Source organism: Bacillus sp. CCB-MMP212, assembly GCF_022748145.1.
Classification (GTDB): Bacteria; Bacillota; Bacilli; order Bacillales; family Bacillaceae_G; genus Bacillus_A; species Bacillus_A cereus.
The window spans coordinates 864830-922500 of record NZ_JALDQE010000001.1 but is presented as its reverse complement, the minus strand read 5'-3'; the positions used below and the strand labels follow the sequence as shown (position 1 = coordinate 922500).

The window sequence follows — 57671 nt, the reverse complement described above, 5'->3', positions numbered from 1 at the left end:
TGTTTATCAGAAAATTAAGTTAGAATAAGATAAAAGAAGGAGGAGGGGGGAGTATATGATTATAAAAGGTTATGTAGGATATGAGTTAGAAAAAGCGAAACCTAATACATCAGAGGATTTTTTTAACAGATCTGAAGTGACATATATATTAAATGATAAAGAGAAAACTTTTTCGGTTTTATACGTTCGATATTTTGAAGAAGTTTTACAAGAAATTACTCCTTTTGAAGGAAATCCAGTGTATAAAGTAGAAGAACAAAACATATATTTGCGCGATATTGTAGCGATATGTTGTTTAGTGAAAGATAGGGAGCTTCGTGCGCAAAAACGTTTGTATTTAAATAATATGGAAGAATTTCAACAATATTTTGATGAGGGAACGGTGTTGAAAGTACAAGAAATATTGGCTGAATTACATAAAAATAAAAGAGTAGAAATAGCGTGAAATGGCAAAGGAGAGAGAAAAAATGTCTAATTTGATGGTTGAAAATCAAACAGAACAAGTTTCTATATTTTTAGAAGATGCTATTCATTTAATAACCAATTATGTAAATTATCATACGTTGCCTTCTTTATTAGAGGAGACACCGGCAGGGAACGAGCAATATTATAAAGGGTTATTAGCATCAATGAGACGACTTCTCGTTTTTTGCGAAGAAGGACATGATGCATGTTTTGTTTTGTTGAATAGTCAGCCATTTCGAAAAACAGCAGCTGAAAAAATTTTATATAAGATTTACCATCAAGTAATTGCAGAGTTTTTTTCACCGAAGAGTGATTATTGGTATGAAAATAGTCGGTCTGCATATACAGGAAAAAATTCTATCGTTTTTCAACAAACACCACCTGCATCTTTGGGGCAAGTGATGAAGAGTTTAGAAGGTAAATTTCAATTGATGCGTGAAGAACTAGAATATTATGAGACGGATTATCAGACAAAGATGTTACACAAATATTGATTGCGGAAAAGAAGCTAAGGTGACTTAGCTTCTTTTCCTTTTGTACAGTTATATAAGGGATTTTCATTGAATATAGTTAAGTGGATAGCATTAGGGAGGTGCAACATGAATCAGCAAGGTGTATTTACAGATTACTTTCATGAAGTAGAAAATTGGTGTGAAAGTGTTCTTCACGTATTAGATAGCCGCGCAATGGAAGTGTATGATGTCCATATGCTTGCTTATAAAATTCAGACGTTGTTAGAGCGTATGAAAGAGCATGAGTATGAAACAGATGCAGAGTTTATGTATGAAATAAGTGATGATGTAGAACATATTCAGCATCACTTGCAGGAAGTATTTATGCAAGAAGAAGAGGAATATGAATTATATGAAAGAGGGGATAGCGAACGAGCTGTTCCAATTGGAGGACATACACTACCGCCATTACCTTATCCGTATAATGCGTTAGAACCGTATATTTCTAAAGAAATTATGATGTTACACCATGATAAACATCATCGGAGTTACGTGGAAGGGTTAAATAAAGCAGAGAAGATGATGGAAGAAGCGAGAAAAACAAATCAATTTGATTTAATTAAGCATTGGGAAAGAGAAGCGGCTTTTCATGGGTCAGGTCATTACTTACACACGATATTTTGGAATAACATGAAAAAAGACGGTGGTGGAAGTCCAAGAGGTGCTTTTTCACAACAAATCGAACAAGATTTTGGGAGCTTTTTACGTTTCCAAAAACATTTTACAGAAGCGGCCTCTAAAGTAGAAGGTTCAGGCTGGGCAATTCTCGTTTGGGTGCCCCGGTCTGGAAGGTTAGAAATTTTGCAAAGTACACTTCATCAATTATTTACACAATGGGATACGATACCACTCCTTGTACTAGATGTCTGGGAACATGCGTATTATTTACAATACCAAAATCGAAAAGATGAATATATTAAAAACTGGTGGAATGTTGTAAATTGGCCTGATGTAGAAAAAAGGTTTGAAACTGCGAAACAAATTGAATGGACACCATATTAGACGCAAATTCTCTGCGTCTTTTTTAATGGAAGCAGAAGGAAGATTTCGTTCATATTTTAAAAGGCCAAGCATACACTTGTACAAAAAGTGCCAAAAGGACGTGGGGGGAAATATGAGACGAATTTGTGTAATCATTACGCTTCTTATTATGTACGCAAGCGTTATGCCAATTCCTACATATGCAAAGATGAACAGCAATGTCAGTGCTCGAAATGCTGTATTAATGGAGCAACAGTCTGGTCGTGTATTATACGGAAAAGCAGAACATGAACCTCAAAAAATTGCTAGTATAACAAAAATTATGACTGCCTTGTTAGCTGCTGAATCAGGGAAGATGAAAGAAATGGTGTCAGTTAGCAATGAAGCGGTGAGGGTGGAAGGATCAGCAATCTATTTAAAGCCTGGACAAAAAGTGAAGTTAGAAGATTTAGTATACGGACTCATGCTTAGATCTGGTAATGACGCAGCGCAAGTAATTGCTGAAAGTGTGGGTGGGAGTATAGATGGATTCGTATATTTAATGAATGAAAAGGCGAAAGAAATTGGAATGAAAGATACTCACTTCTCAAACCCTCATGGTTTAGATGGAGATGGATCACATTATTCGTCGGCTTACGATATGGCGTTATTAACAAAGTATGCAATGGGAAACGAGTCATTTAAAAAAATCTTTGGAACAAAAACGTATAAATCCGATTCTTGGGATTACCCGTGGAAAAATAAACATAAGTTGGTAACGTCTTATTATGAATTTGCAACAGGAGGAAAAACTGGCTTTACGAAGAAAGCAGGAAGAACGCTTGTTACAACGGCATCAAAAGATGGACTAGATTTAATTGTCGTAACTTTGAGTGCTTCTAGTGATTGGGATGATCATATGAATTTGTTTGATAAAGGTTTTGAACGTTTCAAACAAACGAAAGTTTTAGGACAAGGAGCAATTGCTGAAATAAATGAAAAGAAGTATGCCAACCATGTTTATACAAAAAATAGTTTTTCCGTGCCGTTAACTGAAGAGGAAAGAAAGAACGTGTTATTAAAAGTTGAACTGGATAAAAGTATAACGCTTGAGGATGGAGTAAAGGTTGGAAAGACAGACGTTTATGTTGGCAATGAGAAAGTTGGAGAACGGAATTTATTTTATAGTAAACGGAAGTTAGTAGCTACAACGGGACTTTACTGGAATAATGTGAAAGAAATTTTTTCTTACATGATAGGTGTTGGGAACGATGGTTAATCTCGTATGGGTAGCGATGGCTGTCATTGGGATTGTATACGCCATGATAAATGGAACGATGGAAGAAGTGAATAAGGCTGTATTTGACGGAGCAAAAGATGCAGTAACGATTTGTATAGGACTTATTAGTGTTTTAGTATTTTGGCTTGGTTTAATGAAAATTGCAGAGGAAGCCGGATTGTTAAAAAAATTAGTTTCACTTTTTATGCCGATAGTAAAAAGGTTGTTTCCAGAAATACCAAAGGATCATCCGTCCATGGGATTTATTCTATCAAATATGATGGCAAACTTTTTTGGTCTAGGTAATGCAGCAACCCCTCTTGGTATTAAAGCGATGGAACAACTAAAAGAGTTAAATGGAGGAAAGGATTCGGCGAGCCGTTCTATGGTGACGTTTCTAGCATTAAATACATCAGCTATTACATTAATTCCTACGACAGTCATTTCAATTCGAATGACGTATGAATCAGCCAATCCTACTGAAATTGTTGGGGTAACATTTATTGCACAAGTACTTTCTATGATTGGAGCGATTTGGATTGACCGCTATTTTTACCGAAGAAGGAGTAGAAAGGGGCGGAAAAAATGAGTATTGTAAATACAATTTCCTTATGGGTAATCCCTTGTGTAATTGGTTTTATCCTTTTATATGGCACGATAAAGAAAGTGCCGACGTATGAATCGTTCGTTGAGGGAGGAAAAGAAGGGATTCAAATTGCAATTTCCATTTTACCGTTTATGGTTGGAATGCTTGTTTCTATTTCTATATTCCGATCTTCAGGTGCGCTAGATGCAATGATATCAGTAATGAAGCCAATGCTAGATTTAATTCATGTTCCAGCAGAAATCGTTCCATTAGCACTAATACGCCCTATTTCAGGTTCTGCTGGTCTAAGTATTACGACTGATTTAATTGCCACATATGGGCCAGACTCATTCATTGGGAGATTAGCTTCTACGATGCAAGGGAGTACAGATACGACTTTTTATATTTTAACAGTATACTTCGGAGCTGTTGGTATTAGAAAAATGGGAGATGCATTAAAAGTAGGTCTTTTTGCAGATTTAATCGGAATTATTTGCTCGATTGTCTTTGTTTCCCTATTGTTTCAGTAAAGCTATTCATTTTTTATGCTATTTCGCGTATAATACGTATACGACCACTATTAAGGTGTAGCTTAATAGTGGTTTTTTTATGTGGTATTTTTGACAAAATGATGAACTTTTATTGTGAGAAATATGAAAAATATGGACAATAATAAAGGATAAAAACATGATTTGACCTTTATATGTTTAATATCATCGCTATGTTGTTTAAGTGAGACGGAGCGAATAACCGTAAAGCGTATGCGGTTGCCAAGTCTTTCTAATGTAAGGTAAGATAAATTCGAGGTGAAAAAAAGAAATGGAACGATTACAAAAAGTGATTGCGCAAGCAGGTATTGCATCGAGAAGAAAGGCTGAGGAATTAATTCAGCAAGGAAAAGTGAAAGTTAACGGAAAAATAGTGAAAGAGTTAGGAACAAAAGTAACTCCTCAAGATAAAGTAGAAGTAAATAACATCCCTCTTGAAAAAGAAGAACCTGTTTATTTTTTACTATATAAACCAACTGGTGTAATTTCAAGTGTATCAGATGATAAAGGTAGAAGTGTTGTAACAGACTTTTTCCCTGAAATTACACAACGTTTATTCCCAATCGGACGTCTAGATTATGATACGTCAGGAGTATTATTAATGACAAACGACGGGGACTTCGCAAATATATTAATGCATCCTAAATATAAAGTTGAAAAAACGTATGTTGCAAAAATAAAAGGCCCATTAACAGGTGAGAAAATTCGCATGTTAGAACGCGGTGTTGCACTAGAAGACGGTAAAACAGCACCAGCACATGTGAAAATTATTTCTTGGGACAAGCGTAAAGAAATGGCTATTGTACAATTAACAATTCATGAAGGACGTAACCGTCAAGTACGTCGTATGTTTGAAGCGTTAGACTGTAAAGTAGTGAAATTAAAACGTGAACGTTATGCTTTCTTAGAAGTAGGAAGCCTGCGACCTGGTGATGCGAGAGAATTGACACCACATGAGGTGAAACAATTACGCGCGCTTGCTTCTACAAAGCCAAGATAAGCTATAGAGTTAAAAATTCACCAGTGGAGTGCTCTGCTGGTGATTTATTCAATACAACATTTACAGAAGATAATACATAACATTTACCGAGGAGAGGAGAGGTAATATGAAGAAAAATCGCTTATTATTTCGCGTTATTATTCTACTCATTTTATGTGGTGCTGTAGGATTTACCCTTTATCAAGGATTCTTTGCTAATAAAGAGAAAATGCAAATCGGAAAAGAAGCACCTAACTTTGTTGTGACGGATTTAGAAGGGAAGAAAATTGAACTAAAAGATTTAAAGGGAAAAGGTGTATTTTTAAACTTTTGGGGTACGTGGTGTAAACCTTGTGAAAAAGAAATGCCTTATATGAATGAATTATATCCAAAGTATAAAGAAAAAGGCGTTGAAATCATAGCGTTAGATGCAGATGAAACGGATATTGCAGTAAAGAACTTTGTGAACCAATATGGTTTGAAATTCCCAGTTGCTATTGATAAAGGACAAAAGATTATAGGAACATATGGAGTAGGTCCATTACCGACAAGCTTTTTGATTGATAAAGATGGAAAAGTAGTGGAGCAAATTATAGGTGAACAAACGAAAGAACAGTTAGAAGGGTATTTAAAGAAAATTACTCCGTAATAAAGAAAGCCTTTACATAAGAGGTGCGTGTCTATAGTGCCTCTGGTTTAAAAATTCTGAGTATTGCGGTAACTCGAGGTTAGAATATACAATAGTACATATAGAGACAGGGGCGGTGAGAGTGTTGAAAGAAATTAAATGTGAATGTGGACATGTTAATCCGATAGGAACCGTTTTTTGTGAAGCTTGCGGGAAACCATTTGAAAGCAATGAAAATGCAAAACTATTGGATATGCGTTATGAGGGGAGTGCACGGAGATCTCTCACGCAAACAAAAACGATAGTCGATAAAATTTGGAGCTTTTTCTCTTCTGTAAAAGTGGGTGTATGGCTAATCGTAATAACTTTAGCTGCATCAGCGATAGGAACTATTTTTCCGCAAGAAATGTACATAACTCCAGGGATTGCACCAGCTGAATATTATAAACAAGAATACGGATTTTTAGGGCAATTATACTATCAATTAGGATTTAATAATTTATACGGTTCATGGTGGTATATGATTTTGATTGCTTCTATCGGTATTTCACTTGTGATATGTAGTTTAGACCGCGTTATTCCACTTTATAAAGCTTTAAAAAAGCAAGGCGTAAAAAGACATCCTAGCTTTTTAAAGAGACAGAGATTATATGGGACTGGTACACCGAAAGATGGTGACCTGGAAAGAGTGCAAAAGAATTTAAAGAAAAGAAACTATAACGTGAAAGTGGAAGACGGAAACGTTTTAGCAGAAAAGGGACGCTTCTCGCGTTGGGGTCCATATGTAAATCATATCGGTCTTATTATCTTTTTATTCGGTGCGATGCTTCGTTTTTTACCGAGTATGTACGTAGACGAAGCACTTTGGTTACGTGATGGTGAAACGAAAGAAATACCAGGGACGGATGGACAATACTACTTAAAAAACGAGAAATTTATAAAAGAAGTTTATGATAAAAGTAAGGACAAGGAAGTTTTTGAGGAAGCGATTGATCGTGTAGGCGATAAAATGATTGCGAAAAACTTCCAAACGAATGCTGTATTATATAAAGCTGTGGGCGAAAATATAGCAGGGCAAAAACCAAAGTTGGAAAAAGTAAAAGAAGCGGAAATTCGAGTAAATGAACCACTGAAATTTGATCAATTTGCAGTGTATCAAGTGGATTATAAAGAAAGTGAATTTAAAAGTATGTCCTTCAACTTGCAAAATAAAGAAAATAATCAAAAATGGGGACCGATTAAAGTAGATTTAACGAATCCTAAGGAAAAATATGATTTAGGAAATGGTTATTCTCTAGAACTATTAAGCTATTTTCCTGATTTTTATTTTGATGAGAATGGAAAACCAAATACAAAAACGAAATTACCGAACAATCCTGCATTTGTATTTAAAATGTTTACACCTGAAACACCAGATGGTGAAGTGAGTTTTGTTGGTATTCAGCAAAATATAGAACCTGATGGAAACAACAAATATAAAATGTCGTTTGCAGGTGTTGAAATGCAAAATGCAACAGCACTTACTGTAAGAAAAGATTTAACGCTTTGGATTCTCGGTATTGGAGGTTTTATATTTATGGTTGGTGTCATTCAAGGTATGTATTGGAATCATCGCCGTATTTGGATACAACGTGTTAATGATGAATGGTGGATTGCAGGGCATACGAATAAAAATTGGTTCGGTTTAAAGAAAGATATTGAAAGAGTGATAGAAGGTACAGCAATTCCACAGCCAAATGATAAAGTAATCGATAAAAAAATTAGTTAAGGTGGGGAAACGATATGGTGCAAATAAGTAGTAACTTTCTCTTTACCGCATTTATTTTATATTTAATTGCGACTCTATTTTTTGGTGGAGCCATTAAAGAAAAGGGTCATAAATGGGCAAATGTAGGAATAACAATTACAATTTTAGGGTTTATAGCACAAACAGTATATTTTGTTACAAGGTGGATCGCATCAGGGCATGCACCAGTTAGTAACTTTTTTGAATTCGGTACATTTTTCGGCATGATGCTTGTAGGAGCATTTATTGTAATGTATTTTATGTACCGTGTAAGTATAATTGGACTATTTGCATTACCAGTTGCGCTTTTATTAATTGCCTATGCAAGTATGTTTCCGAGGGAAATATCTCCGCTTATTCCATCTTTAAAAAGTAATTGGTTACATATTCACGTGACGACTGCAGCAGCAGGACAAGCAATTTTAGCGATTAGTTTTATTACGGGCGTTATGTATTTATTAAAAAATGTAGATCAATCAACGAGAAGTAAACGGACATTTTGGCTAGAGACGGTAGTATTTACACTTGTTTGTACAGTTGGATTTATTGGAGTAACAACGGTATTTTCTAGTATGAAATATGAAGCGAAGTTTCAATGGGTTGATAAAAATGAACAGCAACTGGAAATGAAGTACAATCTTCCGGCTTTAGTTGGACCGCATGAAGGGAAGTTACTGACAGAAAATAAATTAGAACCGGCAGTTGAAGTTCCAGCGATTGTAAATGCGAAGAAATTAAATACTGTTATTTGGTCAGTGTTAGTTGGAACATTACTTTATATTGTATTAAGACTTGTTTTACGGAAGCGAGTATCGGCAGCACTTCAGCCGTTAGTAAAGAATACGAATAGTGATTTACTAGATGAAATCGGATATCGATCTATTGCAATTGGATTCCCAGTTTTCACATTAGGAGCGTTAATTTTTGCAATGATTTGGGCTCAAATAGCGTGGACGCGTTTTTGGGGCTGGGATCCGAAAGAGGTTTGGGCACTTATAACGTGGCTCTTTTATGCTGCAGTACTACATTTACGATTATCTAAAGGGTGGCATGGAGAGAAATCAGCTTGGCTTGCAGTAATTGGTTTTGCAATTATTATGTTTAACTTTATTGTAGTAAACTTAATTATTGCCGGTTTACATTCATATGCATAGAGAAATAAAATAGGAGAGTGCATGTCACTTTCCTATTTTATTTTTGTCAACTTTTCTTCTTTTTTGAGAAAAACATGACAAAGTAGCGGTTGATTTTGTAAAATGATGTCGAGGACATTATATACTGTTCAAAAAAAATACATAGTTTTGGAAAAAAATTGAACAAAATTTATTATTCTTGTGAAGCATAATATGGGAAGTGAAACATTTAGAAGATTGCTTAAATAAACGAGAATAGCGCAACATAATAGTAAAGAAGGGTAGGTGTGAACCGCTGAAGTGAGAGTACGCAGCGGGTAGAGATGGAAAATGAATCAAGAATTTTAATTGTAGATGATGAGGATCGTATTCGTCGTTTATTGAAAATGTACTTAGAAAGAGAACAATACACAATTGAAGAAGCAGATAATGGTGATACAGCTTTAGAAATGGCGTTACAAAATGATTACGATTTAATCTTATTAGATCTTATGATGCCTGGTAAAGATGGCATTGAAGTATGTAAAGGGGTTCGTGAGAAGAAAGCGACACCAATTATTATGCTGACAGCAAAAGGTGAAGAAGTAAATAGAGTACAAGGATTTGAAGTTGGAACAGATGATTATATTGTAAAGCCATTTAGTCCACGTGAGGTCGTGCTACGTGTGAAAGCGGTATTACGTCGTGCTGTACCAACAACATTCTTTACACAAGATACAACGACAAAAGATGTTACTGTATTCCCGCACTTAACAATTGACAACGATGCACACCGTGTTACTGCAGATGGTAATGAAGTAAACTTAACGCCGAAAGAATATGAGTTACTATTATTTTTAGCGAAAGCTCCTGATAAAGTATTCGATCGTGAGCAACTGTTAAAAGAAGTATGGCAATATGAATTCTTCGGAGATTTACGTACAGTTGATACACATGTAAAGCGTTTACGTGAGAAGTTAAGCAAAAAATCACCAGATGCAGCGAAAATGATTGTTACTGTTTGGGGTGTAGGTTACAAATTTGAGGTTGTGAACGACTGATGCTTTGGAGAAGTGTAGTAGGGAAGTTATGGATGACCATATTACTTCTCGTTTCGTTTGTTCTTGGATTTGTTGCGATTTTACTTTCACAGTTTTTTAGAACGTATTATGTTGATATGAGTGAAGCTAGGCTTCAAAAAGTCGCAACAAGTGTTTCAGAGTTAATTGAAGAAGGTGCCGATGTAAAAACGATTGAGAATATCGCTTACAAATTCTCTGATCCACTTTCAAGGATTATTATTGTAGAAGATGGTAAAGAAATCTCTTCTTCACCGAAACAAGAAGGCTTAGTCACTCTTACAATGGATGACTTAAAAGAAGATAAAGAATTAGCGGCTGTGTTTACAGACAAAAAAGAAATTAAGAATAACATTAGAAAAGCCTCTAATAGTAGAAAGAATAAAAATACTGAAAATGATATTATGATTGTCGGAAAACCAGTGCAATCAAAAAATCAAAGTGCAGTGTTTGTGTACGAATCTTTACAAGTGCCGATACAAGGTATGGAAAGAACGACTGATTTTATATTCTTATCAGCAGGGATTGCGATTATATTAACAACTTTCTTTGCATTCTTCTTATCTACTCGAATTACAGCACCACTTCGTAAAATGCGTGAGGTTGCTTTTGAAGTGTCGCGTGGGAAGTTTGATGCGAAAGCCCCTATGGTATCTCAGGACGAGATTGGTGAGCTTGCAACGGCCTTAAATCAAATGGGGAAACAGTTGAAGTTTAATATGAATGCCCTGCAGCAAGAGAAAGAACAGTTAGCAAGTATTTTGAGTAGTATGGCAGATGGGGTTATTACATTAAATCAAGAAGGTGAAGTTGTAGTAATCAATCCACCGGCTGAACATTTCTTACAAGTTTGGCAAGAAGAAAAAGAGATAGAGCTCAGTAAAAAACTGCCTTCTGAACTTGTTGAACTATTCCATCTCGTTGTAGAAAGCGAACAACAACAAGTTGTTGAAATTAATTTACAAAAAGGGAACTATGTAGTTCTTATGACGCCGCTCTACAATCAAACGAAAATTCGCGGGGCTGTAGCAGTACTGCGAGATATGACGGAAGAACGTCGTCTTGAAAAGATGCGTCAAGACTTTATTGCGAATGTATCGCATGAACTTCGTACACCGATGGTCATGCTGCAAGGGTATAGTGAAGCAATTTTAGATGATATTGTGCAAACGAAAGAAGAAATTAATGAGTTTGTTCAAATCATTTATGATGAATCCGTTCGTTTAGGTAAACTTGTAAATGAATTATTAGATTTAGCACGCATGGAAAGTGGTAATGTAGAGTTACATATAGGTGAAGTGGACATACATCCGTTTGTTGAAAAAATTGGTCGTAAATTCCAAGGGATTGCAAAGGATAAAGAAGTTGAACTAACAGTTGATTTCAAAAATCCAATTGAACAATACCCGTTTGATGCAGATCGTATGGAACAAGTATTGACGAATTTAATTGATAACGCAATACGTCATACGAACGCAGGCGGACATGTAACACTTGTAATTGATACGAAAAATAATGGTCTCATTTTTGAAGTACAAGATTCGGGCGTTGGTATTCCAGAAGAAGATATTCCATTTTTATTTGATCGTTTCTATAAAGCTGATAAAGCAAGAACACGTGGGAAAAAAGGTGGAACAGGACTCGGGCTTGCGATTGCGAAAAATATTGTTCAAGGCCATGATGGTAAAATTTCTGTGTCAAGTGTTGTTGGAGAAGGAACTACATTCTCTGTCTATTTACCGAATCGTATAATTTAGATATACGTTTTTAAAGTTGATAATGAATAAAGTTCTGCTGTTTTTTATTTTTTTGTAAACTCAATTAAATAAAGAATGGTAGAACTTTTTTCTATGTTGCTCGAATAAAGAATAACAAGAGAGGTGCTGTGAAGAAATGAAATTATATACAAAAACAGGAGATAAAGGAACGACAAGTGTAATAGGTGGTAGGGTTGATAAAGATGATATCCGTGTGGAAGCGTATGGAACAATAGACGAGGCGAATTCTCATATCGGATATGCAATGACTAAACTACAAGGCGGGCCTTTCGGAGATATTTACAATGAACTTGAAACGATTCAACATGAACTATTTGATTGCGGGGGAGACTTGGCGATAGTAGGTGAGAAGATACCTTATAAAGTAAAAATTGAAATGGTCGAAAACTTAGAAAGTAGGATTGATTCGTATATAGAAGAAGCACCGCCGCTAGAGCGCTTTATTTTACCAGGTGGAAGCGAGTCGGCAGCTGCTATTCATATTGCACGTACAGTTGTAAGGCGAGCAGAACGATGTATCGTGTCCTTACAAAAAGAAGGAAAAATAAATGAAGTTGTTCTAAAGTATGTAAATAGATTATCTGACTATTTATTTGCAGTAGCTAGAGTAATAAATGCTCGATTACAAGTAAAAGATGTAGAGTATAATCGCAGTGCAATCGTTTTTCGTGATAAGAAAGAGAAGGAAGTGGAGTGATTCACTTTCTTTTTTGTATACTTTTTTCTGTAATATACCAAAATAGAGAAGGTATGGTGGTAATTAGAAAACGGAGGATGTATATGAAAGTTTTAAAATACGGCGTTATGTTATTGACAGTACTGTTTTTATCTCAATTACATGTGTACGCAGAGGGAAATCAATGGGCATGGCCTGTTGAAGGACAGATAAGTGATTATTTTGGGACAAGACACGGAAAACACTACGGTATAGATATAGCGGCACCGATCGGCACGCCTGTGTCAGCTATTCAAGAAGGGAAGGTAACAAAGTCTTATTATTCAAGTAGTTATGGAAACGTTATATTTATTAAACATGGAGAATATGAGGCTGTGTATGCACATTTAAATAAGAGATATGTAGTTCAAGGGGATTATATTTCAAAAGGAGAAAAAATTGGAGAAGTAGGGAACACGGGAGAATCGCGAGGTGCACACTTACATCTAGAACTTCATCAAGGAAGATGGACGATGGCGAAAAAGAATGCGATGAACCCATTGCTTGTTTTAAGTGAACAAAGAAATGAAGTTGTTTCTTCATCATTATATGTCGTACAAAAAGGGGATACTTTAGTTAGTATTGCACGGAAATTTAGTATGACACTTAAGGAAATTAAAGAAAAAAATGGATTGCAGCAAGAGCTAATTTATCCTAATCAACAATTATATGTTAAGTAAAGGCAACGCCTCAAAAATTAAACTTTGAATATTCTTAAATAAGGTTCAATGTAAATGAAATTATATGGGCGCTTCTCCTAGAAGTATTGAGTGAATTAGAGTATCTATATTTAAAAGAAAACCGTCCCAAAATTTATTTTGGGACGGTTTCTTTTACCAAAAAATAAAGACACATATAAATCCAGAAATAGCTAAATAGCTATATAAGTAAAAAACTTTTGTTCTTGTTTTCTCTTTTGTTCGAAACAGTACGATAGTCGGTTCAATTAAACCGATTGTCAAACAAAGTAGGCCAAGAAGCATACAACCAATCGAAATAGAATACAGGGCGATTTGTGGTGCTTGAAATGGAATCATCCATTTTAATAAAAATGCAATAAGTGCAGTGTAACAAATGCTACCGATGTATTTATTCAGTGGTGTATTAGAACGAAAGCCAGGAAGTTTTTTTAAGAAAGAGCGGGAAACAACTTCTGTTTGTAAAGATGTATGCTCTTCAATAATTTTTTGAGCTTCTTTTCCTTTTTGAAAAAGAGATAAGATCCAATTTCGCTCACCCTGAAAAATAAATTGAGAAGTTGTCAAATAGTGATCAATCTTCACTTTACTCCAACTCTTCCACGGATGACGCTCACACAATTTTAATTTACTTTCTGTTTTCTTATCATACTGATAAATACTGATGCCATCTTCATCGAAAGTAGCATAGTATGTCTCGTTTGAGAATGTGCCTAAATCAATTGGGCAGTAGAAAAGTAATTCTTTTTTTAAGTAAAAGTATTCTTTTCTTAAGTTTTTTTTCATTGCTTCTCGAATAGAATGTCTCTTTTCTTTTTTCATGACATTTCCTCCATAACTCAGAAAATGTTCTTATCTTAACAATTCAATATCTTATCACTTTTAATTATATATGACTAGGTAATTCAAAAGAGAAATGCCGAATAATAAAAAATATGGATTGTATTGTAAAATATTTCGCAATTCATTTGTTGTTACGAAAAATAAATAACTAATTTTAAATAAGTTACAATTTTTTAGTTCACAATGTTATGAGGTTGTTGTATAATAAAGGGGAAAATAGAATATCGGTCTATCTTCGGGGCAGGGTGAAAATCCCGACCGGCGGTGATGAACTATTTATGATTTTGTTCTAAGCCCGCGAGCCGTTAAGGCAGGATTTGGTGTGATTCCAAAGCCGACAGTATAGTCTGGATGGGAGAAGATGGAGGTTCAAGCGTTCAAAAAAGATATGGATTTGAACGTCTGTTTGATGTGCCTTAAATTCTCCCTTTGTGTAAAACACAAAGGGTTTTTTCGTTCTATGAAAAAATAGGCATAGCAGAACCTTTCCACTTTCCATGAGATGATCGATGGAAAAGGAGAGAGAAAGATGAAACAAAAAAACAGTGTAGTGCAGATGGTGAGTGTAGCGATGCTAAGTAGTATTGCATATTTACTAATGATGTTGGATTTCCCGTTCCCAGGGCTTCCGCCATTTTTGAAAATTGATTTTAGTGATGTACCAGCTCTAATTGCAGCAATTATCTTTGGACCAGTAGCAGGAGTGATTGTAGAGGCGATAAAGAACATTTTACATTACGGGATTCAAGGAAGTTTAACAGGAGTACCAGTTGGAGAAATTGCAAACTTTATTGCAGGATGTTTATTTATTGGACCAGCAGCTTTCTTATTTAGAAAGTATCGTACTGTGAAGAGTTTAACGACAGGATTAATGCTAGGGACAATTACAATGGCACTTATTATGAGTGTATTAAACTACATCATCATATTCCCGGCTTACACTTGGTTTTTAAATTCACCGGCTATGTCTAGCGAAGCTATCAGAACAACGGTTGTAACGGCAATCTTACCATTTAATTTAATTAAAGGAATTGTTGTAACAATTGTATTTGTAGCATTATTCTCACGCCTGAAAGTATGGGTGTTTGCAAAAATGAAAAATGCATAATATATATTAAAACCATTAGTAGTGTGGAACTACTAATGGTTTTTTATTAAGGAAAATAAAATTTAGATACAAAAAACGCCCCTCATCAATATGAGGGGCGTTTTTTGAAGTTAATAAAAGACTATTCGAATTTTAAAGCGTCTCCGTCGAATGATTCGTCAGCAACTTTAATTGAGTCAGTTGGACAGCCTTCGAATGCATCCATCATATCTTCAATTAATACATCTGGAATTTCAACGATACCTTGGTTATCGTCTAATGTTACAAATGCAATACCTTCATCATCATAGTCATAAATGTCTGGTGCAGCAGCGCCACAAGCACCACATGCAATACAAGTATCTTTATCAACGATTGTATATTTTGCCATCTTTTTTCCCTCCTGATAATATGTATGTGAAAAGCTCGCCATAAAAATTATAACCTTATTGTAAAACGGTTTGTGAAACTTTTCAACATAAAATTATAATGATAATGCTTATCAATTAGAGTGTCAACTTATTTTTGAATTATGTCATAAGATTTTCAAAATACGTAAATGTGATTTCGTTTGATACAATAGAATATATACAAGTATATAGTTCTTATATGATAAGTTTAATGAGCGACAGTAGATAGTGTAATTGTACTGAAAAGAATGAAGTTAAGATTGGAAGGTGGAAGCGGTCATGCAAATACAATATACTTTGTTGCATTGTTTAAAACAATTGAATGGTGAAAGAACCGTTTCTTCTATTTATTATTTACTAAAGGGCAAACGTTCTTCGCAAACTTTACAAGATGGAAATATGTTCCGGATTTCTTTTTTATTCGGAATATATAAATCATTAAATAGAAATGACTATGATGGTGAAGTTGTAAAGTTGTTGCAAGCGGATTTTATTCAAGAAATACATGAAAATACATATGTGTTAACACCTACGGGTAAAATGCAGTTACATAAATGGGAGGAAGTTTATGCTTTTCCAGCACATTTGCATGGTTTACATTATGGTGAATTAGGTGAAACATTTTGGAAAAGATTATCATTGATTATTCAAACCATATCAAATTTACAACAGAATAATACGAAGTTTATCCCGATTCAACAAGATACAGAAATAATGATGTGGGTAAAACGTTTTCTAACAGGAAGGCCATATAAAAGAAGTGAGTTGGCGAGGAAACTATGGACGGAAGTACATAATCTTTTGGAAAAGAGTAATGCGATAGAAGCGACGATTGTAACATATCGACTAACGGGCTATGAACGTATTGGTTGTACATTGCAACAATTAGCAGAAATTACGAAACAAGATATATTCAGGGTGTATTTTTTATTTTGGGGTACAATGCATTTCTTTATACAAGAAGTTCGTGATAAAGAAAATGAATTTCCACTATTAGCTGAAATTATATCTTATCCAAATGAGAGAGCTGAATTATTTAGTTTATCCACGAAAAAAACATATAATTTTTGGAGACAAGGGCGTTCTTTAGAAGAAATAGCGACGATTCGGAATTTAAAGGTTGCAACGATAGAAGATCATTTTGTTGAAATTGCTTTGCGAGAAAAAGATTTTTCTATTGAAATGTTTATGGAAAAAGAAAAGATAGACAAAGTAATAAAAGTAATTGAAGCATTACAAACGCGGAAGTTACGTGTTTTGAAACAAGCTGTTGGAGAAGATATCTCTTATTTTGAAGTTCGTCTTGTATTAGCGCGGATGGAGGGTGTAAATGAAACTTGAAGAATATTTATATAAGTGGTTTGGATATTCTGAATTTCGTCCAGGTCAAAAAGGAGTTATTACAGATTTATTAGAAGGAAAAGATGTGATAGCAATGCTTCCGACTGGAAGAGGGAAATCTATGTGCTATCAGTTTCCGGGGCTTATGCGAGAAGGAACAGTGCTTGTTGTATCACCGTTATTATCTTTAATGGAAGATCAAGTGACACAATTAAAGTATGTTGTGAAAAACCGAGTGATAGCATTTAATAGTTTTCGGACATTAAATGAAAAAAGAGAAGCGATGAAAAAATTATCTTCATATAAATTTATTTTTGTTTCACCAGAGATGTTACAGTCGGAGTTATTAATTAGGGAATTGAAGAAAATTCATATTTCATTATTTGTTGTTGATGAGGCTCATTGTATTTCTCAATGGGGTTATGATTTTAGACCGGACTATAAGAAACTAAATGTAGTTATTGAAAATATTGGTTCTCCTACAGTATTAGCATTGACAGCCACAGCGACAAAAGGGGTACTACAAGATATCGCAGACAGTTTAAATTTAAAGGGTGCCGCGGAACATGTATACTCTATTGACCGTCCTAATATTGCAATGGAGGTGCAATTTGTAGAGACGATAGAAGAAAAGAAAGAGGCGCTTTTGGAGCAGGTGATGTATTTACAAGGGCCGGGAATTGTATATTGTTCAAGTAGAGCGTGGACAGAAAGGTTAACGGAATACTTGAGAGGAAAAGGTGTTACTGGTGTAGCTTTTTATCATGGTGGTATGGAACATGAAGAGCGTATGTTAATTCAACAACAGTTTATGAACGATCAATTGCAGCTTGTAATATGTACAAGTGCATTTGGTATGGGGGTAAATAAGGCGAATACGCAATATATTATTCATTTTCATTATCCAACTAATATAGCTTCTTACTTACAAGAAATCGGAAGAGCTGGAAGAGATGGCGAACCGAGTATAGCTATTTTATTGTGTAGTCCGTTGGATCATGATTTACCAATTTCAATCATTGAGGATGAATTGCCAAGTAAGTCGCAAATACAATTTTTATTTTCTTTACTACAAGAAAGAATGTTTCAAACGAAAGAATTACCAATAGAAGATGTAGAAGAAATTTGTTATAATGCAGCAAGATTTAATGAGCAATATTGGCGTTTCGTTCGTTATCATCTCGAACAGGTTGGAATTATACAACAACGAAGATTATTATTAGAGAGTTTGTCAGATGAAATTATGAACCGATTAATAGCTGAAGTAGAAATAAGGTTGCGTAATAAATATAGTGAGCTAGAAAATATGAAGTCATGGATACGAGTTAAAGGATGTAGACGTGAATATGTGTTGCAACAGTTCGGTTATAGGAAAGAGAAAGAGTTAAATAATTGCTGTGATTATTGTGGTATTACAAAAGAAGATTATAAAAAAAGACGAGCGCAACAATCGGATTTCGACTATAATTGGGAAACAGAGTTACAAAAGCTTTTCGGCCTAGAAAAGATGGGGGAATGATGAACATTCAAAGGCATAATGTTGAAGATATGAGTCCGCAGGAAATAAGGCTGAATCTATATATAACACAGTTAATTATTATCGGTATTGGCTGTTTACTAGCATATATATTATTTCAAGATGTAAAAGAAGTGTTTAATTTATGGAGATGGGAACCAGTATCTATACTTATTATAGGTGGTTTGTTAGCGATTGGTATTGTGTTATTAGATTATGTTGCAATGCGAGTGTTTCCAGAGTCTTGGTTTGATGATGGTGGTATTAACGATAAGATGTTTCGAGGAATGTCGGTTCTGCATTTACTCATTATTACGTTCGTAATCGGTTTTGCAGAAGAATTTTTATTTAGAGGTGTAGTGCAGACTCATTTTGGAATTGTAATTGCGAGTTTCGTATTTGCAGTGTTACATATTCGTTATATAACAAAGCCATTTTTGTTTTGTTTCGTCTGTTTCATTAGTTTTGTCTTTGGTTATGTATTTGAATGGACAGGGAATTTGTTTATAACAATCTTTGCACACTTTCTTGTTGATTTTATAATGGGACTCCAATTAAGAAAATAAATGGAAGGTGGTGGTGAACAACATGAGGAAACGAATTCCTGATTTTGAAGAGGAATTAGAAGTTGAGCGAGTAGAAGAAAAAGAAAGTTTACCGCCGCGTAGTGAAATTCATAGAAATAAAGAGAAAAAACAAAAGTTTAAAATAAATCATATTTTCGTCCGGGTTTTAACATTTCTATTCATTCTGCTGCCGATTAGTATTTTGTGGTATACGGATAAATATATTCAGGTGAAGGGCGATAGTAATAATGCCGGGAAAAGTGCGTTTGAAGTAATCTTCTTTGATTCAGCTAAATCTGAGTCGCAGAAACAGTCTGAAAAAGCGATAACGCATACTGTGAAAGAGGGAGAAACTTTAGAAAGTATAGCGAAGCAATATTTTTTAGATGAAAATGGGGTTGAAGTAATTAAAAAGTATAATAACTTGCAAGAAGATGAAGTGAGTGCAGGTCAAGAATTAAAAATTCCGATAAAAGATAAGTCCACAAAGCAAGAGAGCTAGTGAATTAGGCGAACGCAGTTTGTTATAAAAGCCTAGGGTTATCTTTATGATGAGGGGAGTAAAAAATATGATATGGATTATATTATTCAGTACTCTCATAGGAATGGGGATTTTATTACTTCTTGTGATGTATAAAGAAGCGATGCGTAATACAGTGTTGGAACATACTTTAGTATTTAAAGAATTTCCGAAAAGTTTTCAAAAAGTAAATGTGTTTTTTATTTCTGATATTCATAGAAGAGTCATTTCGAATTTGTTAATTGAACAAGTAAAAGGAAAAGTAGATCTCGTAATTATCGGAGGAGATTTAGCAGAGAAAGGAGTCTCTTTATCAAAAATCTCTGCCAATATTCAAAAGTTAAGAGAGATAGCTCCTGTATATTTTGTGTGGGGAAACAATGATTATGAGATAGAATATCATGAATTAGATGCTTTATTATTAGAAAATAACGTAAAAGTTTTAGATAATACAAGAGTGGTATTTGAGTCTGAATTAGGCGAGAAAATTTGTTTGCTCGGTATAGATGATGTTGGATTGCACCGTGATCGTTTAGATTTGGCATTGGCGGATTGTAAAGAAGATGGTTTTCGTATCTTAGTTAGTCACAACCCTGATATAATAAAAAAGATGTCTGGAAATGAACAGATTTCACTTGTATTAAGTGGACATACGCATGGAGGACAAATCCGATTATTCCCATCTAAAAAATATTTAAAAGGTGGCGTATATAACCATTTGAATACGATTCTCTTTGTTAGTAATGGGTACGGAACAACATTGATACCACTTCGTTTCCGAGCGCCTGCTCAAACACATATTATTACATTGTGCGGAGGGAAATGATGCCAACTCTTAGTGGGAAATATAATATAAAAGCTGTTTCAAATATAATTGGAGTTCAGCCGAGTACGCTTCGCGCATGGGAAAGACGATATCAAATTATTGCCCCAAAGCGGAATCAAGCTGGGCATCGTTTATATACAGAAGAGCATATTCAAATTTTAAAATGGTTAATGGAAAAAGTTTCTTCCGGTATGATGATTGGACAAGCAGTTCAGTTATTAGAAGAGAATCGTTTGCAGAGTACAGTTCAAAAAGAGATACATTTCGATAAAGAAGTTGTTTTAGTGGACGATTTGCTACAAGCTTTGTTAAAATTTGATGAAATTACAATTGCTGCATTATTAAACGAAGCTTTTAGTATATATTCAACAGAAAAGGTTGTTGCCAGTATCGTTCTTCGAGTGACAGACAAATTATTAACGTCAAAAAATAATAATGAGATTTCAATGGTGCAATTTCAATATGCACTATCATTTTTACAAACGCGTCTAGGGATGGTGTATCACAATGCCTCAATGTTTTCTTCTTTACACAAAGTTATTGTGTTAGAAAAGAATGCATTGAAAGGATTTATTTTTTCAACTTATTTACGCTTAAAAGGATATGAGGCGATATATATTAGGACAAGCTTAGCTGAAGATGGTATGTTGTCAGCGGTAGAGGAAATACAGCCGAAATATGTATTTGTATCTTTTGCTGACGAACTAGAAATGAAAAAGACGATGAACTTTATAAATGTATTACAAGAAAAAAGGGAATCTCTTTCTGTTGGATTTATCGGAAAGCTAGGCGTTCTAAACCAGTTGAACATTGAAACAATCTTAATTGGTGATACGAAAGAAGAATGGGATGAATGGTTAAAAATGTCGGAATAGTTGTTCGAAAAGAACCATCTATTTTCTATTTCATATAATAAAAATTAGATGCATTGGTTACGTAGGGAGGGTATGAGATGAGGCTGGAACGATTAAATTACAATAAGATAAAAATTTTTCTAACATTTGATGATTTATCTGAAAGAGGATTAACGAAAGAAGATTTATGGAGAAATGCGCCGAAAGTACAGCAATTATTTCGTGATATGATGCAAGAAGCAAATAAGGAATTAGGATTTGAAGCAGATGGTCCGATTGCAGTTGAAGTGTTTTCTCTACAAGCACAAGGGATGGTTGTAATTGTAACGAAAGAAAATCAAGAAATTGATACGGATGATGAGTTCCGTGACGAGTTTATTGAAATGCAAGTGACTCTAGATGAAAGTGAACATATATTATATGAGTTTGCTACGCTAGATGACATAATTAACCTGTCGAATCGCTTATATAACCTTGGTGTAACTGGCGGAAAGCTATATACGTGGGATGAGCGCTTCTATCTTTGGGTGGAAGAAGAGGAACAAATTCAATTGTTAAAAGCGGATTTTATAGCTATTTTAGCGGAATACGGCAATCCGTCTACAGCAACTATTTATCGCATCATGGAGTACGGTAAAGAATTAATGGATTTTAACGCGATAGAACAAATACACAATTACTTTGTGAAAAAACAAAACCTCAGCTAATACAACATAGCTGAGGTTTTGTTTTTATTTGGATAAGGGAAGGGATGATAGTAAATACGCGAACATACTTTTTGAAAATAAAATATGCAGTTTTATGGGAGCGTCGCTGAGGAAAATAAAAAATATTTAAATATTTAAGTATTTTACTTTTCTAAAAGTAATAAAAGGACTATAATAATAGTGAAAACGCTTGCAACAGAAAATAGTTTGTATATATTTGTTAGCGTTTTCTATTGCATTCCAAATTTAAGGGTGTATACTAGGCAATGAAGGTTTACTAAACAAGTGAAATTACAGGGGGTTTACTTACTATGGTAGCCGAAAAGGGAACTCAAACAAAAACACAACAACAAAGGGAACAACATTTTGAACTATTGAATTCAACACAAATTGTTATTAGTGAAGCGTTAGAAAAATTGGGTTATCCAAACGAAGTATATGAATTATTAAAAGAACCAATTCGTATGATGACAGTGAAAATACCAGTTCGTATGGATGACGGGACTGTTAAAATATTTACAGGATATCGTGCACAACATAATGATGCTGTTGGTCCAACGAAAGGTGGAATTCGCTTCCATCCGAATGTAACAGAAAATGAAGTGAAAGCACTTTCAATCTGGATGAGTTTAAAATGTGGTATTGTTGATTTACCATATGGTGGAGGTAAGGGTGGAATTATCTGTGATCCACGTGAAATGTCATTCCGTGAGTTAGAAAGATTAAGCCGCGGTTATGTACGAGCAATTAGCCAAATCGTAGGTCCGACGAAAGATATTCCAGCTCCAGATGTATTCACAAACTCTCAAATTATGGCATGGATGATGGATGAGTATAGCCGTATTGATGAATTTAATTCACCAGGATTTATTACAGGTAAACCGCTTGTATTAGGTGGATCACATGGACGTGAAACAGCAACTGCGAAAGGTGTAACAATTTGTATTCGCGAAGCTGCGAAAAAACGTGGCATTGATATTAAGGGTGCACGCGTTGTTGTTCAAGGGTTCGGTAATGCTGGTAGCTTCTTAGCTAAATTTATGCATGATGCAGGTGCGAAAGTTATTGCAATCTCAGATGCTTACGGCGCTTTACATGATCCAAACGGATTAGATATTGATTATTTATTAGACCGTCGTGATAGCTTCGGTACAGTAACAAAGCTATTTAACAATACAATTTCAAACAAAGAATTGTTAGAGCTTGATTGCGATATTTTAGTTCCAGCTGCAATTGAGAACCAAATTACAGAAGAAAATGCTAATGATATTAAAGCGAAAATCGTTGTTGAAGCTGCAAATGGTCCAACAACATTAGAAGCGACTAAAATTTTAACAGATCGCGGAATTTTACTTGTTCCAGACGTATTAGCAAGTGCTGGTGGTGTAACGGTATCTTACTTTGAGTGGGTACAAAATAACCAAGGTTACTACTGGACTGAAGAAGAAGTAGAACAACGTTTAGAAAAAGTAATGGTAAAATCATTTGATTCTATTTATGAAACAGCACAAGTTCGTAAAGTGAACATGCGCTTAGCGGCGTACATGATTGGTGTTCGTAAAATGGCTGAAGCAAGCCGCTTCAGAGGTTGGGTATAAAATATTATATCTTGAGAAAACGTGATTTCCTTTCGAGGGAATCACGTTTTTTTGTTGAAGTATTAAATGAGGTGTTGTATATGGAGAATGAAATGCTGGAACGAGTAGAACAATTAGAAGAAAAGGTTAAGAGGTTAGAGGGAGAACTTGCAAGAACGGTGAAAGCTCGAAAAATAAGTACTGTTCGGATATTCGGGGAAGGGCTACTGTTTTTGATATTTGGTATGGTTGTAGTAGGGCCGATTATTGCCGTTGTAATCTCAATTTTTACTTGGCTTGCTGAAAAATAAAATGAAATAAAAATAAAAAGAACGCTTGTTCTATACGAACAAACGTGCTATACTCTCCTTAGATAAACAAAACGGAAATGATTTTAAGGAGAGATAAATGATGAAAATGACAGTAGACCAAAGATTTATGATGCCAGCAGATGTTGTAGAGCGAGTGGAAGTATTACGAAACAAACAAAGCAAGCGTGGCACATTATTACAATCGGTAAACAAATTTTTCGGTTTAGATACGAAAGAAGATTGTGTTTGGTTTTACGGTTTTTATGGAGTGGCTGTAAGTATCTTGTTGTTTATGGTGTTCACTTCAAATATTTTCGATTTTCTCTTCGCGTAAGAAATATGCGATAAGGACATTGCTACCGAATACATATATAAGGAAGTAAGGTAATCTTCTAGAGCGGGAGTTGGTAGCGATGGCGATGTTTCCTATAGAGCGCAACTATATAGGATATGGAAGTTCACGACCGGGGATTCCTCTAACTAAAGTGAGATTTATTGTAAGTCATGATACGGGGAATCCTGGAAGCAATGCGATAGGAAATCGAGATTACTTTAATGAATTACAACCGAAAGCTTCGGCGCATACATTTATAGATGATAAAACAATATTGGAGATTATTCCTATAAATGAAGTTGCATATCATGTTCGATATGGTGTGCCGACGGATAATGACTTATACGGCTATGACGCGAATAAGGCGGCCATTGGAGTGGAACTTTGTTATGGCGGTGATGTTAACTTTTGGGAAGCATATAATCGTTTTACATGGTATCATGCGTATTTATGCCAAAATTTTGGCTTAAATCCGAAAAAAGATATCGTGTCACATAAAAAGCTTGATCCAGCTAGAAAGATTGATCCTGAGAATGTATTAGGGAAACAAGGTATTAAATTTCAGCAGTTTTTAGCAGATGTCTATCGGATGTACGTTTCGTTTAGATGACAAATATATGAAAAATGAATACAATAAAGATAGGTGCCTACTGCTGTAAGTAGGTTTTTTCTTGTTTTTATAAATAGTGTATTGGTAGAAGACTAGGAGTGGACGAGTATGCAGAAAGAAACAGTTATTATAATCGGAGGCGGTCCGTGCGGATTAGCGGCAGCGATTTCGTTGCAAAAGGTAGGGATAAATCCGTTAGTAATTGAAAAAGGAAACATTGTAAATGCCATTTATAATTATCCAACTCATCAAACATTTTTCTCTTCTAGTGAAAAATTAGAAATTGGTGATGTAGCTTTTATTACAGAAAATCGTAAGCCAGTTCGAAATCAAGCGCTTGCGTATTATCGTGAAGTAGTAAAACGTAAATCTGTACGTGTAAATGCTTTTGAGCGAGTGGAGAAAGTTCAAAACGATGGAGAAGTTTTTCAGGTTGAGACGACAAAGCGTGACGGAAGTAAAGAAATATATATAGCGAAATATATTGTTGTAGCAACTGGATATTATGATAATCCAAATTATATGAATGTTCCAGGTGAGGAATTGAAGAAAGTAGCTCACTATTTTAAAGAGGGGCATCCTTATTTTGATCGAGATGTAGTAGTTATAGGTGGGAAAAACTCGAGTGTAGATGCCGCGTTAGAACTTGTTAAAGCTGGTGCGCGTGTAACGGTACTGTATCGTGGAAGTGAGTATTCACCAAGCATAAAGCCTTGGATTTTGCCGGAATTTGAGGCGTTAGTACGAAACGACACAATTCAAATGCATTTCGGGGCTCATGTGAAAGAAATTACTGAGCATACATTAACGTTTACAGTTGATGGTGAAGATTTTACAATCCAAAATGATTTTGTATTTGCGATGACTGGTTATCATCCTGATCATAGCTTCTTAACAAAGATGGGTGTTAAGATTGATGAAGAAACAGGACGTCCAATTTATACAGAGGATAGAATGGAAACGAATGCTGAAAATATTTTCATTGCAGGTGTCATAGCTGCTGGAAATAATGCAAATGAAATATTTATCGAGAACGGTAGATTTCATGGAGATGCGATTGCACAAACTATTGCATCAAGAGAAAAATAAAAAGGAGCTGTCGGGAAAACCTCGACAGCTCCTTTTTATTCGTGCATAAACATATTTTGAATGGATTCATGAGAATTTGTATTCTCTAATGCGACAAGTAATTTAATGCGTGCTTTTTGTGCATTTAAGCCGTATGTGAATACAATGCCCATATCTTTTAAGTGTTTACCGCCACCTTCATACGAATATACGTCTTGAACGATACCGTTGAAACAGCGAGAAACTAATACGACAGGAATACCTTTATTTAATAATCGTTCTAGACTAGGAAGTGTTCTTGGAGGTAGATTACCTTGTCCAAGCGCTTCGATAACAATACCGTCTACAGGAAGATTTTCGATTGCTGCTAATAATGTATCATCCATGCCGGCATATGCTTTTAGAACAACTACATTTTTAGATACTTTGTTTATCGTATATGTTTCGTGATGTACTAAAGCGTGATGGAAGACAACACCGCGTTTTGTTACCATTCCAATTGGTCCATATTGTGGGCTTTGGAATGTTGCGACATTACTTGTATGTGTTTTCGTTACATTTGTAGCGCAATGAATTTCGTCGTTTAATACGACTAAAACACCTTTTTCTGCAGCTTCATCACAACTAGCAACTTTTACAGCTGATAAGAAGTTATATAGACCATCAGCACCTAACTCATTGCTAGAGCGCATTGCACCTGTCACAACAATCGGAATGGTTGCTTGTACTGTTAAATCTAAGAAATAAGCTGTTTCTTCTAATGTATCCGTACCATGCGTAATGACTACGCCATGAATGTTGTCTTGTTTTACTCTTTCATCAATGATGACTTGTAATTGTAACATTTCGCTCGGTGTCATATGAGGAGATGGTAGATGGAACACATCTTCAACGATTAAATCAACATCGCCTTCTAAATCAGGAATGAATTTTAAAAGAGGATTTTTTTCACCTGGTTGTACGACCCCAGTTTCTTTATCTTCCTCCATTGCAATTGTTCCACCTGTGTGTAAAACTAGGATTCTTTTCAATGCTTATACCCCTTTCAAGTAAAAAAATACATTTAGAACATAACATGTTTTGAGTAAATTCGACAATGGAAATGTATAAAAGTATGCCTCGAAAATGACAATAAAATTAACTGCTATATGTACGATGTATAAAATCACGAAACGAAATGTGCAAATATAGTATAGGAGGGGGCAATTATGTTGAAAAAGATGGAGAGAATTTTTATTCGTATATTAATAATACAATTCATTTGTCTTTCTGTTGTACAATTGTTATTTATACATAAGTCATCAGTGAAATATTTATCTAAAATTGTTTATTACGAAGGTGTCATGGTAAAAAATAAAGCAGAAATCTTGCAGGTGAATAGGTAGTTTTCATTTTCTTCTATGAAGGATTATGCTACAATAATTGAGGATTTAATGACGTGAAGCAAATGAGAAGAAGCAGGGTGAACACCTGCTTTTCGTTTTGTTTTATAAGTGAAAAAATGAGGTGTTACAATGGATAAACGAATTTCAATTGCTATAGATGGTCCAGCAGCTGCTGGGAAAAGTACAGTGGCAAAAGTTGTTGCGAAGGAACTTTCTTACGTTTATATTGATACAGGCGCGATGTACCGTACACTTACATATGCAGCCCTTGAACAAAAAGTAGATATTGAGAATGAAGAACAGTTAATGGAAGTTGTAAAGAATGTAAATATTGAATTTCAGCAAGGAGAAAATACGCAGCTTGTATTTTTGAATGGACAAGATGTTTCTGAAGTAATCCGTACACCTGATGTGACGAATCGAGTATCTATTGTAGCGAAGCATCGCCTTGTTCGTGAAGAAATGGTACGTCGTCAGCAAGAGTTAGCGAAAAAAGGCGGCGTTGTAATGGACGGCCGTGATATTGGTACACATGTATTACCGGATGCTGAAGTGAAAATCTTTATGCTTGCTTCTGTTGAAGAAAGAGCGGAAAGAAGGCATTTAGAAAATTTAAATAAAGGTTTCGATTCTAATTTAGAGCAGCTAAAAGAAGAAATTGCTCAGCGTGATAAATTAGATTCAGAACGCGAAGTTTCTCCACTAAAAAAGGCTGATGATGCATTGGAATTAGATACGACTTCTTTATCAATTGAAGAAGTTGTCCAAAAAATTATGAGTATTGTTTCAGGAGTGTTTGCGAAATAAAGAAAGGGGATAATCCTCTTTCTTTTTTTGTTGAAATAGAAATGTAAAGGATACGTGAATTGTGAGTCTCTTTCCTTGACAAATGAGCTGATTTGTAAGAAGTTAGTTAAAGAGGAATAAAACTGTCAGAATATATTCGCTATTATATTTCAAAACATACTTTTTTCAGGCTGGTTTTGCTGTATACTATTTATATAGGTTTAATATATTTTCTTGTGAATGGTATTGAAAAAGAGTATGTGATGAGAAATTCTTAAACATGCAAATGAAAACTTTGTTTTCATTTCGTATATACATAAAAAAATGCTTTGTCAATTCTGTAGGGAGGTATTTCCATGGTAGAGAAAATGAATGAAGAAGTTATGGATTCAAAAGAATTACAAGTTGGTGACGTTGTTACAGGTTCTGTAACGAAAGTTGAAGAGAAACAAGTGCTTGTAAATGTTGGATACAAAACAGATGGCGTAATTCCAATTAGTGAATTAGCTAACGTTCATATTGAAAAAGCAAGCGATGTTGTAGAATTAGATCAAACACTAGAGTTGAAAATTATTAAATTAGAAGAAGATGATCTTGTCTTATCTAAACGTGCTGTTGATGCAGAAAAAGCATGGGTAGAATTACAAGAGAAATTTACTTCTGGTCATGTATTTGATGTTACTGTAAAAGATATTGTGAATGGCGGATTAGTTGTGGACCTTGGTGTTCGCGGTTTTATTCCAGCTTCACTTGTAGAAGTACATTATGTAGAAGACTTTACTGACTATAAAGGTAAAACATTAGCGGTGAAAATTGTTGAATTAGACCGTGAAAAAAATCGTGTAATCCTTTCGCATAAAGCGGTAGTAGAATTAGAACTAGATTCTAAGAAAAAAGAAGCAATTTCTTCATTAAAAGAAGGTGACGTTGTTGAAGGAACAGTGCAACGATTAACTGACTTTGGTGCTTTCGTTAACGTTGGTGGCGTGGACGGTTTAGTTCACATTTCACAAATTTCACACGAACGTGTAGAACAACCTTCTGAAGTATTAGAGCAAGGTCAAAAGGTGAAGGTAAAGGTGTTATCTGTTGATGCTGATACACAACGTATTTCTTTATCAATTAAAGCGGCTCAACCAGGACCTTGGGAAAACGTTGCTGGCGAAATAAAAGCTGGAGATATTCGTGAGGGAGTAGTAAAACGCCTTGTTACATTTGGTGCATTCGTTGAGATTTTACCTGGCGTTGAAGGACTTGTACACGTATCTCAAATTGCAAATCGTCACGTGAAAAACCCGAATGAAGTATTGGAAATGGGACAAGAAGTAAAAGTGAAAGTACTTGAAGTTCACGTAGCAGAGAAACGTATTTCTTTAAGTATAAAAGAAGCGCTTGAGGAAAATAATGTAATTGAAGATTATAGTCAGTATGAGCCAAATGCTGATTCTGCTACTTTCCAATTAAGTGATATTATTGGTGAACAACTGAAAAAATTAAAGAAATAATGAGGGGTACAAGTGGTAAGGGCAAAACGTAAATTAGATCATATTGAATACGCTCTTTCTACTGGTCAGTCTCGTACGCATGGCTTTCATGATATTGATTTTGTGCATCAAAGCTTGCCAAATTCAAATTATGACACAATAACATGTGAAACAAAAATCGGCGAACTTTCACTAAGTTCGCCGATTTTTATCAATGCGATGACTGGTGGTGGAGGAGAGAAAACGTTACATATTAATGAGCAATTAGCATATGTAGCGAAACAGCATAACCTTGCTATGGCTGTAGGGTCGCAAATGGCGGCGTTAAAAGATGAAAGTGAGGCTGCTTCTTATAAGGTGATTAGAAAGGTAAACCCGAATGGTATTTTCTTTGCTAATTTAGGTAGTGAAGCAACTATCGAGCAGGCAGAGCGTGCCGTTGATATGATTGAAGCGAATGCATTGCAAATTCATTTAAATGTCATACAAGAGTTAACGATGCCAGAAGGAGACCGTGACTTTACTGGTGTACTTCAGCGCATAGAGAAAATTGTTTTAAATAGTAAAGTTCCTGTCATTGTAAAAGAAGTTGGATTTGGGATGAGTAAGGAAACAATGCAACAGTTAGCGAACGTAGGTGTAACGGCAATTGATATTGGTGGGCAAGGTGGTACGAATTTTGCTGCTGTTGAAAATGAAAGAAGACAGCGAATGCTTTCTTATTTTAATAACTGGGGCATACAAACAGCAACCTCGATTATTGAAGCAACCTCTACAAATAATAACCTCTCTTTTATTGCATCAGGGGGTATACAGACAGCGCTTGACGTAGCGAAAGCAATCGCATTAGGGGCGAATACAACTGCGTTTGCTGGTTACTTTTTACGTATTTTAATGCAAGATGGTATCGAGAAATTAGTGGATGAAATTGAGCTTCTACATACAGATTTGAAATTTATTATGACAGCTCTTGGTGCGAAGACGATAGAAGAGTTGCAATCTGTACCTCTTGTTGTAAAAGGTGAAACATATCATTGGTTAATGCAGCGTGGTATTGATACTGCGCATTATAGTAGGAGATAAAAAATCAACCGTTCGGTTGATTTTTTTGTTTTGTTTTCTTTCTCGTAATATAAAATGGAATTGGTATTTTCTAAAGGAAATAGGTGAAGGTAAAAAGAAGTGATAGGAGGATATGGTACACAAAATATTATTTCGATATAAATAAAAATCATTAAAATGATTATGTAAAAGACGGTTTCGTACAATATCGAAACCGTCTTTTTGTATTCATTAGTGCTGGTTTTGTTTTCGAGCCTGCTCTGGTGTATCAAGTCCAGTTGCACCTGGATATTGTAGTGATTGATCACGATCAGATTCAACGCGGCGTGATTCTCGTAGTTTTCGTTCTTGGCGATCTTTACCCATAATGAATAACACCTCCTTGTTAAAAGTGTTGCTGTTATAAGAAAAAACTATGCGTAAATAAAGTGGATTAACTTTCATAAAAAATTCCCATAATGGAAAACATAGGAGGTGAAGTAGATGGATGGAAGTACTTTTTATTTTATAGCTTGGATAGGGTGGGTTGTCGTAACCTTTTTTATGAAAAAGGACCATATTCGGTGGAAGTTAGGCGCTTGTATATTGATTTTTATAATTTGCTCTCCGTTACATGTAACGATCGCCTCATTCATGGTATCAGTAAATGCTCTTTTACTTTGTATTATTTCTTTTATAGGGATCGCGCTGTATTCTGTTTGGAAAAAATTATATAGCTTACTTTCGGCACTTATTATTGCGATGTTATATACAAGTTTTCATCTGTTAGAGATATATGATCCGATTTGGATTGTGGTGGATAGAGTGTTTCTGCTAAGTAGTGCTCTTGTGTATGCATCGGTGTTATTGCATGGGGATCGCATATTACGATTATGTTCCCTATATGTAGGGATGTTACAAGGAGAGTTGCTAGTGACATTTATTTTTCGGAAATTGAATTTTCCATATGATTACGGTAGTTTAGCATTTTTTGATATCGTCGCCGTTTCTACATTATTCATGGCAGTATTGTTTTGGATTGCAAAAGCATCAGTATACATGGAACAGTTTAAGAGAAAAACACGTAAAAGAAAGGCGAGGGTAATACATGACTGAATATACACCAGCCATTTTATGCGGCGTAATAGCGGGGACAGTTACAAGGGTGTTAATGCTTCGGACGGATACACGGCAATATCCGACGAGGCTACATGGAAAGATTATTCATATTGCAATGGGGTTAATTGCAGCAGCTTTAGGAGCGATTGCAATCCCATCTATTTTGAAAAAAGATTTTTCTGCCATTACATTTCTTACGTTAGCAGCGACACAATTTCGTGATGTACGTAACATGGAAAGAAATACACTTCAACAATTAGATGGATATGAGCTCGTACCGCGTGGAAATACGTACATTGAAGGGATTGCATTGGTTTTTGAAAGTCGCAACTATTTGGCGATGTTAACATCGTTTGCAACGACGTTTGCGTATATAGGGTTCCGTTCATGGATTGCTGGAGTAATTATGGCTATAATCGCATTTTTTATTGCGAAAAAATTAATGTCTGGTAGAAGGCTCCATGACCTTGTAGATATTGAGCATGTTCCGCTGCGTTTTGAAGGAGCAGGGCTTTATATCGATAATATTTATATTATGAATATTGGATTGCCGGTGAGGCAAGAAGAGATTATGAAATATGGCATGGGGTTTATATTAAAACCGAAATCAATTGATGCGATGGTGACAATCTCAAATTTAGGGCAACGGCAAGCTATTTTACACGATGTTTCGGTGGCGTTAGGGATTTATAGAGATTCTGGTACACCAGCGCTTGTACCGTTAGCAAAGCGTGATTTAGAGGATGGCAGGGTTGGGATTTTTGTCTTACCGCAAGATCAAGATGCAGAGAAAGCGATAAGTGTCATAGGAAATGTACCAACGTTAGAAAGTGCTGTCCATATGTCATCGGAAGCCCCGAAAGGAAGGGGAGATAAGAGATGATGTTAGAAAGCGTTATCCTGGCAGTTATTACAACAGCGCCAGAAAAATTTGCAGGTGGTGCTCCTTTATTTGTTTGTGAGTCGATGGAGGAACTAGAATTTGTTGCAAATAATTTAGAGGCAATTTTAGATGGTATTGCGCATCGCTTACAAGAGAATGTATATATTATTGTGAAACATTAGGAACGTGTGTTATAATGTGAGGTGTTTTGATACGTTGAGAAATATTCTGGAATGCAAATCCCTTCTTGCACAAAGAAGGGTTTTTTACATAATAAACAGAAGCAAGTTGAAAGGATGAAAGTATATGCCGAAACCAGTAATAGCAATAGTAGGCCGCCCGAACGTAGGAAAATCTACTATTTTCAATAGAATAGTTGGAGAAAGAGTTTCAATCGTAGAAGATATCCCAGGTATAACTCGAGACCGTATTTATAGTGCGGGAGAATGGTTAAATCATGAGTTTAACATTATTGATACAGGTGGAATTGATATTGGAGACGAGCCGTTCTTGACACAAATTCGTCAACAGGCGGAAGTTGCGATTGATGAAGCAGATGTTATCATTTTTATGACGAATGGTCGCGATGGTGTAACTGCAGCGGATGAAGAAGTTGCTAAAATTTTGTATCGTTCTAAAAAACCAATTGTACTTGCGGTAAATAAAGTTGATAATCCAGAAATGCGTAGTGATATTTATGATTTTTATTCATTAGGATTTGGCGAGCCATTCCCGATTTCAGGTACACACGGTTTAGGACTTGGTGATTTGTTAGATGAAGCTGCAAATCATTTTCCAAAGATTGAAGAAGAAGCGTATGACGATGAAACAATCCGTTTCTCTTTAATTGGACGTCCAAACGTAGGGAAATCATCGCTTGTAAATGCACTTCTTGGTCAAGAACGTGTAATTGTAAGTAATATCGCAGGAACGACGCGTGATGCTGTCGATACACCATATAGTAAAGATGATCAAGATTATGTAATCATCGATACAGCTGGTATGCGTAAAAAAGGAAAAGTATATGAAAGTACAGAAAAGTATAGTGTACTTCGTGCACTTAGAGCGATTGAACGTTCTGACGTTGTTTTAGTTGTTTTAGACGGAGAAGAAGGAATTATTGAGCAAGATAAAAAAATCGCTGGATATGCTCATGATTCAGGACGAGCTGTTATTATCGTTGTAAACAAATGGGATGCAGTGAAAAAAGATGAAAAAACAATGAAAGCATTTGAAGAAAACATTCGTGCTCATTTCCAATTCTTGGATTATGCACCGATTGTATTCTTATCTGCAAAAACGAAAAAACGTACACAAACGTTATTACCGGTTATCAATGAGGTAAATGAAAGCCATAGTATCCGTGTACAAACAAACGTATTAAACGATGTAATTATGGATGCGGTAGCGATGAATCCAACACCGACTCATAATGGTAGCCGTCTGAAAATCTTCTATGCGACACAGGTTGCGGTAAAACCACCGACATTTGTTGTGTTTGTAAACGATACAGAATTAATGCACTTTTCATATGAGCGCTTCTTAAAGAATCGTTTACGTGAAGCGTTCGGTTTTGTAGGAACGCCGATTCACATTATTGCTCGAGCAAGAGACTAATGGAGAGGATGTGATTTTATGACAAAAATCACAGTAGTAGGAGCAGGTAGCTGGGGAACAGCGTTAGCGATGGTATTAGCTGACAATGGACATGATGTACGTATTTGGGGAAATCGCTCAGAACTTATGGATGAAATGAATACGAAACATGAGAATAGTCGATATCTCCCAGGCATTACATTGCCAAGCACAATCGTAGCCTACTCTTCTTTAGAAGAAGCATTAGTAGATGTAAATACAGTACTGCTAGTAGTACCGACGAAAGCGTACAGAGATGTATTACAAGAGATGAAAGAAATTGTTACAGAACCGATTACTTGGATTCATGCGAGTAAAGGGATTGAACCTGGTACGTCAAAACGTATTTCGGAAGTAATCGAGGAAGAAATTCCAGAGAACTTAATTAAAGATGTTGTTGTATTGTCTGGACCGAGTCATGCTGAAGAAGTTGGTTTACGACAAGCGACAACAGTTACGTCTGCAGCAAAGCGTATGGAAGCGGCTGAGGAAGTACAAGATTTATTCATGAATAGTTATTTCCGTGTATACACAAATCCAGATATCGTTGGAGTTGAACTTGGTGGTGCGTTAAAAAATATTATCGCATTAGCTGCTGGTATAACTGATGGTCTTGGATTAGGTGATAATGCAAAAGCGGCATTGATGACACGTGGTTTAACAGAGATTGCTCGTTTAGGAAGAAAAATGGGCGGGAATCCGTTAACGTTTGCGGGTCTAACTGGTATGGGAGACTTAATTGTAACTTGTACAAGTGTTCATAGCCGAAATTGGCGCGCTGGAAATATGCTTGGAAAAGGACATTCTTTAGAAGAAGTGTTAGAAAGCATGGGTATGGTTGTGGAAGGTGTAAGAACAACGAAAGCTGCTCATGAATTGGCAGAGAAAATGGAAGTTGAAATGCCGATTACAGCTGCTTTATATGACGTGCTGTTCAATGGGAATAACGTAAAAGATGCGGTAGGCTCATTAATGGGACGTGTTCGAAAACATGAAGTGGAAGCTATACCTGACTTACTGTAAAGAAAAGCGACAGAAGTACATTTGTACTTCTGTCGCTTTTTTATTTTATGGGTCTTTTCACCATTTATTTATTTTTGCATAGGATGAAGAGTAACTTGAGGAGAGGGTGAAAAGAATGGATAATAACATTTTTAATAATATTGAGAAGGAAGCGAAAGTAAATAAAGAGGATATTTTTAAATTAGCATCATCCGTGCAAAATGCGAATTTACGTGATGAAACTGTACTTCGTCAATTGATTCATCAAGTGGCTCTTATGGCGGGACGTGAAGTGCCGAAAGAGCAAGAGGATCAAATTGTAAAAGCGATTATTAATAATAATATGCCAGCGGATTTTGGCTCGTTAAGCAAAATGTTTAAAAAATAAATTATGAGAAACAAAGAGTTTGTAGATTGCATATGATAGCCATGAAAGAATGGGAATAGAGCTGTTTTTGGGCATATTTGGTCAACCGAAGCGAGAGATATAATCGCTTCGGTTTTATTTTTATCTAAATTGGTGGAAGATGCTGAAAAACCTATTGATTAAAGTTACATATTTGCGATTTGTAGTAAAATGTTCTTTTTTTTATTTGTTTAAAGATTTTAATTTGTTAAAATAGTATAAAAATAGATTAATAAAAAGGGGTGTGTATATGTCAGAAGGGCTTATGAAAATGTGGTTGGCTTTAGGGGCAATTGGATTTATGTTTTTTGCAGTAAGTTTTATTTTATTAAGTAGACATAAAATAAAGAATAAATTTTTGAAAGGGATTACAGCGTTAGTAGCGTACACCCTTATGGTTGTGTCAGGAATTGTTATTTTTCTTGTTGTATTTAGTGGACCTGTACAGCAGTAAATGGAATGGTCTCAAAAATACTACATACGGAGCAAGTTATATTAGTATGAAAAGGTGATGCTAGTGAAAAAAGTCCATATTATTTTAATATTTTGTTGTATGAGCCTTTTAACGGGGTGCCTGTATCCGAAAGAAAATATGAAGCAAAATGCGGTTCCTTATGAAGATCAGCTACAGGTTGTTCAAAAAGCTGTTGTGACATTTAAGGAGCAAAATGATGGGATATTGCCAATTAAGACGAGGGATATGAGTACACCTATTTATCAAAAGTATCCAATCGATTTTCAACAGATTGCTCCGCGTTACATACAAGAAGCGCCAGGGAATGCATATGAAAGTGGAGGAGTATATCAATACGTATTAATAGACGTTGAAACAAATCCAACAGTAAAGTTAATTGATGTTAGGATGGCTGAACAAATTCAGGAATTATCTTTAAAACTTAGGATGTATCGTGATGAACATCAATATCCACCTTTTAAAAAAGTAATTTCAGATGGTGTATATGAATTGGATTTCAAAAAACTAGGATATAAAGATGTGCCACAAGTGACAAGTCCATATTCTGGTAAAGGGCTTCCTTTTGTAATTAATGAAAAAGGAGAAGTTTTTGTTGATTATAGAATCGACTTATATGACGCTTTGAAAAAAAATGAAGGGCAGTTTACGGAGGGAGAAGATATTCGAAATATACTTTCGAAAGGTTCCCCGTTTGTACCAGCTTATTCTTTACCGTACACAGTAAAGAACGGAGAACCAATTTTTTTAAAATCATAAGTCATGAACCTTTCTTTTAGTGAATAAGTTCTAGAAGAAAGGTTTTTTATGTTATACAACTTACGATGCAAACAAAAGATATTTTTTAATAGTCATATGAAATTGGACAAAATTATATGATATATTGTCCGAACTTCTAGAATACCATTATATTATATCAGATATTATAGGCAACGTTAGAGAAGGTATTAGTTGACTATAAACGCGGAATTATTCCCAAAAATTTTGAGGGAGGGAATCACTTGGAAAAGGTAGATATTTTTAAAGATATTGCAGAACGAACAGGCGGTGATATTTATTTTGGAGTTGTAGGAGCTGTTCGAACAGGGAAATCAACATTCATTAAAAAATTTATGGAACTTGTAGTTATTCCAAATATTGAGAATGAGTCTGACCGTCAAAGAGCGCAGGATGAATTGCCTCAAAGTGCTGCTGGTCGTACAATTATGACGACGGAACCGAAGTTTGTTCCAAACCAAGCGGTTTCTATCGAAGTAGATGAAGGACTTGAAGTGAACATTCGATTAGTAGATTGTGTTGGATATACGGTTCCAGGAGCGAAGGGCTATGAAGATGAGAATGGCCCGCGCATGATTAATACCCCTTGGTATGAAGAACCTATTCCATTCCATGAAGCTGCAGAAATCGGCACGCGTAAAGTAATTCAAGAACATTCAACAATTGGTGTTGTAATTACAACAGATGGAACAATTGGTGAAATTCCAAGAAGAGATTATATAGAGGCAGAAGAACGCGTTGTAAATGAGTTGAAAGAAGTAGGAAAACCTTTCATTATGATAATTAATACGGTACAGCCGTATCATCCAGATACAGAGCAATTACGCCAAAGTTTATCAGAAGAATATGATATCCCGGTTATTGCAATGAGTGTGGAGAGTTTAAGAGAAACAGATGTATATAATGTACTTCGTGAAGCGCTATTTGAATTCCCTGTATTAGAAGTGAATGTGAACCTTCCGAGCTGGGTAATGGTGCTAAATGAAGGGCATTGGTTGCGTCAAAGTTATCAAGAAGCAGTTCAAGAAACTGTGAAGGATATAAAACGTCTTCGTGATGTGGATCGCGTTGTTTGGCAGTTTAGTCAATATGAATTTATTGATCGAGCGAGCCTAGCTGGCATTGATATGGGGCAAGGTGTGGCGGAGATTGATTTATATGCGCCAGATGAATTATATGATCAGATTTTAAAAGAAGTAGTAGGAGTAGAAATTCGAGGGAAAGATCATTTATTGAAGCTTATGCTCGATTTATCTCATGCGAAAATAGAATACGACCAAGTGGCAGATGCATTGCGTATGGTTAAGCAAACAGGATATGGTGTAGCAGCCCCTGCGCTAGCGGATATGAGCTTAGATGAGCCAGAAATTATTCGTCATGGTTCAAGGTTTGGTGTGAAGTTAAAAGCGGTAGCGCCATCTATTCATATGATTAAAGTAGATGTAGAGTCAACGTTTGAGCCGATCATTGGTACTGAAAAGCAAAGTGAAGAATTAGTTCGTTATTTAATGCAAGATTTTGAAGATGACCCGTTATCAATTTGGAATTCTGATATATTTGGACGTTCGCTTAGCTCGATTGTTCGAGAAGGAATTCAGGCGAAATTATCTTTAATGCCAGAAAATGCTAGATATAAATTAAAAGAAACGCTAGAAAGAATTATTAATGAAGGATCTGGCGGATTAATTGCGATTATACTATAAGAAAAATCCCTCTCACTGTAGAGGGATTTTTTGTTTTTCCGATTATAAAATAGAAAAATAAACAGTCATTATCTAATACATTGTTGTAAATTGTCAAGTTTCATCAGATTTTCACATTTTCAGAGTAACAATTTCCTTAAAAATATTGAATTATAAAGGAGAATCGTATAATATAGGCGTTGATAATGATTTATCTACATCTTTGTAGTATAGAATTTGTAAAAATTGCCTACAAATGAAAGTAAGACTCATTTTATGATCATTATACAGTCTTATCTTTGGGAGGAGGTGAATGGCATGAACAAGACAGATTTAATCAATGCTGTTGCAGAAGCAAGTTCCCTTTCTAAAAAGGACGCAACAAAAGCAGTAGACGCTGTTTTTGATTCTATCTTAGAAGCTTTAAAACAAGGTGATAAAGTACAACTGATCGGATTCGGTAACTTCGAAGTTCGTGAGCGTGCGGCTCGTAAAGGTCGTAACCCACAAACAGGTGAGGAGATTGAAATCGCTGCAAGTAAAGTACCTGCATTCAAACCTGGTAAAGCGTTAAAAGATGCGGTTAAATAATCCTTACATATTAACAGGGAAGAAGAGTTTCCTTTTTGGGAACTCTTCTTTTTGCTTTTAAAAACATAAATATGCTAGAATGTGTTCGTATCACTTTTAGGTTTTCGGGAGGGCTAGCGGATGGCAAAAGTTAATTTAGAACAAATTGAACATGCAGTACGCCTTATTTTAGAGGCGATTGGGGATGATCCAAATCGTGAGGGAGTACTTGATACGCCAAAGCGTGTTGCAAAAATGTACGCAGAAGTGTTCTCAGGTATGCATGAAGATCCGAAAGAGCATTTGCATAAAGTATTCGGAGAAGATCACGAAGAGCTTGTACTAGTAAAAGATATACCATTTTATTCGATGTGTGAGCATCATTTAGTTCCATTCTATGGAGTTGCTCACGTTGCATATATTCCGCAAGGTGGAAAGGTGACAGGGTTAAGTAAATTAGCTCGTACTGTAGATACAATTGCACGTCGTCCACAACTGCAAGAACGTATTACATCAACAGTAGCGAACTCTATTATGGAAGTACTAGAGCCTCATGGTGTAATGGTAGTAGTAGAAGCAGAACATATGTGTATGACGATGCGTGGTGTGAAAAAACCAGGTGCGAAAACAGTAACGACAGCAGTGCGTGGTGTGCTTGAAAATGATGCTGCAGCGCGCAGTGAAATTTTATCGTTTATTAAAGCGAAGTAAAGAAAAGCGGGAAACTGCTTTTCTTTTTTTTTTTAGTAAATAAATGATATAGTTTTAGCTAGACAGAGTGAGATTAGAAAGATTGCTTACATGAATGGTAGGTGTAGCCAAGTTTTGGTTATAGAAAATAGAGTGTATGTGTTATAATAAGTTTTATGAATTAGAAAACAAGGGTGATTTTTTGTGTGTGACATCTACGGAGGGTATGCGGGTATAAAAGAGAAATTGATGGAGAAATTACGCCATCCTTATTTTATAAACTATATTGAAGAACCATTTATTGATGAAGAAAAGATAGCATTGTTATATGGTGCTTTAAAGAGTGCAAACTTACATATAGAACAAATTGAGCATTACGTAGTAACAATTATGCTTGTACAAATTGCGCTTGATACGCATGAAAGGGTATCAAATAAAGCAGGCGAGGAAGAGATTGAATTCCATAAATGTCGTCAATTAACAGTACTTGCAGGCGATTACTATAGTGGACTATATTATTATTTATTGTCTATGAATCGTGATATTGTTTTAATTCGTGCACTTGCTGAAGGAATTAAAGAGATAAATGAACACAAAATTATGTTATACCAAAAAGCGCATGAAACGACGGATGACATAATGAAAAGCGTAGTAACGATTGAGTCTGCGCTCCTTCAAAAAACATGTGATCATTTTCATTTATCACATTGGAAGCCATTTATCACATACGTATTAGGTGGAAATCGCCTTCAAAAAGAAATTCAATTGTATGCTGATAAACAACATTCACCTGTTTTTCAAGCGGTGCAAGATGCTTTAGGGGATAAAGCAGAAGTAGTGATTAATGGTTGGATGATGGAATTGAGAAAGAAAGAAAAACAATTTTTAGAAAATCACACAGACGTAAATGAAATAAATTCTGTGTTAAGGGATAAATAGAAGACATAAGCAATTTTACATTGGAAGAAGGTACGAGCATGCAACAATCAAAAGAAGAAAGAGTACATGACGTATTTGAAAAGATTTCTGATAAATACGATGTGATGAATTCTGTAATTAGTTTTCAAAGACATAAAGCGTGGCGTAAAGAAACGATGCGAATTATGGATGTACAACCTGGCAGTAAAGCGCTTGATGTATGCTGCGGAACCGCAGATTGGACAATTGCGCTAGCTGGAGCGGTAGGTGAGCAAGGAAAGGTTGTTGGCTTAGACTTCAGTGAAAATATGTTATCTGTCGGTAAGCAAAAGGTAGAGGCGTTACAATTAAAACAAGTAGAACTTCTACATGGGAATGCAATGGAGCTTCCATTTGAAGATAATACGTTTGATTATGTAACAATTGGGTTTGGTTTACGTAACGTACCGGATTATATGCACGTATTAAAAGAAATGACGCGTGTAGTAAAACCAGGTGGAAAAGTAATCTGTTTAGAAACATCTCAACCAACAATGATTGGTTTTCGACAAGGGTATATTTTATACTTTAAATATATCATGCCGTTATTTGGAAAGATGTTTGCGAAAAGTTATAAAGAATATTCATGGCTTCAAGAATCTGCTAGTGCATTCCCAGGGATGAAAGAATTGGCCCAAATGTTTGAGCAAGCTGGACTTGAACGTGTGCAAGTGAAACCATTTACTTTTGGGGTAGCAGCGATGCATTTAGGTATTAAACCAGAATCAAAATAGAAAAAAGAAAAAAGAAGTTTTAGGTTAAGGTGAACAATATGAAGTTACAACTTATGTACTCTTTTTTACGATCGGATATTAATGTGATAGAAAAAGAATTAAAAAAGACAGTTGCATCTGAACAGCCATTAGTAGAAGAGGCAGCATTACAACTTATTGAAGCTGGTGGGAAGCGAATTCGTCCTGTATTTGTGTTGCTTGCAGGGAAATTTGGAGATTATAAGTTAGATGCGATTAAGCATGTTGCTGTTGCGTTAGAGCTTATTCATATGGCTTCTCTTGTTCACGATGATGTTATTGATGCTGCATTTTTACGACGCGGCAGTGCGACTGTGAATGCGAAATGGGGAGATCGTATTGCGATGTATACAGGGGACTATTTGTTCGCTAAGTCTCTTGAATGTATAACAAATATCGAAATCCCAGAGGCGCATCAAGCGTTATCACATACTATTTTAGAAGTCTGTAAAGGTGAAATTGAACAAATTAAAGATAAATACAATTATGACCAAAATTTAAGAACGTATTTAAGAAGAATAAAGCGAAAAACAGCATTATTAATTGCCGCGAGTTGTCAATTGGGAGCGATTGCTGCTGGTGCTAATCGTGATACAGTAAATCGTCTATTTTGGTATGGGTATTTTGTAGGAATGTCTTATCAAATTATTGATGACATTTTAGACTTCGTTTCCACAGAAGAGAAACTTGGAAAACCTGCTGGTGGAGATTTATTACAAGGAAACATAACGCTCCCTGCTTTATATGCGATGGAAGATCCAGTACTTCGTCAAAAAATCACATCTGTACATGAAAATACAACAGCAAGTGAAATGCAAGAAATTATTGATGCTGTAAAAAATAGTCCAGCAATTGATCAAGCATTTGCGTTTAGTGAACGTTATTTACATAAAGCTTTAGAAATAATAAAACCACTCCCACGTGGAAAAGCAAAGTATGCATTACAAAATGTTGCAAAGTATATTGGAAAACGAAAATTTTAATGTTTATTCTAAAAAATAAAATAATCTCTCTATTTCAAAACTATTGCACAATTGTGATAAGGGTGATAATATGTGTGTGGGGATATACAATTACATACATAATTCAGAAGTGGAGAGATTTTTTATGGAAAAAACATTTCTAATGGTAAAACCAGACGGTGTACAACGTGCCTTCATTGGGGAAATTGTAGCTCGTTTTGAGAAAAAAGGATTTCAATTAGTTGGTGCAAAATTAATGCAAGTCACTCCGGAAATTGCTGGACAACACTACGCTGAGCATAAGGAAAAACCTTTCTTTGGTGAGTTAGTAGACTTTATTACATCTGGACCTGTATTCGCAATGGTATGGCAAGGTGAAGGTGTAGTAGATACAGCGCGTAACATGATGGGGAAAACAAGACCACATGAAGCAGCTCCTGGAACAATTCGTGGAGATTTCGGTGTAACTGTTGCGAAAAATATTATTCATGGTTCTGATTCTTTAGAAAGCGCAGAGCGCGAGATTGCTATTTTCTTTAAAGAAGAAGAATTAGTTGACTACTCAAAATTAATGAATGAATGGATTTACTAATTATTTTGAAATAATTTGTAAACGCTTTAATCACTGTGATAATAGTAAAAAGTGCAAGGAGAATAGGGGTATTCTTCTTGCACTTTTTTTATTTTCAATTAGTTACGAAGTTTGAGCTGTTATGATATATTGATATTTAAATTAGGCCTATCGGAAATATAGAATAAGAAAATGGTCGATTTATGATATAATTTCTTTAATATTTTTAGAATGATAAAAGTTAATATAGTGAGATAAATACATATACGAAAAGAGGAATAACGTATGCGATATATTACGGCTGGTGAATCTCATGGTCCGCAACTTACAACGATTATAGAAGGTGTTCCAGCAGGATTGTCTTTAGTAGCGGATGATATAAACGAAGAGTTAGCTAGAAGGCAAAAGGGATATGGGCGTGGTAGACGCATGCAAATTGAAACGGATCAAGTGCAAATTTTAAGTGGTGTTAGACATGGAGAAACATTAGGTTCCCCTATTGCACTCGTTGTTGAAAATCGTGATTTTGCCCATTGGACAAAAATTATGGGGGCAGAGCCTTTAACTGAGCAGGAAGAAAAAGAGATAAAAAGGAAAGTGACAAAACCAAGGCCTGGGCATGCTGATTTAAATGGTGCAATTAAATATGGTCATAGAGATATGAGGAATGTACTGGAACGTTCGTCAGCGCGCGAAACGACGGTGCGTGTTGCTGCTGGTGCGGTTGCTAAAAAGGTGTTAGCAGAACTTGGTATTAAAGTAGCGGGCCATGTAATTGAAATTGGCGGTGTACAAGCTAAGGAGGTTACGTATAGTTCAATTGAAGAATTAAAGAGTATTACAGAAGCATCTCCTGTACGTTGCTTAGATGACGAAGCTGGTAACCAAATGATGAAAGCGATTGATGATGCGAAAGCAAATGGTGATTCAATTGGTGGAATCGTTGAAGTAATTGTGGAAGGAATGCCAATTGGAGTAGGTAGCTACGTGCATTATGATCGAAAACTGGATGCGAAATTAGCAGCTGCAATTATGAGTATTAATGCTTTTAAAGGTGTCGAGATTGGAATTGGTTTTGAAGCAGCGCATAGACCGGGAAGTGAAGTTCATGATGAAATTCTATGGAATGAGGAGCATGGATATACAAGAAGAACAAATAATGCAGGTGGATTAGAAGGCGGTATGACGACTGGAATGCCAATTGTTGTGCGCGGTGTGATGAAACCGATACCTACACTTTATAAACCTCTTCAAAGTGTAGATATTGATACGAAAGAGCCTTTTACAGCGAGCATTGAACGTTCAGATAGTTGTGCAGTGCCAGCAGCTAGTGTCGTTGCAGAAGCGGTTGTGGCTTGGGAATTAGCAACAGCTTTAATAGAACAATTCGGATTAGATCGTATGGAACTAATTCGTGAAAATATTGAGAAACATAATGAATATGCGAGGGGATTTTAATGGGAAACATACATATTCAAACGAAATCAAAAGAATATGATGTACATGTTGGTAAAGAAGCGTTGTCAAACTTAACAATGATCGTTCAAAATATGCAGCCAGCTGTATCTAACGTAATGATCATTTCAGATGAAGCTGTTGCATCACTACATTTACAGACAGTTATCGATGCATTACAAGTGGAGCAGGACGTGTTTTCGTTTGTTGTACCAAGTGGCGAAAAAGAGAAGTCTTTCGAAAATTTCTATGCGGCTCATACGTCAGCTCTTGAAAATAAATTAGATAGAAATTCTTTAATTCTTGCACTTGGAGGCGGAATGATTGGAGATTTAGCTGGTTTTGTTGCTGCATCTTTTATGCGGGGTATTCGCTTTGTGCAGGTTCCGACGACTTTATTAGCGCACGATAGCGCAGTAGGTGGGAAAGTAGCGATTAATCATCCGTTAGGTAAAAATATGATTGGTGCATTCCATCAGCCAGAAGCGGTTGTATATCATACACCGTTTTTACAGTCTCTTCCTGAAAAAGAGTGGCGTTCAGGTTATGCAGAGGTGATAAAGCATGCTCTTATTGGTGATGTGGAGCTATATCATTGGTTAAAAGAAGAAGTGCAAACATTAGCGGATCTTCGTGATGAGAAGTTAATCCATATATTAACGAAGGCGATTCCTGTAAAGGCAAATGTTGTGTCACAAGATGAAACAGAGAAGGGTGTACGTGCCCATTTGAACTTTGGACATACGTTAGGACATGCTCTTGAAAAAGAGCTAGGGTATGGGAATATTACTCACGGTGACGGCGTAGCGGTTGGAATGTTATTCGCCATATTTTTAAGTGAGCAAGTGTACAAGGTTGATCTTGCTTATGAAGATATGAAGCAGTGGTTCTTGAAATACGGCTATCCAAAAATGCCAAGAGATTTGAATGTAGAGCGCCTCGTTCAATTGATGAAACAAGATAAGAAAGCAAATGCAGGAGCAATTCATATGGTGCTTATGCAGGAATATGGGGTAGTGAATGTCGTATCTATTTCAGATGAGACTGTTCATATTGCGTTAGAGGCATTTCAAAAAGATATGGTTTAAAATGATAGCGAAGTGTTGTGAAGTGCTCATTTAGAGGTATTCTCGTAATAGTGACGGTTATGATAAAAGATTACAGTAAGGGGCTATAACTGTATTGTAATCAAATTGAATGAAATGACTGGGGGAAGAAAAATGAGAGTGAAAGAGCAATTGTTAACTTTGAGAGCGTATGTGCCTGGGAAAAACATTGAAGAAGTAAAAAGGGAATATGGATTATCGAAAATTGTGAAATTAGCATCGAACGAAAATCCATTCGGTTGCTCAGCGCGTGTGACAGAAGCATTAACTTCTTTAGCGAGCCAATATGCCCTTTATCCAGATGGATATGCCTTTGAACTTCGGACAAAAGTAGCGGAACATTTAGGTGTAAAAGCAGAACAACTACTATTTGGTAGTGGATTAGATGAAGTCATTCAAATGATTAGCCGAGCGTTACTACATGAAGGAACAAACGTTGTAATGGCGAATCCTACGTTTTCACAATATCATCACCATGCTGTTATTGAAGGAGCAGAAGTTCGTGAAGTATCACTTAAAGACGGTATTCACGATTTAGATGCAATGCTAGAGCAAGTAGATGATAAAACGAAAATTGTATGGATTTGTAATCCGAATAATCCGACAGGTACATATGTTGAGAAACAAAAATTACTTTCATTTTTAGAATCAGTTCCTAAGTCGGCTCTCGTTATTATGGACGAAGCATATTATGAATACGCGGAAGCAGAAGACTATCCGCAAACATTGCCACTTCTTGAAAAGTATGAAAATCTTATGGTTTTACGCACGTTTTCAAAAGCATATGGTTTAGCTGCTTTTCGTATCGGATATGCGATTGGGGATGCGAAGTTAATCGGACAGCTAGAAGTAGCGAGGTTACCATTCAATACATCAACTGTAGCGCAATCTGTAGCACTCGCTGCATTAGAAGATCAAGCCTTTTTACAAGATTGTGTGAAAAAGAATGCTGAAGGTCTAAATCAGTATTATGCATTTTGTAAAGAATATAACGTATTCTATTATCCATCTCAAACAAATTTCATTTTCTTAAAACTTGGTATACCAGGTAATGAAGCTTTCGAACGATTAATGAAAAAAGGATATATCGTTCGTTCTGGTGCTGCATTTGGTATCGATGATGGTATTCGTATTACTGTCGGTTTGAAAGAAGAAAATGATGAAATTATAGAGTTGCTGAAAGAGCTTGTAAATGAGCAAGTACAGAAAGAAGAAACATATTCTTAAGAGATTGTGAAGGCTCCTATTATAGGAGCCTTTTTTATCGTATTAAAAATAAAGGTTGAAGACTGGTAATTAAGTTGTTCTGTAAATCACGGTTTGTATGGCTTGATAATTAGTGAGAGAAGTTATTTGCACGGTCATAAAAGAAAGCGGTACAATAGAAGATGATGATAAGGTATCGGTGTCATATCCGAACCTTTTGAACAATTACCTACTCTGTAAGAAGAAGTATAAGAAGAAGCATGCTCATTCTAAAGGTTGCGTTCTAACAGTGAGTTGCTTATGATAAATGAACAGAAGAGAATATTTTTTAGAATTAAAGGAGACGTTTATGCAAAAGTTTGAACAAGCTGTTTCATATATTGAAAATGGTGAAGCGGAAAAAGGATTACAATTATTAAAAGAACAATTAAAAATTGCAAATGATGAAGAGAAGTATGATATCGCTCGTTACTATCATACACTTGGATTTACAGATGAGGCATTAGCGATTACTGAAGACTTACGTTTACTGTATCCGGAAGAAAGTGAATTCACTGTATTTTTAGCAGAATTATATATTGATCTAGATAAAGAAGATGAAGCGATTGAAGTACTTCATGATATTCCAGAAAATGACGATTTATATGTTCAATCTTTATTACTTGTTGCAGATTTATTCCAAATGCAAGGTTTTGATGATGTAGCAGAGCAAAAACTATTAAAGGCGAAAGAAATGATGCCTGATGAACCTGTTATTACGTTTGGGTTAGCAGAATTATATAGTAGTAAAGGTGAAGAACAAAAGGCAATTACTTATTATGAATCGCTATTAGCTGAACATAAAGTAATGGGTGGTGTTGTGATCGCACTTCGCCTTGCAGAAACGTTAAGTGCGATTGGAAACTGGGAAGAGGCGATTTCTTATTATGAAGCAGGCCTAGAGGAACAAAAAGATATTCACTCATTATTTGGATATGCCTTCACATTATACCAAGGTGAAGAATATCAGAGAGCAATCGGTGCTTGGCAAGAACTAAAAGAATTAGACCCTGAGTACGCATCACTGTACATGTATTTAGCGAAAAGCTATGAAAAAGAAGGAATGCTTCAAGAAAGCTATGAAACGCTTCATGAAGGAATTAAAGTAGATGAGCTTTCAGTTCCGTTTTATGTAGAGTTAGCGAACATTGCGGCGAAATCAGGAAAAATAGTAGAAGCAGAGGAAGTTCTTCAAAAAGCACTTGAGTTAGACCCAGGGCATTTAGGCGCAACATTAAAATATGCGTATATCTTAAAAGGACAAGAAAAGTACGAAGAGTTAATTGCAATTGTAGAGCGTGCTATTGATAGTGGAGAACCAGATACACAACTACTTTGGGACCTTGCGTATGCAAAAAAACAATTAGAAATGTATTCGGATGCATTAAAACACTATGAAAGTGCATATACTTCTTTTAAGAATCATCCAGACTTCTTAGAAGAATACGGTTATTTCTTATTGGAAGAAGGAAAGCGAAAAGAGGCGAAAGAAGTATTTACCCAGTTATTACAACTAGACCCGACACAAATTCATATTGAAGAGTTGTTATATAATTTAGAGGATTTTTCATAAGTTGGAAGGAAACTGAATGCCGCTTCTTGAATCTAAAAAGAAAAGAGAAAGACAGAGGAGGGACTTAATTGCTATGAATACCCCTGTTTCTGTAAACGAGAAGAAGGATTTTGTAAAATGGTTTTTGAATAATTACCAACTGAAACAGCGTGAATGTGTATGGATTCTGAATTATTTAATGAGTCACGACCAATTGATGCATAAAGTCCACTTCGTAGAGCATGCAAAATATTGTCCGCGTGGCTTAGTGATGTCAGCGAATTGTGTGAAAGACACACCGTTTCACTTTTTTAAACAAAATGTTATGACAACAGATGCTGAAAAATCGTTTCATGATATTCGTTTAAATCGAGATGAGGATATTTATATTCAACTCAACTTTAAATCATCGTTTCAAAATGCGAATTATGTAGCTGTATTAGAAGAAAACCCATATCTACCAAAGCATATTGAAGTAAATGAAAAAGATCGTTTACTTGCAGAAAGGTTTTTGGAAGAAAGTGTATTTTCATTTAGGAGAGAACGCCTTTTGAAACAAATTGATGAAGCGTTAGATAAGCAAGATAAGGAAGCGTTTCATAGATTAACGGCCGAGTTAAAGACTTTATAGAATTTATTTGGATTAATAAATTTTTACAAATTTCAGACTTTCGCCAAGAAAAACTACCTATATTGGGTAGTTTTTCTTTTTTTACCTCTTTTAGTATGGTTTAATATATATAAAGTGAAAGTTCTGTCATTTGCAAGTGAAGGAGGGAAGGAATTTGAAGTGGAGTGTAAAAGATGTGGAACAGTTTGAACAAGCAAGAGAGTATGTTGATACAGGAGTAATACCGCTTTTATCAATTTCGGCAGCACAAGAAATGAAAATGGTTGTAGAACAAGGTGAATTTATCGAATTGTTGAGCACGGAATTGGAAAGAGAGTATAAAGGAAGAGTGCTTTTACTACCTGCGTTTACGTATTTGGTAGAAAGTCAAAAGAATGAAAAAGGTCGTTTGCAAGAATGGACAAATCATTTACGAAGCGAAGGTTTTAAGCATATTGCTTATGTTACAAGTGATTTTTCATGGAAAGAGGATATGCAAGAGTTACAGGGAGATTTATTTTGGTTTCCTTCATTAGCATTAGAACAATTTAGTGATCAAGCAAAAAGAGAAGTTATTCATGCGCATATAAAAAATATAATGGTGATGTTGGAAGAGAAGTGGGGAAACTCACAATAAACAGAAAGTTCTTATTATTATGAGTAGTATGATATTGACCTGTGCATGAGCGTATTATATCATGATAGTGTCCTAGTTTTTATTTTTTATATAATTTATCACGAGGGGACAATTTCTGATAGAGGGGGGAAATTTTCGTGAGCGAGAAAGAACATCGCGTGTCAAGAAGACAATTTTTAAATTACACACTCACAGGGGTAGGAGGCTTTATGGCTGCCGGTATTTTAATGCCGATGACGCGATTTGCGCTTGATCCGGTGTTAAGAAAAGAAGCCGGAACAGATATGGTTGCTGTTGCGCAAGTAAAGGATATTACAACAGAGCCGAAGCGTTTCGATTTTAAAGTGAAACAGGTTGATGGTTGGTACAAGTCTGAAGAACCAAAATCGGCTTGGGTTCATAAAGATGAAAGCGGAGACATTGTTGCGTTCTCTCCAGTATGTAAACATTTAGGATGTACAGTTAACTGGAATTCGGACAAAGCACATCCGAATCAATTCTTTTGTCCATGTCACGGGGGTCGTTATACAAAAGATGGGATGAACATTAAAGGTACGCCACCCCTTGCTCCGCTGGATGTGTACGAGTCTAAAGTGAAAGATGGAACGCTGTATCTAGGAAAAGCGAAGCCAAGAGGGGGTGCAAAGTAGATGTTAAATAAAATTTATGATTGGGTAGATGAAAGATTAGATATTACACCGATATGGCGTGATATCGCTGATCATGAAGTACCTGAACATGTAAACCCGGCACATCACTTTTCTGCATTCGTCTATTGCTTTGGAGGACTTACCTTTTTCGTTACTGTAATTCAAATTTTATCTGGAATGTTTTTGACGATGTATTATGTGCCTGATATTAAAAATGCTTGGGAATCAGTTTACTATTTACAAAATGAAGTTGCTTATGGGCAAATTGTTCGTGGTATGCACCACTGGGGTGCTAGTCTCGTAATTGTAATGATGTTTTTACATACACTCAGAGTTTTCTTCCAAGGTGCGTATAAAAAGCCCCGTGAGTTAAACTGGATTGTTGGTGTTCTTATTTTCTTTGTTATGTTAGGTCTTGGTTTTACCGGATATTTATTACCGTGGGATATGAAAGCTTTATTTGCTACAAAAGTAGGGATTCAAATTGCAGAGCAAACACCGCTCATTGGTCCTTATATTAAAACATTACTCGCTGGTCATTCCGAAATTGTTGGCGCTCAAACATTAACTCGCTTCTTTGCTATTCACGTCTTCTTCTTACCAGCAGCACTTCTAGGTTTAATGGCCTTCCACTTCATCATGATTCGCAAACAAGGTATTTCCGGTCCACTATAAGAGATTGCTAAATTAAAGGGGAAAGAACTAAAGGAGGGAGATTATGCATCGCGGCAAAGGGATGAAGTTTGTAGGAGATTCTCGGGTACCGGTAGCTCGGAAACCAAATATTCCAAAAGACTATTCTGAATACCCAGGGAAAACAGAAGCATTTTGGCCGAACTTCTTGTTAAAAGAATGGATGGTTGGTGCAGTTTTTTTAATCGGTTATTTATGTTTAACAGTGGCGCATCCGTCGCCGCTTGAGAGAATGGCGGATCCAACAGATGCTGGATATATACCACTTCCAGATTGGTATTTCTTATTCTTGTATCAGTTATTAAAGTATTCTTATGCTTCCGGTTCATTTACTGTAATTGGAGCGTTTATTATGCCAGGGATTGCGTTTGGTGCATTACTGTTAGCTCCATTTCTTGATCGAGGTCCAGAAAGACGTCCATTGAAGCGTCCTGTAGCAACTGGATTTATGCTTTTAGCAATTGCATCGATTATCTTTTTAACTTGGGAATCTGTAGCACACCACGACTGGGAAGCTGCAAAGAAACAAGGAGCAATTGTAAAAACCGCGCCAGTTGATAAAAATGATGATGGCTATAAATTAATGCAAAAAAATACTTGTTTAACATGTCATGGTGACAACTTACAGGGCGGGGCGGCAGCACCAGCACTGCAAAACTTAACTTTAAAGCCAGAAGAAATTGCTAAAATTGCGAAAGATGGAAAAGGTTCCATGCCTAAAGGTGTATTTAAAGGTACAGATGAGGAACTGAAGAAGCTTTCGGAATTCGTTGCAAAGTATAATAAAAAATAATAAAAAGCTGACTACAAAATTTGTAGTCAGCTTTTCTATTTAGTTGGATGAAGTTTGTTATAATAGAGTAGGATTTAGTGAATGAATTACTTTGCTTGAAAGGTGTTGGACATACAGATTGGTGTACTTGTATGCAATGTTAAGACAACGCTCGGTATTATTATTTTTATTGGTTGTTAACATATTAGGTACAATTTACGGGTTTATATGGTACGGAAATCAACTGAAAGAAACGTCACCTATATTTTGGCCGTTTGTACCAGATAGTCCTATGGCGAGTCTCTTTTTTGTCTTTGTTTTAATTGCTTTTTTGACAAAGAGAAACTGGGGATTAATAGAAGCGCTAGCGATTGTTACTTTAATAAAATATGGTATTTGGGCTGTTGTTGTAAATGCGATTATGATTTACGTAAAAGGTCCTATTGGCCTTATGGGCTACATGTTAATGCTTTCGCACTTTGCGATGGCAGTGCAAGGTGTTTTATATGCTCCATTTTACCGTATAAAAAAATGGCATTTTATAGTAGCGGGTGTATGGACGTTGCATAACGATGCAATTGATTATTTATTTTGGCAAATGCCACGATATGGAATTATGCATTTGTTTGTAGAGGAAATTGGTTATTTTACGTTTTGGTTAAGCGTTGCTGTACTATGTATTACATATTATTGTTGCTTACGTGAGCACAGGAAACAATTTTCTTTATGATGGTTAGAACATTTAGGGGGAGAACATGGAGAAAAATAAGAGTGGTACAAAAATATTGGATCGATTGATTACTTTAGTTGTTTCATATAGCATAGCATTTTCTATTTTTGCACTCGCAACAACGGCAGTTGTGTATGGAAAATGGCTGTATTATTTTGAAATTGATTTTTTAAATATTCCTGATTTAGCGGATATGACGAAGGATGAAATTAAAAGAAATTACGATGTGCTTATTACATATTTATCCCCGTTTTATGACGGAGCATTACATTTGCCAACATTAGATATGTCTACAAATGGCCGTATTCATTTTGTAGATGTTAAAAATATTTTAGTGAAGATTCAATATGTGATGTATGCGACAATTATGATTGCAGTGATAGGGGGAATTTATTTATTAAAAAAGAAAAATGAAAAGTTTTTACTGCACGGATCAATTTTAACAATCATTTTTCCGATAGCGCTTATGTTACCAATCGCTATTAATTTTGAAAAGAGCTTTGTATTATTCCATAAGCTTTTATTCAGTAATGATTATTGGATGTTTGATATTGAAACGGATCCAGTTATATTAATGCTACCAGAGGAGTTCTTTATGCATGCTGCGTGTGCTATTTTATTATTCATTTTAGGTGGTAGTATACTTTGTTATAGCTTATATAGATATTTCGTAAAAAAGAAAAGGATGTCAAAGAAAAAATTCTCTGCTTAAAGAGAATTTTTTCTTTGTAAAACGATAATATATTTTTCGGTTCAGTTCTGTTCTATTCTTGTCCCAATTAACATATTTTGTACTAGTAGTTATAGGGGGGACCGGGATGAAGAGAACATTAATTGGATTGATAGCATTTCTAATTATAATGTTTCCGTTACGTATATATGCTGAAGAGTGGAATGAGCTAACAGGGTTGTTAGACGACTCGTTACAGTTAGTGAAGCGTAATGAAGATGAAAAAGCGGTACAAGTATTACAACTTTTCTCAGAGCAATTTTTAATGAAGGGGAATGAAAAGAAGCATGAAGTAACACCAGATCAAGTTAGAGTTATTTCTTTAGCTTACGACAAGGCGCAGCAATCGCTCTCTGAAGAAGGTTTAGGTAAGCAAGCTAAAATGGATAATGTGTTGGCATTACAACTTGCTGTTGATGCACAAGTATCGAAATATCAACCACTTTGGATGGAAAGAGAAAGGAAAGTAATGGATGCCTTTTCTCAAATGGAAAAAGCGATGGAAAAAGAAGATGCTGGGCAGTTTCAACAAACATTAAATACATTTTTAAATGAATTCAATATTATTTATCCAAGTTTAATGATTGCTTTGCCAGAAAACGAGGTACAGCGTGTAAATGTTCATTTATCTTATTTGGATGAATTTCGTAACGTTATGTTAAAAACGAAAGGTGGCCAAATGCAATTAGGGATTATTAAAGGGGATTTGCAAAAGATATTTCACACAGTAAAAAAGGATGAAATTGCACCTTCTCTCATTTGGTTTATGACAATTACTGGGGGACTTATTTTATTCACATTAACTTATGTTGGATGGAGAAAGTATAAAGGAGAGAGAGAAAAAAGAAAAAGTAATGTGCATTCTAAAAATAGATAATGTAATAAGTAAAGATATGGATTGTAAGGTTTATTCATTGACAATAGTGGCAGAAGAAAATAGAATGAGAAGTACTATAATTAAAACTTCAATGGAGGTTCATGATGTTTTATTTAATTTACTTCGCGATCATAATGATCATACCGTTGTATGCACAGTCAAGAGTACGAAGTGCCTATAGCAAGTATTCACAAGTTTATTCAACATCAGGTATGACAGGAGCGGAAGTGGCTCGAAAAATTTTAGATGAAAATGGATTATACAATGTAGCTGTGGAAGAAACACCAGGTCATTTATCAGACCATTATGATCCAACGGCCAAGACGGTTCGATTATCAACAGATAACTATTATGGACATTCAGTTGCTGGTACAGCAGTGGCAGCACATGAAGTAGGACACGCAATTCAAGATGCGCAAGATTATAACTTTATGCGTATTCGTCATTCTTTAGTTCCTGTGGCGAATTTTGGATCGAATATATCATGGGTATTTATTATGATTGGTATATTTGCGACAATGTCGAAACTATTGTTATTAGGAATTATTTTAATGGCTGCAGGTGTTGTGTTCCAACTTGTTACATTACCAGTTGAGTTCGATGCTTCAAAGCGTGCAATGCAACAAATTGAAGCGTTAGGTATCGTATCAACAGATGAATATGGCCAAGCTCGTAAAGTATTAAATGCAGCAGCATTAACATATGTAGCAGCTGCAGCTGTAGCGGTATTTGAATTATTACGTCTCGTATTAATGTATACTGGTATGCAGCGTAGCGACGACTAAAGACTATCAATTTTGATAGTCTTTTTTTGTTGTGTGGATTGAATTATATAATGTATTACAAATAGAAATAATAGAAGTAATGCGGAAAGGCGGTGGGGGAAATGAAATATCCAGACCATTTAGTAAAACAAGTGAAAGAGCGTAGTGCTCCTTATCAACTAGAAGGTTTTTTAAGTGGACAAGGTCCTGAAAATCCCAAATTTATGTTGTTAGGAGAAGCGCCTGGTGAAACAGAAATTCATAATGGGATTCCGTTTAGCGGGAGGTCGGGAAAACAATTAATGGGTTTTTTAGAGCGTATTCACGTTACGAGGGAAGAAGTATATATTACGAGCGCTGTTCGGAGTAGACCTTATAAATGGCGAGAGAAAAAAGAACGAAATGGTGAAAGCATACAAAAAAAGTATAATAGAACGCCAAATCAAGGAGAAATAGTTGCCCATGCGCCTTTGTTAGATTATGAATTAGAGAAAATAAATCCGAGGCTTATCGTCACACTTGGAAATATTGGTCTTCAACGTTTAACAGGAAAAAATAAAAAAATCACAGATGTACACGGGCAATTATTAAAACAGCCCATTCAAAAATTAAAGGATATGCAAAGTGCAGAGTTTACATGGTCAGAGAATGAATATCATGTTTTTCCAACTTTTCATCCAGCTTCCATTTTTTATAATCGGAGTTTATTGGAGCTTATTTATGAGGATTTGGAGAAGCTTAAAAGACTTGTAATAAAAAACTAGAAAAGCTAAGGCGCTTTTCTAGTTACATTTAATTATGTAAAGGGTTTTTATTTTCATCTAACGTAAATCCTTCACCAACTACATCATGTACGTCACTTACTGCAACAAATGCATGAGGATCTACAGAAGTAATAATATTTTTTAATTTCACGATTTCATTTTTAGCAACAACGCAATACAATACGTTCCGTTCCACTTTTGTATACGATCCAACAGCTTTTAAAAAGGTTGCTCCGCGCTCCATCTCAGATAAAATCTTAGCAGCAATTTCATCGTTTTTCTCTGAGATAATAGTCGCTCCTTTGGCGGCATAGGCTCCTTCTTGCATAAAATCAATGACTTTAGCCCCGATAAAAACAGCAACTAACGTATACATACCCTCGCGGTATGATAAATAGGTAAGAATAGAGACGACGATAACGACAGCATCGAACATAAACATCGTTTTACCCATACTCCAGCCAACATATTTGTGAGCTAGTCGTGCGATAATATCTACACCGCCAGTAGTCCCGCCATATTTAAATATTATCCCAAGGCCGATACCGATAAATGCTCCGGCGAATAAAGCTGCGAGTGTCATATCATTTTGCAAGTTTAAATGTAAGTTGAGCACTTCATAACGCTGGAAAATCCATAGAAATAAAGATACGCTAAATGTGCCGATTAATGTATATAAAAATGTCGTTCTGCCAAGTAACCTCCAACCAATAAAAAATATAGGGATATTTAAAATTAAGTTTGAGTAGGAAGGATCAAACTTAAATAAAAAATACAATAATAGTGTAATACCAGTAAACCCACCTTCTGCAAGGTGGTTTTCAATATTGATATTGACAATACCGAAAGAAAATATAGCGGAACCGATTAAAATAAAAATGATATTTCGCATCTTCAATTTTGATGTCATATAGAAATCCCCCTAATTATGTAATGATTACATTGCTCCGCTGAAACGGTAAAACATAATAATAAGTAATTTCTAGTTGCTAGTGAAAATAGTAAGAACTCGATTAGTATGGGCTAATCTTTTGCAAAAAGCGCAAAAGAAAGTTTCACTTTACCCCGTTCCAACGGCTGGTAGGAGATAAAGCTCTGAAGAAAGGCGAACCAGCCGTAGGAACCCGATTGGTTCAACTAATCTTTTGCAAAAAGCGCAAAAGAAAGTTTCACTTTATTATAGTCTATCCAAAAAAGGGTCGCAAATAGGTGTTTGGCGGGGAATAATATTTGTCAAATCGCGATGAATTGGCTAACATGAAAGAGGAAGGATTAGAGGTGAATAGTATGGAAGCAAAAACGATGAAAGATATGCAGAAAGAAGTAGATGCATATATTGGTCAGTTTAAAGAAGGTTATTTCAGTCCGCTTGCAATGATGGCTCGTTTAACGGAAGAAATGGGAGAGCTTGCGAGAGAGGTAAATCATTATTATGGTGAGAAACCGAAGAAAACAACTGAAAAAGAAAGAAGTATTGAAGAAGAGCTTGGAGATGTATTATTTGTTATGATTTGTATGGCAAATAGTTTAAATATTGATTTAGAGACAGCACATAACATTGTAATGAATAAATTTAATACACGTGATAAAGATCGCTGGACACGTATTGATGAGGGAGAGAAAGAATAATGAAAGAAATTAAAGTAATTATCGCCGGACCAAGAGGACGTATGGGACATGAAGCAGTCCTTCTTATGGAAAGAACGGAACATTTTAATTTAGTAGCAGCAGTGGATTATAAGCATGGTGGTGAGAAGATTTCTGATTTACCTGGCATGCCAGCATTACATGCACCGATTTACGCTGATTTACATACTTGTTTAGATGAAGTAGAAGCAGATGTGTTGTTAGATTTAACAACACCAGAAGTTGGGAAACAACACGTTACACTTGCAGTTGAGCGTGGACTTCGTTCTGTTATTGGTACAACTGGATTTACAGAAGAAGAATTGGCACGTTTAACAGAGAATGCAAAAGAAAAAGCAGTAGGAACAATTATTGCTCCAAACTTTGCAATTGGTGCAGTTCTTATGATGAAATTCTCACAAATGGCAGCGAAATATTTCCAAGATGTTGAGGTAATTGAATTACATCATGATCAAAAATTAGACGCACCATCTGGTACAGCTGTAAAAACGGTAGAATTAATTCGTCAAAATCGTGAATCAAAGCAGCAAGGTCATCCAAATGAAGTAGAGCAACTAGCAGGTGCACGTG

General features: G+C 35.6%; 67 protein-coding genes and 1 riboswitch (1 of these 68 cut by a window edge). Of the genes, 62 read left to right on the top strand and 5 right to left on the bottom strand.

Annotated features, from left to right (window positions below; genetic code table 11):
* Positions 1-55 precede the first annotated feature (55 nt).
* From MRP26_RS04655 to MRP26_RS04590, 14 genes are all read left to right on the top strand, one after another.
* Positions 56-445 (top strand): hypothetical protein, encoded by a 390-nt coding sequence (locus MRP26_RS04655; RefSeq protein WP_053564895.1) that lies wholly within the window; start codon positions 56-58, stop codon positions 443-445.
* 22 nt (positions 446-467) lie between these two features.
* A complete protein-coding gene (locus MRP26_RS04650) occupies positions 468-959 on the top strand; it encodes a YpuI family protein (RefSeq protein WP_000067551.1) in 492 nt (163 codons plus the stop codon).
* A gap of 105 nt (positions 960-1064) precedes the next feature.
* A complete protein-coding gene (locus tag MRP26_RS04645; RefSeq protein ID WP_001075742.1) occupies positions 1065-1979 on the top strand; it encodes a superoxide dismutase in 915 nt (304 codons plus the stop codon).
* A 112-nt stretch (positions 1980-2091) separates the two neighbouring features.
* On the top strand, positions 2092-3216 hold the full coding sequence (locus tag MRP26_RS04640) for a D-alanyl-D-alanine carboxypeptidase family protein (protein WP_001252626.1): 1125 nt from the start codon (positions 2092-2094) through the stop codon (positions 3214-3216).
* Positions 3209-3805, top strand: coding sequence for a spore maturation protein SpmA (gene spmA / locus MRP26_RS04635; protein WP_000247810.1), 597 nt, complete (start codon positions 3209-3211; stop codon positions 3803-3805). Before MRP26_RS04640 ends, spmA begins: the two co-directional genes overlap by 8 nt.
* Positions 3802-4332 (top strand): spore maturation protein SpmB, encoded by a 531-nt coding sequence (gene spmB, locus MRP26_RS04630; protein ID WP_000029514.1) that lies wholly within the window; start codon positions 3802-3804, stop codon positions 4330-4332. The genes spmA and spmB overlap by 4 nt, the downstream gene beginning before the upstream one ends.
* Positions 4333-4621: 289 nt before the next feature.
* Positions 4622-5350, top strand: a complete 729-nt coding sequence (rluB, locus tag MRP26_RS04625; RefSeq protein ID WP_000440553.1) for a 23S rRNA pseudouridine(2605) synthase RluB — start codon at positions 4622-4624, stop codon at positions 5348-5350.
* A gap of 106 nt (positions 5351-5456) precedes the next feature.
* Complete coding sequence (gene resA, locus MRP26_RS04620; protein ID WP_000742194.1) at positions 5457-5978, top strand: thiol-disulfide oxidoreductase ResA; 522 nt, start codon at positions 5457-5459, stop codon at positions 5976-5978.
* A gap of 121 nt (positions 5979-6099) precedes the next feature.
* A complete protein-coding gene (resB, locus tag MRP26_RS04615; protein ID WP_000910517.1) occupies positions 6100-7725 on the top strand; it encodes a cytochrome c biogenesis protein ResB in 1626 nt (541 codons plus the stop codon).
* A 14-nt stretch (positions 7726-7739) separates the two neighbouring features.
* Complete coding sequence (gene resC, locus MRP26_RS04610; protein ID WP_000250087.1) at positions 7740-8897, top strand: cytochrome c biogenesis protein ResC; 1158 nt, start codon at positions 7740-7742, stop codon at positions 8895-8897.
* 302 nt (positions 8898-9199) lie between these two features.
* The gene (gene resD / locus MRP26_RS04605; protein ID WP_000426861.1) at positions 9200-9916 is read left to right on the top strand and encodes a DNA-binding response regulator ResD; all 717 of its coding nucleotides are present in this window, start codon (positions 9200-9202) and stop codon (positions 9914-9916) included.
* Positions 9916-11691 carry a sensor histidine kinase ResE gene (gene resE, locus MRP26_RS04600; protein ID WP_000964683.1) on the top strand — a complete coding sequence of 592 codons (1776 nt, stop codon included), beginning with the start codon at positions 9916-9918 and terminating at the stop codon, positions 11689-11691. Before resD ends, resE begins: the two co-directional genes overlap by 1 nt.
* 136 nt (positions 11692-11827) lie before the next feature.
* Positions 11828-12409, top strand: a complete 582-nt coding sequence (locus MRP26_RS04595) for a cob(I)yrinic acid a,c-diamide adenosyltransferase (RefSeq protein ID WP_000781271.1) — start codon at positions 11828-11830, stop codon at positions 12407-12409.
* Between the two features lie 83 nt (positions 12410-12492).
* A complete protein-coding gene (locus MRP26_RS04590; protein WP_000866228.1) occupies positions 12493-13107 on the top strand; it encodes a peptidoglycan DD-metalloendopeptidase family protein in 615 nt (204 codons plus the stop codon).
* A gap of 153 nt (positions 13108-13260) precedes the next feature.
* Here MRP26_RS04590 and MRP26_RS04585 read toward each other — a convergent pair whose 3' ends face one another.
* Positions 13261-13947 carry a hypothetical protein gene (locus MRP26_RS04585; protein ID WP_000711798.1) on the bottom strand — a complete coding sequence of 229 codons (687 nt, stop codon included), beginning with the start codon at positions 13945-13947 and terminating at the stop codon, positions 13261-13263.
* A gap of 248 nt (positions 13948-14195) precedes the next feature.
* Positions 14196-14335: riboswitch (FMN riboswitch) on the top strand.
* A 162-nt stretch (positions 14336-14497) separates the two neighbouring features.
* On the opposite strand from MRP26_RS04585, the gene MRP26_RS04580 reads away from it, so the two are divergent.
* Complete coding sequence (locus tag MRP26_RS04580) at positions 14498-15076, top strand: ECF transporter S component (RefSeq protein ID WP_000810856.1); 579 nt, start codon at positions 14498-14500, stop codon at positions 15074-15076.
* 121 nt (positions 15077-15197) lie between these two features.
* Here the strand turns inward: MRP26_RS04580 and MRP26_RS04575 are convergent, their stop codons facing one another.
* Entirely contained in the window at positions 15198-15446 is a 249-nt protein-coding gene (locus MRP26_RS04575) for a ferredoxin (RefSeq protein ID WP_001151993.1), read from the bottom strand.
* A 298-nt stretch (positions 15447-15744) separates the two neighbouring features.
* On the opposite strand from MRP26_RS04575, the gene MRP26_RS04570 reads away from it, so the two are divergent.
* The 12 genes from MRP26_RS04570 (at position 15745) to MRP26_RS04515 (ending at position 25716) form a co-directional block, all read left to right on the top strand.
* Positions 15745-16806: a YpbB family protein gene (locus tag MRP26_RS04570; RefSeq protein ID WP_001167017.1), complete on the top strand. Its 1062-nt coding sequence runs from the start codon at positions 15745-15747 to the stop codon at positions 16804-16806.
* Positions 16796-18325, top strand: coding sequence for an ATP-dependent DNA helicase RecQ (gene recQ, locus MRP26_RS04565; protein ID WP_000762977.1), 1530 nt, complete (start codon positions 16796-16798; stop codon positions 18323-18325). The genes MRP26_RS04570 and recQ overlap by 11 nt, the downstream gene beginning before the upstream one ends.
* Complete coding sequence (locus MRP26_RS04560) at positions 18325-18888, top strand: CPBP family intramembrane glutamic endopeptidase (RefSeq protein WP_001025783.1); 564 nt, start codon at positions 18325-18327, stop codon at positions 18886-18888. Before recQ ends, MRP26_RS04560 begins: the two co-directional genes overlap by 1 nt.
* A gap of 22 nt (positions 18889-18910) precedes the next feature.
* Positions 18911-19390 carry a LysM peptidoglycan-binding domain-containing protein gene (locus tag MRP26_RS04555; RefSeq protein ID WP_016513096.1) on the top strand — a complete coding sequence of 160 codons (480 nt, stop codon included), beginning with the start codon at positions 18911-18913 and terminating at the stop codon, positions 19388-19390.
* Positions 19391-19457: 67 nt separating this feature from the next.
* Entirely contained in the window at positions 19458-20234 is a 777-nt protein-coding gene (locus tag MRP26_RS04550) for a metallophosphoesterase (RefSeq protein ID WP_000637796.1), read from the top strand.
* Positions 20234-21109, top strand: a complete 876-nt coding sequence (locus tag MRP26_RS04545; protein ID WP_053564891.1) for a MerR family transcriptional regulator — start codon at positions 20234-20236, stop codon at positions 21107-21109. Before MRP26_RS04550 ends, MRP26_RS04545 begins: the two co-directional genes overlap by 1 nt.
* 77 nt (positions 21110-21186) lie before the next feature.
* Positions 21187-21795 carry a genetic competence negative regulator gene (locus MRP26_RS04540; RefSeq protein WP_001235396.1) on the top strand — a complete coding sequence of 203 codons (609 nt, stop codon included), beginning with the start codon at positions 21187-21189 and terminating at the stop codon, positions 21793-21795.
* Positions 21796-22106: 311 nt separating this feature from the next.
* Complete coding sequence (gene gudB, locus MRP26_RS04535; RefSeq protein WP_000225172.1) at positions 22107-23393, top strand: NAD-specific glutamate dehydrogenase; 1287 nt, start codon at positions 22107-22109, stop codon at positions 23391-23393.
* A gap of 80 nt (positions 23394-23473) precedes the next feature.
* On the top strand, positions 23474-23683 hold the full coding sequence (locus MRP26_RS04530; RefSeq protein WP_000426766.1) for a hypothetical protein: 210 nt from the start codon (positions 23474-23476) through the stop codon (positions 23681-23683).
* Positions 23684-23780: 97 nt separating this feature from the next.
* Positions 23781-24017, top strand: coding sequence for a DUF3961 domain-containing protein (locus MRP26_RS04525; protein WP_001983018.1), 237 nt, complete (start codon positions 23781-23783; stop codon positions 24015-24017).
* Between the two features lie 79 nt (positions 24018-24096).
* Positions 24097-24627 carry a peptidoglycan recognition protein family protein gene (locus MRP26_RS04520; RefSeq protein ID WP_197242192.1) on the top strand — a complete coding sequence of 177 codons (531 nt, stop codon included), beginning with the start codon at positions 24097-24099 and terminating at the stop codon, positions 24625-24627.
* Positions 24628-24735: 108 nt separating this feature from the next.
* Positions 24736-25716 carry a YpdA family putative bacillithiol disulfide reductase gene (locus tag MRP26_RS04515; RefSeq protein WP_001168518.1) on the top strand — a complete coding sequence of 327 codons (981 nt, stop codon included), beginning with the start codon at positions 24736-24738 and terminating at the stop codon, positions 25714-25716.
* Between the two features lie 35 nt (positions 25717-25751).
* Here MRP26_RS04515 and ansA read toward each other — a convergent pair whose 3' ends face one another.
* Entirely contained in the window at positions 25752-26726 is a 975-nt protein-coding gene (gene ansA / locus MRP26_RS04510; protein ID WP_000822009.1) for an asparaginase, read from the bottom strand.
* A 180-nt stretch (positions 26727-26906) separates the two neighbouring features.
* On the opposite strand from ansA, the gene MRP26_RS04505 reads away from it, so the two are divergent.
* The 4 genes from MRP26_RS04505 (at position 26907) to MRP26_RS04490 (ending at position 30433) form a co-directional block, all read left to right on the top strand.
* Complete coding sequence (locus MRP26_RS04505) at positions 26907-27080, top strand: YpfB family protein (protein ID WP_023521499.1); 174 nt, start codon at positions 26907-26909, stop codon at positions 27078-27080.
* Between the two features lie 129 nt (positions 27081-27209).
* Positions 27210-27887: a (d)CMP kinase gene (gene cmk / locus MRP26_RS04500; protein WP_000361252.1), complete on the top strand. Its 678-nt coding sequence runs from the start codon at positions 27210-27212 to the stop codon at positions 27885-27887.
* A gap of 335 nt (positions 27888-28222) precedes the next feature.
* Positions 28223-29371 carry a 30S ribosomal protein S1 gene (rpsA, locus tag MRP26_RS04495; RefSeq protein ID WP_000229558.1) on the top strand — a complete coding sequence of 383 codons (1149 nt, stop codon included), beginning with the start codon at positions 28223-28225 and terminating at the stop codon, positions 29369-29371.
* 12 nt (positions 29372-29383) lie between these two features.
* Positions 29384-30433: a type 2 isopentenyl-diphosphate Delta-isomerase gene (locus MRP26_RS04490; protein WP_000251041.1), complete on the top strand. Its 1050-nt coding sequence runs from the start codon at positions 29384-29386 to the stop codon at positions 30431-30433.
* A 210-nt stretch (positions 30434-30643) separates the two neighbouring features.
* On the opposite strand, the gene MRP26_RS04485 is transcribed toward MRP26_RS04490, so the two are convergent.
* Positions 30644-30778 carry a YpzI family protein gene (locus tag MRP26_RS04485; protein ID WP_000513900.1) on the bottom strand — a complete coding sequence of 45 codons (135 nt, stop codon included), beginning with the start codon at positions 30776-30778 and terminating at the stop codon, positions 30644-30646.
* Positions 30779-30895: 117 nt separating this feature from the next.
* Between MRP26_RS04485 and MRP26_RS04480 the strand changes: the two genes are divergently transcribed.
* The 29 genes from MRP26_RS04480 (at position 30896) to MRP26_RS04340 (ending at position 55454) form a co-directional block, all read left to right on the top strand.
* Positions 30896-31507, top strand: coding sequence for a YphA family membrane protein (locus MRP26_RS04480; protein WP_002093921.1), 612 nt, complete (start codon positions 30896-30898; stop codon positions 31505-31507).
* Complete coding sequence (locus MRP26_RS04475) at positions 31500-32393, top strand: YIEGIA family protein (RefSeq protein ID WP_000141599.1); 894 nt, start codon at positions 31500-31502, stop codon at positions 32391-32393. Before MRP26_RS04480 ends, MRP26_RS04475 begins: the two co-directional genes overlap by 8 nt.
* Positions 32390-32575 (top strand): capping complex subunit for YIEGIA, encoded by a 186-nt coding sequence (locus MRP26_RS04470; RefSeq protein WP_000979048.1) that lies wholly within the window; start codon positions 32390-32392, stop codon positions 32573-32575. Before MRP26_RS04475 ends, MRP26_RS04470 begins: the two co-directional genes overlap by 4 nt.
* Before the next feature lie 124 nt (positions 32576-32699).
* A complete protein-coding gene (gene der / locus MRP26_RS04465) occupies positions 32700-34010 on the top strand; it encodes a ribosome biogenesis GTPase Der (protein ID WP_001125890.1) in 1311 nt (436 codons plus the stop codon).
* Between the two features lie 18 nt (positions 34011-34028).
* Positions 34029-35051 (top strand): NAD(P)H-dependent glycerol-3-phosphate dehydrogenase, encoded by a 1023-nt coding sequence (locus tag MRP26_RS04460; protein ID WP_000161783.1) that lies wholly within the window; start codon positions 34029-34031, stop codon positions 35049-35051.
* 115 nt (positions 35052-35166) lie between these two features.
* Positions 35167-35418, top strand: a complete 252-nt coding sequence (locus MRP26_RS04455; protein ID WP_000369753.1) for a stage VI sporulation protein F — start codon at positions 35167-35169, stop codon at positions 35416-35418.
* Positions 35419-35686: 268 nt separating this feature from the next.
* Complete coding sequence (locus MRP26_RS04450; RefSeq protein ID WP_001289005.1) at positions 35687-35890, top strand: DUF2768 domain-containing protein; 204 nt, start codon at positions 35687-35689, stop codon at positions 35888-35890.
* A gap of 63 nt (positions 35891-35953) precedes the next feature.
* Positions 35954-36667: a hypothetical protein gene (locus MRP26_RS04445; protein WP_000755480.1), complete on the top strand. Its 714-nt coding sequence runs from the start codon at positions 35954-35956 to the stop codon at positions 36665-36667.
* Between the two features lie 242 nt (positions 36668-36909).
* Entirely contained in the window at positions 36910-38388 is a 1479-nt protein-coding gene (gene spoIVA, locus MRP26_RS04440) for a stage IV sporulation protein A (protein WP_000416519.1), read from the top strand.
* A gap of 297 nt (positions 38389-38685) precedes the next feature.
* Positions 38686-38958 carry an HU family DNA-binding protein gene (locus MRP26_RS04435; protein ID WP_001043860.1) on the top strand — a complete coding sequence of 91 codons (273 nt, stop codon included), beginning with the start codon at positions 38686-38688 and terminating at the stop codon, positions 38956-38958.
* Positions 38959-39078: 120 nt separating this feature from the next.
* Entirely contained in the window at positions 39079-39648 is a 570-nt protein-coding gene (gene folE, locus MRP26_RS04430) for a GTP cyclohydrolase I FolE (RefSeq protein WP_001151481.1), read from the top strand.
* 183 nt (positions 39649-39831) lie between these two features.
* Positions 39832-40566 (top strand): heptaprenyl diphosphate synthase component 1, encoded by a 735-nt coding sequence (locus MRP26_RS04425; protein ID WP_053564889.1) that lies wholly within the window; start codon positions 39832-39834, stop codon positions 40564-40566.
* A gap of 38 nt (positions 40567-40604) precedes the next feature.
* The gene (menG, locus tag MRP26_RS04420) at positions 40605-41318 is read left to right on the top strand and encodes a 2-heptaprenyl-1,4-naphthoquinone methyltransferase (RefSeq protein ID WP_001187668.1); all 714 of its coding nucleotides are present in this window, start codon (positions 40605-40607) and stop codon (positions 41316-41318) included.
* Between the two features lie 38 nt (positions 41319-41356).
* Complete coding sequence (hepT, locus tag MRP26_RS04415; RefSeq protein WP_000776079.1) at positions 41357-42319, top strand: heptaprenyl diphosphate synthase component II; 963 nt, start codon at positions 41357-41359, stop codon at positions 42317-42319.
* A gap of 124 nt (positions 42320-42443) precedes the next feature.
* Complete coding sequence (ndk, locus tag MRP26_RS04410) at positions 42444-42890, top strand: nucleoside-diphosphate kinase (RefSeq protein ID WP_000415883.1); 447 nt, start codon at positions 42444-42446, stop codon at positions 42888-42890.
* Between the two features lie 264 nt (positions 42891-43154).
* Complete coding sequence (gene aroC, locus MRP26_RS04405; protein WP_001269379.1) at positions 43155-44327, top strand: chorismate synthase; 1173 nt, start codon at positions 43155-43157, stop codon at positions 44325-44327.
* Entirely contained in the window at positions 44327-45412 is a 1086-nt protein-coding gene (aroB, locus tag MRP26_RS04400; RefSeq protein WP_000526809.1) for a 3-dehydroquinate synthase, read from the top strand. The genes aroC and aroB overlap by 1 nt, the downstream gene beginning before the upstream one ends.
* A 132-nt stretch (positions 45413-45544) precedes the next feature.
* Complete coding sequence (gene hisC / locus MRP26_RS04395) at positions 45545-46657, top strand: histidinol-phosphate transaminase (RefSeq protein ID WP_001264022.1); 1113 nt, start codon at positions 45545-45547, stop codon at positions 46655-46657.
* A 328-nt stretch (positions 46658-46985) separates the two neighbouring features.
* Positions 46986-48248 carry a tetratricopeptide repeat protein gene (locus tag MRP26_RS04390; protein ID WP_242806005.1) on the top strand — a complete coding sequence of 421 codons (1263 nt, stop codon included), beginning with the start codon at positions 46986-46988 and terminating at the stop codon, positions 48246-48248.
* Positions 48249-48321: 73 nt separating this feature from the next.
* Positions 48322-48858: a ReoY family proteolytic degradation factor gene (locus MRP26_RS04385; protein WP_001095925.1), complete on the top strand. Its 537-nt coding sequence runs from the start codon at positions 48322-48324 to the stop codon at positions 48856-48858.
* A 154-nt stretch (positions 48859-49012) separates the two neighbouring features.
* Positions 49013-49474 carry a YpiF family protein gene (locus MRP26_RS04380; protein WP_000872171.1) on the top strand — a complete coding sequence of 154 codons (462 nt, stop codon included), beginning with the start codon at positions 49013-49015 and terminating at the stop codon, positions 49472-49474.
* A gap of 137 nt (positions 49475-49611) precedes the next feature.
* Positions 49612-50124 (top strand): menaquinol-cytochrome c reductase iron-sulfur subunit, encoded by a 513-nt coding sequence (gene qcrA, locus MRP26_RS04375; RefSeq protein ID WP_001290420.1) that lies wholly within the window; start codon positions 49612-49614, stop codon positions 50122-50124.
* Positions 50125-50799 carry a menaquinol-cytochrome c reductase cytochrome b subunit gene (qcrB, locus tag MRP26_RS04370; protein WP_000932700.1) on the top strand — a complete coding sequence of 225 codons (675 nt, stop codon included), beginning with the start codon at positions 50125-50127 and terminating at the stop codon, positions 50797-50799. It begins immediately after the preceding gene.
* A 43-nt stretch (positions 50800-50842) separates the two neighbouring features.
* On the top strand, positions 50843-51610 hold the full coding sequence (gene qcrC / locus MRP26_RS04365; protein ID WP_000554601.1) for a menaquinol-cytochrome c reductase cytochrome b/c subunit: 768 nt from the start codon (positions 50843-50845) through the stop codon (positions 51608-51610).
* 118 nt (positions 51611-51728) lie between these two features.
* Complete coding sequence (gene lhaT / locus MRP26_RS04360; protein ID WP_000262838.1) at positions 51729-52319, top strand: lipoprotein heptaprenylglyceryl N-acetyltransferase LhaT; 591 nt, start codon at positions 51729-51731, stop codon at positions 52317-52319.
* Positions 52320-52344: 25 nt separating this feature from the next.
* Complete coding sequence (lit, locus tag MRP26_RS04355) at positions 52345-53031, top strand: lipoprotein intramolecular transacylase Lit (protein ID WP_000414374.1); 687 nt, start codon at positions 52345-52347, stop codon at positions 53029-53031.
* 106 nt (positions 53032-53137) lie between these two features.
* Complete coding sequence (gene ypjB, locus MRP26_RS04350) at positions 53138-53926, top strand: sporulation protein YpjB (protein WP_000831589.1); 789 nt, start codon at positions 53138-53140, stop codon at positions 53924-53926.
* A gap of 101 nt (positions 53927-54027) precedes the next feature.
* Complete coding sequence (locus MRP26_RS04345) at positions 54028-54711, top strand: zinc metallopeptidase (protein ID WP_011109966.1); 684 nt, start codon at positions 54028-54030, stop codon at positions 54709-54711.
* Between the two features lie 101 nt (positions 54712-54812).
* Positions 54813-55454 (top strand): uracil-DNA glycosylase, encoded by a 642-nt coding sequence (locus tag MRP26_RS04340; protein WP_000876861.1) that lies wholly within the window; start codon positions 54813-54815, stop codon positions 55452-55454.
* Between the two features lie 28 nt (positions 55455-55482).
* On the opposite strand, the gene MRP26_RS04335 is transcribed toward MRP26_RS04340, so the two are convergent.
* Positions 55483-56364 (bottom strand): YitT family protein, encoded by an 882-nt coding sequence (locus MRP26_RS04335; RefSeq protein WP_000202121.1) that lies wholly within the window; start codon positions 56362-56364, stop codon positions 55483-55485.
* A gap of 377 nt (positions 56365-56741) precedes the next feature.
* Between MRP26_RS04335 and MRP26_RS04330 the strand changes: the two genes are divergently transcribed.
* The gene (locus tag MRP26_RS04330) at positions 56742-57083 is read left to right on the top strand and encodes a nucleotide pyrophosphohydrolase (protein ID WP_002108639.1); all 342 of its coding nucleotides are present in this window, start codon (positions 56742-56744) and stop codon (positions 57081-57083) included.
* Positions 57083-57671, top strand: partial view of a dihydrodipicolinate reductase gene (dapB, locus tag MRP26_RS04325; RefSeq protein WP_000658810.1) — the 5' portion only. 212 nt of this gene lie beyond the right edge of the window; 589 of the gene's 801 nt are visible here — the first part of the coding sequence; the start codon lies at positions 57083-57085; the stop codon falls past the right edge of the window. The genes MRP26_RS04330 and dapB overlap by 1 nt, the downstream gene beginning before the upstream one ends.

Coding starts and splice junctions, on each gene's coding strand:
- MRP26_RS04560 (WP_001025783.1), top strand. CDS start 18,325: ATGAACATTCAAAGGCATAATGTTGAAGATATGAGTCCGCAGGAAATA.
- ndk (WP_000415883.1), top strand. CDS start 42,444: ATGGAAAAAACATTTCTAATGGTAAAACCAGACGGTGTACAACGTGCC.
- spmB (WP_000029514.1), top strand. CDS start 3,802: ATGAGTATTGTAAATACAATTTCCTTATGGGTAATCCCTTGTGTAATT.
- MRP26_RS04590 (WP_000866228.1), top strand. CDS start 12,493: ATGAAAGTTTTAAAATACGGCGTTATGTTATTGACAGTACTGTTTTTA.
- MRP26_RS04650 (WP_000067551.1), top strand. CDS start 468: ATGTCTAATTTGATGGTTGAAAATCAAACAGAACAAGTTTCTATATTT.
- recQ (WP_000762977.1), top strand. CDS start 16,796: ATGAAACTTGAAGAATATTTATATAAGTGGTTTGGATATTCTGAATTT.
- MRP26_RS04540 (WP_001235396.1), top strand. CDS start 21,187: ATGAGGCTGGAACGATTAAATTACAATAAGATAAAAATTTTTCTAACA.
- MRP26_RS04330 (WP_002108639.1), top strand. CDS start 56,742: ATGGAAGCAAAAACGATGAAAGATATGCAGAAAGAAGTAGATGCATAT.
- folE (WP_001151481.1), top strand. CDS start 39,079: ATGGCAAAAGTTAATTTAGAACAAATTGAACATGCAGTACGCCTTATT.
- resC (WP_000250087.1), top strand. CDS start 7,740: ATGGTGCAAATAAGTAGTAACTTTCTCTTTACCGCATTTATTTTATAT.
- MRP26_RS04585 (WP_000711798.1), bottom strand. CDS start 13,947: ATGAAAAAAGAAAAGAGACATTCTATTCGAGAAGCAATGAAAAAAAAC.
- MRP26_RS04575 (WP_001151993.1), bottom strand. CDS start 15,446: ATGGCAAAATATACAATCGTTGATAAAGATACTTGTATTGCATGTGGT.
- MRP26_RS04640 (WP_001252626.1), top strand. CDS start 2,092: ATGAGACGAATTTGTGTAATCATTACGCTTCTTATTATGTACGCAAGC.
- MRP26_RS04485 (WP_000513900.1), bottom strand. CDS start 30,778: ATGGGTAAAGATCGCCAAGAACGAAAACTACGAGAATCACGCCGCGTT.
- resE (WP_000964683.1), top strand. CDS start 9,916: ATGCTTTGGAGAAGTGTAGTAGGGAAGTTATGGATGACCATATTACTT.
- hepT (WP_000776079.1), top strand. CDS start 41,357: ATGAAGTTACAACTTATGTACTCTTTTTTACGATCGGATATTAATGTG.
- qcrC (WP_000554601.1), top strand. CDS start 50,843: ATGCATCGCGGCAAAGGGATGAAGTTTGTAGGAGATTCTCGGGTACCG.
- rpsA (WP_000229558.1), top strand. CDS start 28,223: ATGGTAGAGAAAATGAATGAAGAAGTTATGGATTCAAAAGAATTACAA.
- MRP26_RS04555 (WP_016513096.1), top strand. CDS start 18,911: ATGAGGAAACGAATTCCTGATTTTGAAGAGGAATTAGAAGTTGAGCGA.
- MRP26_RS04450 (WP_001289005.1), top strand. CDS start 35,687: ATGTCAGAAGGGCTTATGAAAATGTGGTTGGCTTTAGGGGCAATTGGA.
- ypjB (WP_000831589.1), top strand. CDS start 53,138: ATGAAGAGAACATTAATTGGATTGATAGCATTTCTAATTATAATGTTT.
- resD (WP_000426861.1), top strand. CDS start 9,200: ATGGAAAATGAATCAAGAATTTTAATTGTAGATGATGAGGATCGTATT.
- hisC (WP_001264022.1), top strand. CDS start 45,545: ATGAGAGTGAAAGAGCAATTGTTAACTTTGAGAGCGTATGTGCCTGGG.
- MRP26_RS04530 (WP_000426766.1), top strand. CDS start 23,474: ATGGAGAATGAAATGCTGGAACGAGTAGAACAATTAGAAGAAAAGGTT.
- MRP26_RS04390 (WP_242806005.1), top strand. CDS start 46,986: ATGCAAAAGTTTGAACAAGCTGTTTCATATATTGAAAATGGTGAAGCG.
- MRP26_RS04435 (WP_001043860.1), top strand. CDS start 38,686: ATGAACAAGACAGATTTAATCAATGCTGTTGCAGAAGCAAGTTCCCTT.
- menG (WP_001187668.1), top strand. CDS start 40,605: ATGCAACAATCAAAAGAAGAAAGAGTACATGACGTATTTGAAAAGATT.
- gudB (WP_000225172.1), top strand. CDS start 22,107: ATGGTAGCCGAAAAGGGAACTCAAACAAAAACACAACAACAAAGGGAA.
- MRP26_RS04570 (WP_001167017.1), top strand. CDS start 15,745: ATGCAAATACAATATACTTTGTTGCATTGTTTAAAACAATTGAATGGT.
- spmA (WP_000247810.1), top strand. CDS start 3,209: ATGGTTAATCTCGTATGGGTAGCGATGGCTGTCATTGGGATTGTATAC.
- resA (WP_000742194.1), top strand. CDS start 5,457: ATGAAGAAAAATCGCTTATTATTTCGCGTTATTATTCTACTCATTTTA.
- MRP26_RS04475 (WP_000141599.1), top strand. CDS start 31,500: ATGACTGAATATACACCAGCCATTTTATGCGGCGTAATAGCGGGGACA.
- qcrB (WP_000932700.1), top strand. CDS start 50,125: ATGTTAAATAAAATTTATGATTGGGTAGATGAAAGATTAGATATTACA.
- aroC (WP_001269379.1), top strand. CDS start 43,155: ATGCGATATATTACGGCTGGTGAATCTCATGGTCCGCAACTTACAACG.
- MRP26_RS04525 (WP_001983018.1), top strand. CDS start 23,781: ATGATGAAAATGACAGTAGACCAAAGATTTATGATGCCAGCAGATGTT.
- MRP26_RS04595 (WP_000781271.1), top strand. CDS start 11,828: ATGAAATTATATACAAAAACAGGAGATAAAGGAACGACAAGTGTAATA.
- MRP26_RS04480 (WP_002093921.1), top strand. CDS start 30,896: ATGGATGGAAGTACTTTTTATTTTATAGCTTGGATAGGGTGGGTTGTC.
- MRP26_RS04515 (WP_001168518.1), top strand. CDS start 24,736: ATGCAGAAAGAAACAGTTATTATAATCGGAGGCGGTCCGTGCGGATTA.
- MRP26_RS04345 (WP_011109966.1), top strand. CDS start 54,028: ATGATGTTTTATTTAATTTACTTCGCGATCATAATGATCATACCGTTG.
- lit (WP_000414374.1), top strand. CDS start 52,345: ATGGAGAAAAATAAGAGTGGTACAAAAATATTGGATCGATTGATTACT.
- MRP26_RS04520 (WP_197242192.1), top strand. CDS start 24,097: ATGGCGATGTTTCCTATAGAGCGCAACTATATAGGATATGGAAGTTCA.
- MRP26_RS04385 (WP_001095925.1), top strand. CDS start 48,322: ATGAATACCCCTGTTTCTGTAAACGAGAAGAAGGATTTTGTAAAATGG.
- MRP26_RS04470 (WP_000979048.1), top strand. CDS start 32,390: ATGATGTTAGAAAGCGTTATCCTGGCAGTTATTACAACAGCGCCAGAA.
- rluB (WP_000440553.1), top strand. CDS start 4,622: ATGGAACGATTACAAAAAGTGATTGCGCAAGCAGGTATTGCATCGAGA.
- MRP26_RS04455 (WP_000369753.1), top strand. CDS start 35,167: ATGGATAATAACATTTTTAATAATATTGAGAAGGAAGCGAAAGTAAAT.
- MRP26_RS04655 (WP_053564895.1), top strand. CDS start 56: ATGATTATAAAAGGTTATGTAGGATATGAGTTAGAAAAAGCGAAACCT.
- aroB (WP_000526809.1), top strand. CDS start 44,327: ATGGGAAACATACATATTCAAACGAAATCAAAAGAATATGATGTACAT.
- MRP26_RS04340 (WP_000876861.1), top strand. CDS start 54,813: ATGAAATATCCAGACCATTTAGTAAAACAAGTGAAAGAGCGTAGTGCT.
- der (WP_001125890.1), top strand. CDS start 32,700: ATGCCGAAACCAGTAATAGCAATAGTAGGCCGCCCGAACGTAGGAAAA.
- cmk (WP_000361252.1), top strand. CDS start 27,210: ATGGATAAACGAATTTCAATTGCTATAGATGGTCCAGCAGCTGCTGGG.
- MRP26_RS04545 (WP_053564891.1), top strand. CDS start 20,234: ATGCCAACTCTTAGTGGGAAATATAATATAAAAGCTGTTTCAAATATA.
- MRP26_RS04550 (WP_000637796.1), top strand. CDS start 19,458: ATGATATGGATTATATTATTCAGTACTCTCATAGGAATGGGGATTTTA.
- MRP26_RS04645 (WP_001075742.1), top strand. CDS start 1,065: ATGAATCAGCAAGGTGTATTTACAGATTACTTTCATGAAGTAGAAAAT.
- MRP26_RS04580 (WP_000810856.1), top strand. CDS start 14,498: ATGAAACAAAAAAACAGTGTAGTGCAGATGGTGAGTGTAGCGATGCTA.
- MRP26_RS04335 (WP_000202121.1), bottom strand. CDS start 56,364: ATGACATCAAAATTGAAGATGCGAAATATCATTTTTATTTTAATCGGT.
- MRP26_RS04460 (WP_000161783.1), top strand. CDS start 34,029: ATGACAAAAATCACAGTAGTAGGAGCAGGTAGCTGGGGAACAGCGTTA.